Annotated in this window: 65 protein-coding genes and 1 pseudogene (1 of these 66 running past the window's edge); 47 read left to right on the forward strand and 19 right to left on the reverse strand. The window is 38.0% G+C overall.

Annotated elements, in window-relative coordinates:
* The first annotated feature begins 197 nt into the window (after positions 1-197).
* The 3 genes from PCY11_RS06980 (at position 198) to glnA (ending at position 2544) form a co-directional block, all read left to right on the forward strand.
* Positions 198-731, forward strand: a complete 534-nt coding sequence (locus PCY11_RS06980) for an aromatic acid exporter family protein (RefSeq protein ID WP_003008874.1) — start codon at positions 198-200, stop codon at positions 729-731.
* 67 nt (positions 732-798) lie between these two features.
* Positions 799-1158 carry a MerR family transcriptional regulator gene (locus PCY11_RS06985; protein WP_003008872.1) on the forward strand — a complete coding sequence of 120 codons (360 nt, stop codon included), beginning with the start codon at positions 799-801 and terminating at the stop codon, positions 1156-1158.
* 39 nt (positions 1159-1197) lie between these two features.
* The gene (glnA, locus tag PCY11_RS06990; protein WP_023919214.1) at positions 1198-2544 is read left to right on the forward strand and encodes a type I glutamate--ammonia ligase; all 1347 of its coding nucleotides are present in this window, start codon (positions 1198-1200) and stop codon (positions 2542-2544) included.
* A 251-nt stretch (positions 2545-2795) separates the two neighbouring features.
* On the opposite strand, the gene PCY11_RS06995 is transcribed toward glnA, so the two are convergent.
* Positions 2796-4478: a ribonuclease J gene (locus PCY11_RS06995; RefSeq protein WP_003015245.1), complete on the reverse strand. Its 1683-nt coding sequence runs from the start codon at positions 4476-4478 to the stop codon at positions 2796-2798.
* 3 nt (positions 4479-4481) lie between these two features.
* Positions 4482-4712 (reverse strand): DNA-directed RNA polymerase subunit epsilon, encoded by a 231-nt coding sequence (locus PCY11_RS07000; protein ID WP_031576344.1) that lies wholly within the window; start codon positions 4710-4712, stop codon positions 4482-4484.
* Positions 4713-5004: 292 nt separating this feature from the next.
* On the opposite strand from PCY11_RS07000, the gene tsaB reads away from it, so the two are divergent.
* The 13 genes from tsaB to PCY11_RS07065 all read left to right on the forward strand — a co-directional run bounded on the left by tsaB (position 5005) and on the right by PCY11_RS07065 (position 13540).
* Positions 5005-5688, forward strand: a complete 684-nt coding sequence (gene tsaB / locus PCY11_RS07005; RefSeq protein ID WP_070845724.1) for a tRNA (adenosine(37)-N6)-threonylcarbamoyltransferase complex dimerization subunit type 1 TsaB — start codon at positions 5005-5007, stop codon at positions 5686-5688.
* On the forward strand, positions 5685-6122 hold the full coding sequence (gene rimI, locus PCY11_RS07010) for a ribosomal protein S18-alanine N-acetyltransferase (protein ID WP_070845722.1): 438 nt from the start codon (positions 5685-5687) through the stop codon (positions 6120-6122). The genes tsaB and rimI overlap by 4 nt, the downstream gene beginning before the upstream one ends.
* Positions 6112-7122 carry a tRNA (adenosine(37)-N6)-threonylcarbamoyltransferase complex transferase subunit TsaD gene (gene tsaD, locus PCY11_RS07015; RefSeq protein WP_070507032.1) on the forward strand — a complete coding sequence of 337 codons (1011 nt, stop codon included), beginning with the start codon at positions 6112-6114 and terminating at the stop codon, positions 7120-7122. Before rimI ends, tsaD begins: the two co-directional genes overlap by 11 nt.
* Positions 7123-7140: 18 nt before the next feature.
* Complete coding sequence (locus PCY11_RS07020) at positions 7141-8226, forward strand: hypothetical protein (protein ID WP_301362611.1); 1086 nt, start codon at positions 7141-7143, stop codon at positions 8224-8226.
* A gap of 13 nt (positions 8227-8239) precedes the next feature.
* Positions 8240-8785, forward strand: a complete 546-nt coding sequence (locus tag PCY11_RS07025; RefSeq protein ID WP_070845720.1) for a hypothetical protein — start codon at positions 8240-8242, stop codon at positions 8783-8785.
* Positions 8786-8832: 47 nt separating this feature from the next.
* Complete coding sequence (locus PCY11_RS07030) at positions 8833-9153, forward strand: hypothetical protein (RefSeq protein ID WP_247926120.1); 321 nt, start codon at positions 8833-8835, stop codon at positions 9151-9153.
* 116 nt (positions 9154-9269) lie between these two features.
* Positions 9270-9740, forward strand: coding sequence for a hypothetical protein (locus PCY11_RS07035; protein ID WP_247926121.1), 471 nt, complete (start codon positions 9270-9272; stop codon positions 9738-9740).
* A gap of 94 nt (positions 9741-9834) precedes the next feature.
* Positions 9835-10509 (forward strand): DUF443 family protein, encoded by a 675-nt coding sequence (locus PCY11_RS07040; protein ID WP_070845717.1) that lies wholly within the window; start codon positions 9835-9837, stop codon positions 10507-10509.
* Positions 10510-10559: 50 nt separating this feature from the next.
* A complete protein-coding gene (locus PCY11_RS07045; RefSeq protein WP_247926165.1) occupies positions 10560-11093 on the forward strand; it encodes a hypothetical protein in 534 nt (177 codons plus the stop codon).
* Between the two features lie 8 nt (positions 11094-11101).
* Positions 11102-11656 (forward strand): DUF3592 domain-containing protein, encoded by a 555-nt coding sequence (locus PCY11_RS07050; protein WP_070845713.1) that lies wholly within the window; start codon positions 11102-11104, stop codon positions 11654-11656.
* Positions 11657-11766: 110 nt separating this feature from the next.
* Complete coding sequence (locus tag PCY11_RS07055) at positions 11767-12462, forward strand: AzlC family ABC transporter permease (protein ID WP_070845711.1); 696 nt, start codon at positions 11767-11769, stop codon at positions 12460-12462.
* The gene (locus PCY11_RS07060) at positions 12449-12775 is read left to right on the forward strand and encodes an AzlD domain-containing protein (protein WP_176745630.1); all 327 of its coding nucleotides are present in this window, start codon (positions 12449-12451) and stop codon (positions 12773-12775) included. Before PCY11_RS07055 ends, PCY11_RS07060 begins: the two co-directional genes overlap by 14 nt.
* A gap of 102 nt (positions 12776-12877) precedes the next feature.
* A complete protein-coding gene (locus PCY11_RS07065) occupies positions 12878-13540 on the forward strand; it encodes a hypothetical protein (RefSeq protein ID WP_070845709.1) in 663 nt (220 codons plus the stop codon).
* Positions 13541-13575: 35 nt separating this feature from the next.
* On the opposite strand, the gene PCY11_RS07070 is transcribed toward PCY11_RS07065, so the two are convergent.
* The 5 genes from PCY11_RS07070 to larA form a co-directional block, all read right to left on the reverse strand.
* Complete coding sequence (locus tag PCY11_RS07070) at positions 13576-14748, reverse strand: NAD(P)/FAD-dependent oxidoreductase (RefSeq protein ID WP_301362612.1); 1173 nt, start codon at positions 14746-14748, stop codon at positions 13576-13578.
* Positions 14749-14885: 137 nt separating this feature from the next.
* Positions 14886-15599, reverse strand: a complete 714-nt coding sequence (larD, locus tag PCY11_RS07075; RefSeq protein WP_024056458.1) for a D/L-lactic acid transporter LarD — start codon at positions 15597-15599, stop codon at positions 14886-14888.
* A gap of 20 nt (positions 15600-15619) precedes the next feature.
* A complete protein-coding gene (gene larC / locus PCY11_RS07080) occupies positions 15620-16963 on the reverse strand; it encodes a nickel pincer cofactor biosynthesis protein LarC (RefSeq protein WP_301362613.1) in 1344 nt (447 codons plus the stop codon).
* Positions 16963-17730 (reverse strand): nickel pincer cofactor biosynthesis protein LarB, encoded by a 768-nt coding sequence (gene larB / locus PCY11_RS07085; RefSeq protein WP_049497124.1) that lies wholly within the window; start codon positions 17728-17730, stop codon positions 16963-16965. The genes larC and larB overlap by 1 nt, the downstream gene beginning before the upstream one ends.
* An 8-nt stretch (positions 17731-17738) precedes the next feature.
* Entirely contained in the window at positions 17739-19013 is a 1275-nt protein-coding gene (gene larA, locus PCY11_RS07090; RefSeq protein WP_049497126.1) for a nickel-dependent lactate racemase, read from the reverse strand.
* Between the two features lie 160 nt (positions 19014-19173).
* Between larA and PCY11_RS07095 the strand changes: the two genes are divergently transcribed.
* The 3 genes from PCY11_RS07095 to PCY11_RS07105 are packed head-to-tail and all read left to right on the forward strand — an operon-like array spanning position 19174 to position 21217.
* On the forward strand, positions 19174-19839 hold the full coding sequence (locus PCY11_RS07095; protein WP_045759927.1) for a Crp/Fnr family transcriptional regulator: 666 nt from the start codon (positions 19174-19176) through the stop codon (positions 19837-19839).
* Position 19840: 1 nt separating this feature from the next.
* Complete coding sequence (gene larE / locus PCY11_RS07100; RefSeq protein ID WP_023919180.1) at positions 19841-20689, forward strand: ATP-dependent sacrificial sulfur transferase LarE; 849 nt, start codon at positions 19841-19843, stop codon at positions 20687-20689.
* Between the two features lie 3 nt (positions 20690-20692).
* Positions 20693-21217, forward strand: a complete 525-nt coding sequence (locus tag PCY11_RS07105; protein WP_070507038.1) for a DUF924 family protein — start codon at positions 20693-20695, stop codon at positions 21215-21217.
* A 534-nt stretch (positions 21218-21751) separates the two neighbouring features.
* Here PCY11_RS07105 and PCY11_RS10990 read toward each other — a convergent pair.
* Positions 21752-21916 carry a MarR family transcriptional regulator gene (locus tag PCY11_RS10990; protein ID WP_141751547.1) on the reverse strand — a complete coding sequence of 55 codons (165 nt, stop codon included), beginning with the start codon at positions 21914-21916 and terminating at the stop codon, positions 21752-21754.
* Between the two features lie 352 nt (positions 21917-22268).
* On the opposite strand from PCY11_RS10990, the gene PCY11_RS07110 reads away from it, so the two are divergent.
* From PCY11_RS07110 to PCY11_RS07145, 8 genes are all read left to right on the forward strand, one after another.
* The gene (locus PCY11_RS07110) at positions 22269-22481 is read left to right on the forward strand and encodes a helix-turn-helix transcriptional regulator (protein WP_049489289.1); all 213 of its coding nucleotides are present in this window, start codon (positions 22269-22271) and stop codon (positions 22479-22481) included.
* Positions 22478-23176, forward strand: a complete 699-nt coding sequence (locus PCY11_RS07115) for a response regulator transcription factor (protein WP_065426928.1) — start codon at positions 22478-22480, stop codon at positions 23174-23176. Before PCY11_RS07110 ends, PCY11_RS07115 begins: the two co-directional genes overlap by 4 nt.
* The gene (locus tag PCY11_RS07120) at positions 23169-24254 is read left to right on the forward strand and encodes a sensor histidine kinase KdpD (RefSeq protein WP_070586693.1); all 1086 of its coding nucleotides are present in this window, start codon (positions 23169-23171) and stop codon (positions 24252-24254) included. Before PCY11_RS07115 ends, PCY11_RS07120 begins: the two co-directional genes overlap by 8 nt.
* Positions 24255-24532: 278 nt before the next feature.
* Positions 24533-24916, forward strand: a complete 384-nt coding sequence (locus tag PCY11_RS07125; protein WP_301362614.1) for a lactococcin 972 family bacteriocin — start codon at positions 24533-24535, stop codon at positions 24914-24916.
* A 106-nt stretch (positions 24917-25022) separates the two neighbouring features.
* Positions 25023-27191: a hypothetical protein gene (locus tag PCY11_RS07130; RefSeq protein ID WP_301362615.1), complete on the forward strand. Its 2169-nt coding sequence runs from the start codon at positions 25023-25025 to the stop codon at positions 27189-27191.
* Positions 27192-27866, forward strand: a complete 675-nt coding sequence (locus PCY11_RS07135; RefSeq protein WP_006595091.1) for an ATP-binding cassette domain-containing protein — start codon at positions 27192-27194, stop codon at positions 27864-27866. It abuts the gene before it with no gap.
* Positions 27863-28459: a hypothetical protein gene (locus PCY11_RS07140; protein WP_049489286.1), complete on the forward strand. Its 597-nt coding sequence runs from the start codon at positions 27863-27865 to the stop codon at positions 28457-28459. The genes PCY11_RS07135 and PCY11_RS07140 overlap by 4 nt, the downstream gene beginning before the upstream one ends.
* 353 nt (positions 28460-28812) lie before the next feature.
* Positions 28813-29175, forward strand: a complete 363-nt coding sequence (locus PCY11_RS07145) for a hypothetical protein (protein ID WP_301362616.1) — start codon at positions 28813-28815, stop codon at positions 29173-29175.
* 233 nt (positions 29176-29408) lie between these two features.
* On the opposite strand, the pseudogene PCY11_RS07150 reads toward PCY11_RS07145, so the two are convergent.
* Positions 29409-29477: pseudogene (locus PCY11_RS07150) on the reverse strand (peptidylprolyl isomerase); the annotation flags it as partial.
* Between the two features lie 1161 nt (positions 29478-30638).
* On the opposite strand from PCY11_RS07150, the gene PCY11_RS07155 reads away from it, so the two are divergent.
* Positions 30639-31502, forward strand: coding sequence for a helix-turn-helix domain-containing protein (locus tag PCY11_RS07155; protein ID WP_223346213.1), 864 nt, complete (start codon positions 30639-30641; stop codon positions 31500-31502).
* Between the two features lie 9 nt (positions 31503-31511).
* On the opposite strand, the gene PCY11_RS07160 is transcribed toward PCY11_RS07155, so the two are convergent.
* The 7 genes from PCY11_RS07160 to PCY11_RS07190 form a co-directional block, all read right to left on the reverse strand.
* Positions 31512-33095: an ABC transporter ATP-binding protein gene (locus PCY11_RS07160; protein WP_301362617.1), complete on the reverse strand. Its 1584-nt coding sequence runs from the start codon at positions 33093-33095 to the stop codon at positions 31512-31514.
* Between the two features lie 512 nt (positions 33096-33607).
* Positions 33608-34294: an XRE family transcriptional regulator gene (locus tag PCY11_RS07165; protein WP_155198723.1), complete on the reverse strand. Its 687-nt coding sequence runs from the start codon at positions 34292-34294 to the stop codon at positions 33608-33610.
* A gap of 8 nt (positions 34295-34302) precedes the next feature.
* Positions 34303-35163 carry an ImmA/IrrE family metallo-endopeptidase gene (locus tag PCY11_RS07170; RefSeq protein ID WP_301362618.1) on the reverse strand — a complete coding sequence of 287 codons (861 nt, stop codon included), beginning with the start codon at positions 35161-35163 and terminating at the stop codon, positions 34303-34305.
* A gap of 120 nt (positions 35164-35283) precedes the next feature.
* Entirely contained in the window at positions 35284-35469 is a 186-nt protein-coding gene (locus PCY11_RS07175; RefSeq protein WP_006595229.1) for a hypothetical protein, read from the reverse strand.
* On the reverse strand, positions 35450-36463 hold the full coding sequence (locus tag PCY11_RS07180) for a hypothetical protein (protein ID WP_195968995.1): 1014 nt from the start codon (positions 36461-36463) through the stop codon (positions 35450-35452). The genes PCY11_RS07175 and PCY11_RS07180 overlap by 20 nt, the downstream gene beginning before the upstream one ends.
* 29 nt (positions 36464-36492) lie before the next feature.
* Complete coding sequence (locus PCY11_RS07185; protein WP_049502658.1) at positions 36493-36909, reverse strand: pyridoxamine 5'-phosphate oxidase family protein; 417 nt, start codon at positions 36907-36909, stop codon at positions 36493-36495.
* 57 nt (positions 36910-36966) lie between these two features.
* Complete coding sequence (locus tag PCY11_RS07190; protein ID WP_049502657.1) at positions 36967-37314, reverse strand: helix-turn-helix domain-containing protein; 348 nt, start codon at positions 37312-37314, stop codon at positions 36967-36969.
* A gap of 660 nt (positions 37315-37974) precedes the next feature.
* Here PCY11_RS07190 and PCY11_RS07195 point away from each other — a divergent pair.
* The 17 genes from PCY11_RS07195 to PCY11_RS07275 all read left to right on the forward strand — a co-directional run bounded on the left by PCY11_RS07195 (position 37975) and on the right by PCY11_RS07275 (position 52138).
* On the forward strand, positions 37975-38157 hold the full coding sequence (locus PCY11_RS07195) for a hypothetical protein (RefSeq protein ID WP_195968996.1): 183 nt from the start codon (positions 37975-37977) through the stop codon (positions 38155-38157).
* Positions 38158-38191: 34 nt separating this feature from the next.
* Positions 38192-38488: a cytoplasmic protein gene (locus tag PCY11_RS07200; RefSeq protein WP_138261591.1), complete on the forward strand. Its 297-nt coding sequence runs from the start codon at positions 38192-38194 to the stop codon at positions 38486-38488.
* A gap of 21 nt (positions 38489-38509) precedes the next feature.
* On the forward strand, positions 38510-38971 hold the full coding sequence (locus tag PCY11_RS07205) for a hypothetical protein (protein WP_014713934.1): 462 nt from the start codon (positions 38510-38512) through the stop codon (positions 38969-38971).
* Between the two features lie 13 nt (positions 38972-38984).
* Positions 38985-40673, forward strand: a complete 1689-nt coding sequence (locus PCY11_RS07210) for an FtsK/SpoIIIE domain-containing protein (RefSeq protein WP_298821341.1) — start codon at positions 38985-38987, stop codon at positions 40671-40673.
* Positions 40674-40880: 207 nt separating this feature from the next.
* Positions 40881-42113 (forward strand): replication initiation factor domain-containing protein, encoded by a 1233-nt coding sequence (locus PCY11_RS07215; RefSeq protein ID WP_298821564.1) that lies wholly within the window; start codon positions 40881-40883, stop codon positions 42111-42113.
* Positions 42114-42127: 14 nt separating this feature from the next.
* On the forward strand, positions 42128-42361 hold the full coding sequence (locus PCY11_RS07220; RefSeq protein WP_045759896.1) for a hypothetical protein: 234 nt from the start codon (positions 42128-42130) through the stop codon (positions 42359-42361).
* Between the two features lies 1 nt (position 42362).
* Complete coding sequence (locus PCY11_RS07225) at positions 42363-42920, forward strand: conjugal transfer protein (RefSeq protein ID WP_301362619.1); 558 nt, start codon at positions 42363-42365, stop codon at positions 42918-42920.
* 11 nt (positions 42921-42931) lie between these two features.
* A complete protein-coding gene (locus tag PCY11_RS07230; protein WP_301362620.1) occupies positions 42932-43927 on the forward strand; it encodes a conjugal transfer protein in 996 nt (331 codons plus the stop codon).
* A gap of 9 nt (positions 43928-43936) precedes the next feature.
* Positions 43937-44161, forward strand: a complete 225-nt coding sequence (locus PCY11_RS07235) for a TcpD family membrane protein (RefSeq protein ID WP_003005585.1) — start codon at positions 43937-43939, stop codon at positions 44159-44161.
* A gap of 2 nt (positions 44162-44163) precedes the next feature.
* Positions 44164-44574, forward strand: a complete 411-nt coding sequence (locus tag PCY11_RS07240) for a conjugal transfer protein (protein WP_049472376.1) — start codon at positions 44164-44166, stop codon at positions 44572-44574.
* 13 nt (positions 44575-44587) lie between these two features.
* Positions 44588-47092: an ATP-binding protein gene (locus tag PCY11_RS07245; protein ID WP_301362621.1), complete on the forward strand. Its 2505-nt coding sequence runs from the start codon at positions 44588-44590 to the stop codon at positions 47090-47092.
* An 11-nt stretch (positions 47093-47103) separates the two neighbouring features.
* Entirely contained in the window at positions 47104-48987 is a 1884-nt protein-coding gene (locus PCY11_RS07250; protein WP_301362622.1) for a conjugal transfer protein, read from the forward strand.
* 1 nt (position 48988) lies between these two features.
* A complete protein-coding gene (locus PCY11_RS07255; protein ID WP_125402214.1) occupies positions 48989-49213 on the forward strand; it encodes a hypothetical protein in 225 nt (74 codons plus the stop codon).
* A 16-nt stretch (positions 49214-49229) separates the two neighbouring features.
* Positions 49230-50342: a CHAP domain-containing protein gene (locus tag PCY11_RS07260; protein WP_155200334.1), complete on the forward strand. Its 1113-nt coding sequence runs from the start codon at positions 49230-49232 to the stop codon at positions 50340-50342.
* A gap of 16 nt (positions 50343-50358) precedes the next feature.
* A complete protein-coding gene (locus tag PCY11_RS07265) occupies positions 50359-50607 on the forward strand; it encodes a DUF3173 family protein (RefSeq protein ID WP_021153905.1) in 249 nt (82 codons plus the stop codon).
* A 1-nt stretch (position 50608) separates the two neighbouring features.
* A complete protein-coding gene (locus PCY11_RS07270; RefSeq protein ID WP_301362623.1) occupies positions 50609-51760 on the forward strand; it encodes a site-specific integrase in 1152 nt (383 codons plus the stop codon).
* Between the two features lie 78 nt (positions 51761-51838).
* Entirely contained in the window at positions 51839-52138 is a 300-nt protein-coding gene (locus PCY11_RS07275; RefSeq protein WP_021153902.1) for a YbaB/EbfC family nucleoid-associated protein, read from the forward strand.
* Between the two features lie 153 nt (positions 52139-52291).
* Here PCY11_RS07275 and PCY11_RS07280 read toward each other — a convergent pair whose 3' ends face one another.
* From PCY11_RS07280 to PCY11_RS07290, 3 genes are all read right to left on the reverse strand, one after another.
* Positions 52292-52885: a 3'-5' exonuclease gene (locus tag PCY11_RS07280; protein ID WP_201089078.1), complete on the reverse strand. Its 594-nt coding sequence runs from the start codon at positions 52883-52885 to the stop codon at positions 52292-52294.
* A gap of 53 nt (positions 52886-52938) precedes the next feature.
* The gene (locus tag PCY11_RS07285) at positions 52939-53448 is read right to left on the reverse strand and encodes a DUF536 domain-containing protein (protein WP_255309074.1); all 510 of its coding nucleotides are present in this window, start codon (positions 53446-53448) and stop codon (positions 52939-52941) included.
* A gap of 89 nt (positions 53449-53537) precedes the next feature.
* Positions 53538-55826 (reverse strand): Xaa-Pro dipeptidyl-peptidase, encoded by a 2289-nt coding sequence (locus PCY11_RS07290; RefSeq protein WP_301362624.1) that lies wholly within the window; start codon positions 55824-55826, stop codon positions 53538-53540.
* Between the two features lie 98 nt (positions 55827-55924).
* Between PCY11_RS07290 and PCY11_RS07295 the strand changes: the two genes are divergently transcribed.
* Together PCY11_RS07295 and PCY11_RS07300 are read left to right on the forward strand one after the other, a co-directional pair.
* Entirely contained in the window at positions 55925-57205 is a 1281-nt protein-coding gene (locus PCY11_RS07295) for a DUF308 domain-containing protein (protein WP_301362631.1), read from the forward strand.
* Between the two features lie 106 nt (positions 57206-57311).
* Positions 57312-57671: the 5' end (the start) of a CppA N-terminal domain-containing protein gene (locus tag PCY11_RS07300; protein WP_301362625.1), read on the forward strand. Its footprint extends 408 nt past the window's final position; 360 of the gene's 768 nt are visible here — the first part of the coding sequence; it begins with the start codon at positions 57312-57314; its stop codon lies beyond the right edge, outside the window.

Below are 57671 nucleotides of genomic sequence, written 5' to 3' on the forward strand. Positions count from 1 at the left end.
CAGTGGTTGAGTGGGCTCTACTACGCTGATTTCATCAGCTTTTACAGCCCTACTCAACTGTGCGGAGGTGGGACGACGAAATCGAATTCTAACGAATTACCGATTTCTGTCCCACTCTCTTTTTTTCTTTCTATTGATATCTGTTCTCTCCTTTCTGAAAATATGGTAGAATAATAGAAATAGAAAGATAGGTGACCATGGATTACTTTAAACGACACAAATTTGATTGGTCCAAATTCCGTTTGGGGATGAGAACCTTTAAAACAGGGATTGCCGTTTTTATTGTACTACTTATTTTTGGAATATTTGGCTGGCGAGGCCTTCAGATCGGGACGTTGACAGCTGTTTTTAGTTTGAGGGAAGACTTTGATAAGAGTGTCCACTTCGGGGCTTCGCGTGTCATGGGCAACAGTATCGGAGGTTTTTATGCCGTATTGTTCTTCCTTTTAAAAACGCTCTTTCATGGGGCGTATTGGGTGACTCTGATTTTTGTACCTATTGCGACCATGTTAACCATTATGACAAATGTCGCTATGAATAATAAAGCAGGAATTATCGGAGGAGTTTCGGCAATGCTGATCATTACCCTTTCGATTCCTAACGGAGAAACCTTCTTGTATGTTTTTGCCCGAATATTTGAGACCTTTATTGGCGTTTTCGTTGCGATTTTGGTCAATTCGGATGTGGATCGCATTCGCGATTTTCTCAAGAAACACAAAAAACCTATGTAAGATTATATAACATTTAATCTTGACATAGATTTTTTTTTCGATATAATAGAATAGAAAGAGGAATGGTATGAAGGAAAAGGAATTACGACGCTCGCTGGCAGTCTTTCCGATTGGAAGTGTTATGAAGCTGACTGACTTGACAGCTCGCCAGATTCGTTATTATGAAGATCAGGGATTGATTTCTCCTGATCGGACAGAAGGCAATCGCCGCATGTATTCGTTGGACGATATGGACCGCCTGCTTGAGATCAAAGATTATATCTCAGATGGCTTCAATATTGCGGATATTAAGAAGAAATATGCGGAAAAAGAGCAAGAGCAAACCAAGGTTGTCAGTCAAGAAGAGATCCGTAAGGCTCTTCATCGTGACATTCTTCAGCAAAGTCGCTTCACATCTTCCCCATCGCCATATGGTCAATTTCGTTGATCATTTCATAAGCTTGTAATCTATTTTAAGGAGACAAAAATGTCAATTACTGCTGCAGATATTCGCCGTGAAGTAAAAGAAAAAAATGTTACTTTTATTCGCTTGATGTTCTCTGATATTTTGGGAACCATGAAGAACGTCGAAATTCCAGCTACCGATGAGCAACTGGACAAGGTTCTTTCAAACAAAGCCATGTTTGATGGTTCTTCTATCGAAGGATTTGTCCGTATCAACGAGTCAGACATGTATCTTTACCCAGATTTAGATACATGGACAGTTTTCCCTTGGGGAGATGAAAATGGTAGCGTAGCTGGCTTGATCTGTGATGTCTATACGACAGAAGGGGAACCATTTGCAGGAGACCCACGTGGCAACTTGAAACGTGCCCTTCGTCATATGGAAAAACTTGGATTCAAATCCTTTAACCTTGGACCAGAACCAGAATTCTTCCTCTTTAAGTTGGACGAAAATGGAGATCCAACTCTTGAAGTAAATGACAAAGGTGGCTATTTTGACTTGGCTCCAACAGACCTCGCAGATAACACTCGTCGTGAAATCGTAAATGTCTTGACCAAGATGGGTTTTGAAGTAGAAGCTAGCCACCACGAAGTAGCCGTTGGTCAGCATGAAATTGACTTTAAGTATGACGAAGTTCTCCGCGCTTGTGATAAGATTCAAATCTTCAAGCTTGTCGTGAAAACCATTGCCCGTAAACACGGTTTGTATGCAACCTTTATGGCCAAACCAAAATTTGGAATTGCCGGATCAGGTATGCACTGTAATATGTCTCTCTTTGACCAGGATGGCAACAATGCCTTCTTTGATCCAGAAGATCCACGTGGAATGCAATTGTCAGAAACTGCTTATCACTTCTTGGGTGGTTTGATCAAGCATGCCTACAATTTTACAGCTGTGACCAATCCAACCGTCAACTCTTATAAACGTTTGGTTCCTGGATATGAAGCACCTGTTTATATCGCTTGGGCAGGTCGCAACCGTTCTCCATTGGTACGTGTGCCAGCATCACGTGGTATGGGAACTCGTTTAGAATTACGTTCCGTAGACCCAATGGCCAATCCTTATGTAGCTTTGGCAGTCTTGCTTGAAGTCGGCCTTCACGGTATTGAAAATAAAATCGAAGCACCTGCTCCGATCGAAGAAAATATCTATGTGATGACACCGGAAGAACGTAGAGCAGCTGGAATTACAGATCTCCCTTCTACTCTTCACAATGCCTTGAAAGCCTTGACAGAAGACGAAGTGGTGAAAGCTGCCTTGGGTGAACACATCTACACCAGCTTCCTCGAAGCCAAACGAATCGAATGGGCAAGCTATGCGACCTTCGTATCCCAATGGGAAGTAGACAACTATTTAGATCTTTATTAAGAAACAAGAGTAAAGAGGCTAGGACAAAAGTCCTAGCCTCTCAATTATTTTTGGATTGTCGAGCAAGACGCAGTGGTTGAGTGGGCTCTACTACGTTGATTTCATCAGCTTTTACAGCCCTACTCAACTGTGCGGAGGTGGGACGACGAAATCGAATTCTAACGAATTACCGATTTCTGTCCCACTCTCTTTTTGATCCTCAAAAAGTCATCATAAAACCAGTTGAAACAGTGGTTTCAACTGGTTGTTTTTTAATTTTCGTCATCTGGTGTGAGAATCATTGGGATAATGATAGGTTCACGTTCCGTGCTCTCGTATAAGAATGGGCGAAGGGCATTGACAATCGCACCATTGACGGTTTGGATATTGGCATCTTTGTTCTTCAAGGCGATACGAATAGCATTGAAGAGAATGCGTTGGCTTTCACGGATCAGGTCTCCTGATTCACGCATGTAGATGAAACCACGGCTCAAGATATCTGGTCCTGCCAGAATCATCTTCGATTTGAAGTCAACAGTCGCAACAGCAAGCACGACACCGTCTTCGGAAAGGTCTCTCCGGTCACGAAGAACAGCAGCTCCGATTTCGCCGATGCGATTTCCATCGACATAGATGTCTTGGGCATTAAAGCTTCCTGCAATACGAGCAGAGTTGGCTGTAAGGGCGAGAACATCACCGTTACTCATGATGAAGATATTGTCTTTTTCTACTCCGCAATCACGCGCAAGTCCTGCGTGGATCTTCTGCATCCGGTATTCACCATGGACAGGCATGAAGTATTTTGGTTTGATCAAGCGGAGCATGAGTTTTTGTTCTTGTTGCCCCCCGTGTCCAGATGTATGGATGTTGTTGATCTTCCCGTGAATGACATCGACACCCGCTTCAGAAATCGTATTGATCAATTTGTTCACACTGGTTGTATTCCCAGGAATCGGACTAGATGAGAAGATAACGGTATCTCCTGGTTGGAGTTGCACTTGGCGGTGCGTTCCGTTGGCGATCCGAGAGAGGGCTGCCATCGGCTCTCCTTGGCTTCCTGTACACATGATCAGGATTTCATTAGCCGCATAGTCTTTGATCTCATTTGGCTCGATAATGGTTCCAGCAGGGACCTTGATGTAGCCAAGCTCGATTCCATTGACGATGGCTTTTTCCATGGAGCGTCCAAAGACGACGATCTTGCGACCTGTCTTGACAGCGGCCTCAGCGGCCTGTTGGAGACGGAAGATATTCGAGGCAAAGGAAGCAAAGATAATGCGCCCATGGATGCCTTCGATGATCTTCATGATTGATTGGCCAACCACTTTTTCAGAGTTGGTAAAGGTTGGAATTTCCGCGTTGGTTGAGTCTGAGAGCAGACAGAGAACGCCTTCTTCTCCAAGAGCTGCCATACGATGGAGGTCAGCCGGTTCCCCAACGGGCGTGAAGTCAAATTTGAAGTCTCCGGTACAGACAATCTTTCCTTGAGGGGTGTGAATCACAATCCCTAAAGGTTCTGGAATCGAGTGAGTGGTACGGAAGAAGGTTGCTTTAAGATTTTTAAATTGAAGCTCAGTGTTTTGGTTGATTTCGTAGAGTTTGGCATCGCGAAGAAGGCCGTGCTCTTCTAATTTTCCACGGATCAAGGCAAGCGCTAAAGGTCCAGCATAGATAGGGACATTGGCTTGCTTCAAAAGGAAAGGAATCCCACCGATGTGGTCTTCGTGTCCGTGGGTAATGAGGACCGCTTTGACACGATCAATATTGTCAACGATATAAGAGTAATCAGGGATCACATAGTCGATCCCAAGGAGGTCGTCTTCTGGAAATTTGATCCCGGCATCGACAATGATGATTTCATCTTGGTACTCGATCCCGTAGGTATTTTTCCCGATTTCTCCAAGTCCACCAATGGCAAATACACCAACTTCTTCAGGTTTTAAGGTATAGGCCATGGATTAGTACTCCGTTAGTTCAAAGGCACCTGACTCTTTCTCGTAAGCAAGGTGTTGCTCAGAAAGTGGTGTGATAAATTCAATGTTGAAATCTGTGTTTGCTTCAACCAATTGACGAGCTTGGATGCGTCCTTCGCGTTCATTTGGTGCATCAATATCGAGATAAAGTGCATGCGTCGTTTCACGACGAGGGTTCCGTTCTTTTGTTTTCTGATAAAAAACTTTGTAAATCATGAAGTAATTTTCCTTTCATTATTTCGGTCCATTTGTTAGCTGCGAAGGAGTGTAATCACTAGAGTTTTCTACTCGCAACTAGTGGACCTGATTCGATACAATTAATTATCATTATATCATAAATTCGCCTGTAAGTAAAAGATAGACTGGAAAAGTCAGAGGGGCAAAGACCTATAATAGAGAAGCTTTTGAGCAGTTTTGGATAGGAAAATCCTGCGTTCTAGAGGAGAGTTTCGCTGGGATTTGAAGGGAATTTGTAGTATAATATAATCCAGTTCAAGAGGAGTAGGAAATGAAATTATTAGCATTTGATACCTCGAGTAAGGCTCTTTCTGTAGCGATTTTAGAAGATGAGGCTCTACTTGCAGAAACAACATTAACTATTAAAAAAAATCATAGTATCACCTTGATGCCGGTCATCGATTTTTTGATGCAACAAATCGACTTGACACCCAAGGACTTGGACCGGATCGTGGTGGCAGAAGGTCCTGGGAGTTACACTGGACTGCGCATTGCGGTCGCAACCGCAAAGACCTTGGCTCATACCTTAGGAATTGAATTGGTCGGGGTTTCGAGCCTCTTAGCCCTAGTGCCAGATGATCTAGAAGGTTTGGTAGTGCCTGTCATGGATGCCCGTCGGAACAACGTTTATGCAGGTTTTTACCAAGATGATCAGCTGGTCGCACCAGAAGGGTATTTTCCATTTGAGGAAGTCCTAGAGCATGCAGCGACGAGTGAGCAGGTCACCTTTGTCGGAGAAGTCACGGCCTTTAAGGAGCAGATCGCCTCTAGCCTGCCAAGGGCTACTTACTATGAAACCTTGCCAGATGCAGTGAAAATCGGACGTCTCGGTCTCAAACAAGCGCCTGCTAGCCTCCATGATTTTGTCCCTCATTATCTCAAACGGGTCGAAGCAGAGGAAAATTGGCTCAAAGACCACACGGAAACAACGACCTCTTACATCAAGCGCCTATGATGAAAGGAACAATCAGGAAAGGGAGTAGCCAAGATGCGGCCTCCATTCTCGCTGTGCTGGAAGATGTCTATGAAGCAAGTCCCTGGAAGTTGGAGCAGATTGAAGCTGATTTAGAGCAGGAATCGACCTCCTATTTCCTAGCTGTGGATGAGGGGCAAGTCCTTGGATTTGTCGCCATTCAAGAGACTCTCTATGAAGCAGAGGTCTTACAGATTGCGGTCAAGCGCGTCTTTCAAGGCCAAGGCCTAGCTCAGCAGTTACTCGCGCAGTTGCCGGACCAAAAAGAGATTTTCTTAGAAGTGCGCGTGTCCAATCAACCGGCCCAAGGCCTATACAAAAAAATGCATTTTGAAGAAATTGCACGGAGGAAAAACTACTATCACGATCCCATAGAGGATGCTGTGATCATGAAGAGGAACCCAAATGAAAGATAGATATATTTTGGCTTTTGAGACATCTTGTGATGAGACCAGTGTGGCTGTCTTGAAAAATGACGACCAACTCTTGTCCAATGTCATTGCCAGTCAAATCGAAAGTCACAAGCGTTTTGGTGGGGTGGTGCCTGAGGTAGCCTCTCGTCACCATGTGGAAGTCATCACCGCTTGTATTGAAGAAGCCCTGGAAGAAGCCGGTATCACAGAAGCAGATGTCACAGCTGTGGCTGTCACCTACGGTCCAGGCCTAGTTGGAGCTCTTTTAGTCGGCCTAGCTGCAGCCAAGGCCTTTGCCTGGGCGCATGGACTTCCTTTGATTCCTGTCAATCATATGGCAGGGCATTTGATGGCCGCTCAAAGCGTCGAGCCCTTAGAGTTTCCGCTTTTGGCCTTGCTGGTGAGTGGAGGACATACAGAACTAGTCTACGTCAGTGAAGCGGGTGATTATAAGATCGTCGGAGAGACCCGTGATGATGCTGTCGGAGAGGCTTATGACAAGGTTGGGCGCGTGATGGGCTTGACCTATCCAGCAGGACGTGAGATTGATCAGCTGGCCCACCAAGGGGCTGATATCTATGATTTCCCTCGGGCCATGATCAAGGAAGACAATCTGGAATTCTCCTTTTCAGGACTCAAATCTGCCTTTATCAATCTGCACCATAATGCCGAGCAAAAAGGAGAAAGTCTCTCCAATGCAGACTTGTCTGCAAGTTTTCAGGCAGCCGTATTAGACATTCTCATGGCCAAGACCAAGAAGGCCTTGGAAAAATATCCGGTCAAAACCCTAGTCGTCGCTGGTGGGGTCGCAGCCAACCAAGGTCTCCGTGAACGCCTGGCTTCTGACATCACAGATGTCAAGGTCATCATTCCGCCTCTGCGCCTCTGCGGGGATAATGCAGGGATGATCGCCTATGCCAGTGTCAGTGAGTGGAACAAAGAAAACTTCGCAGGCTGGGATCTTAATGCCAAACCAAGTCTCGCCTTTGAAGGAATTGAATAAGAAAAAGGAGCCAATTGGATGTGCGATTCCAATGGCTTTTTTGCTGGGATCTCACCAACTAGTAGCGGATTTGCGAGTCGAAAGAAAATTCGGTATGATAGAAGGAATAAAAGAATGGTGAGGGAAGGGAGCGAGAAAATGGTAAAGGTACCGAATAGAGTCAAAAAACTAATCTTTGTAATGATTGGTGTTGGCTTTTTATTGATTTTGTCTTATAGGACTTATATCGCTATTTATATAAAACCATATACGTTTATTGATTTGAAAGAAAAAATTGTCGATTATGATTTTATTGAAAATGGGAAGGTTATCGTTACAAAATGGGATTATTCAAATAAACTCGATTATTATATGACAAAGAATAATGGGGATGTGTTACGATCTTATCCAATTGTCGGGAAAACAAAAATTGTTAAAGAATACCACAAACTAAAGGATATTAATGATATGAAACATAATATTCCGGATGGGAAAGAGTATTGGGGTATTACTATATACAATATAAAAAATAAGAAATTAACTCCTAAGGATTATGATCTTTTTAAAATGACTCGTGAATACAACAAATCATATGTACCAGATAGAATTGACAATGTTATCTATATTAGTAATGGCAAAGAATTGTTGGATATATACTTAAAAAGTCCTAAGGATCATTATAAGAAGGACATTATTAAATCTATTGATTTACAATCAGGAAAGGTAATTGATCAAGGTGATACAACGGAAAAAGAAGTTGTGAATGATTCAACCAACTATATTTCATTTTTACCTATTCATGAGCAGCTAACAATGGCTGATCGTAGAATCTCATTAGATAAAACCAAAAATTTTCCTGAATCCGATGCTACAATTTTTGATAAATACCCAAATACTAAAGATTTATTTTCCGAAAGTCATTCTATGATAGGGATTTTGGCAGATAGACCTAGTGTGGACACGAACATTCCTATACTTCAACTTTTAGTGAATCCAAAAACGAATTTATTTAAAAATGTTACAATACCAGCAGAATATTCTATAGATAGCCAAGAACATGAGATTCATTCCTATGATGAGTTTAAACAATTCTACAATAAAATAGAAAACATACAAGGAGAGTGAAAAAGAGGTTGTTATGCAAACAATGATTAATTTAGGGATATGGGAGAACAAGAATTACCATTTTGATTTGGAGGGAAAAGTCATACTAGAAGAGACATCTTCTCCTAACTACTGGTCTTATGTACTGCTCCCTATTACATTATTTATTATCAACAAAATTTCGGATGGATTAGCGGAGTATGGAATATTTGACAATCAGTTGGTACGACTTGGAACGATTCCAATTTTAGGTGTTATCTCCTACTTCTTAGCTGCGTGGATTATTCGATATTACCATGCAAGCCTGAAATTACAGACATCTAAGTTGGATGAGGATCAGTGCAAGAAGTTCATCAAGGCATTAAAGAGACGGAAGGTGTACTTTACATTTCTTGTCAATCTTTTTAGGTTCCTAACTGTAGCCGCTATTCTTTTGTTTGTTATCGGAAATGAAACCATTGCAGCACTCTTTTTGCTCATTAGTTTTTCAGTGATTTTTATGTTTAAATTTGATTACCAATTATCTAAATGGCCTGATATGATAGAGATCATATCTCAAGAAGTGGAAAATGGTAATTAAGGAAATCTCTGATGGGCATGAGGCCTTTGAAAAAGTAGGTGGATGTATTGAAAAAATTTTTAAGTTTGAAACTGGTTTGTCTAGCAATTATTGTAGTCGGTTTAGTATTCTATTTTAAACCTTCAGAGACTAAGAAAAATCCTATCGAAAAGAGACCTAGCTCAACAAAAGTCATTCATGAAGGGAATCTCAAGAATGTTCAATTATTTGGTGAGAAAAATCAATTTGTTTTGAGTAAGGATCTGACATTGGTTGATGGGAAGTATCTGGTTGGTTTTGACTATGTAAAAACCGATGACAGAATAAATGGGAGTATGTCGGATTCCGATATTACGAGATTGACAATCATTTTAAAGAAACAACCGTAAATGCTTTAGATGAGATTCGTAAGACAGCACCAAAAGCCTTTATTTATGATTATCAAATAAATGTTAATAGTGGAGTAAGTGTTGTAGATCTAATCTATTTTGATTCTCGTAGTGCAATGGAACGTAGCATTGGAAATGGGAAAAATATTTATTACAAGTTAGATGAACAGAAATACTACAGCAAGTATGCCGTCCCAGAGGGCAGTGCAGTTAAGGAAAAAATTATAGACTATACAAATTTAATGGAATTAATCGATAAGAATACCGGTTTTGATCTTCAGGCAGGATTTAAATTTCAGAAACAGGCTAAGAATGTAAAGACAGATATCAATTTATTTGTAATTTATCCGGAATTCAAAGAGAAAATGTTGAGTGGTAAGTACTGGATTGAACCTAGATTACAGTTATTAAGTAGTAAGGAATGGTTTGATACTCTTCTTCATTGGTTTGCACCTAAAGGACAGGACACTTTACCTGGTGTAAAAATTGAAGCTCGGTACTCAATAGATGGTCAAGAACATGAAATTCGTTCTTATGATGAGTTTAAACAATACTACAATGGAAAAGGTGGTGAATTGAGTGAGTAAAGCCTTATCTGGAGGATTGGGAGAAGAAAGCTGGATTTGATCAGGTTAGTACCGTCTAGGATGCTATGTTGAAAGCATGTAGGAAGTAAATAGGATGTTAGAATATAAAGAAACAAGTATTTTCTGTCACCAACTGGTAGAGTACAATGGCAAAAAATTCCTGTTAGATGCTAGTACAATGAAGCCTAAGCTCTATTATTGGGGGTTGCCAACGGAAACTATTACTGTTGAGATGATGGAAGTAGATAAAAAAGTTGAAATTCCAGGCACACCCATCAATAAATTAAATGGGGGAACAGCAGCTATTCTAGTTCAGCCATTTGTGGGAGTGGTTTATAGTCTCTTCAAAAAGCTATTCGGTGAGTATGCTATTAGTCAGCAAATTTTTCTAAAGATAGTCTTATTCATGGTTGCCATGCTTATATCATTTGCGCTCTTTCGATTTTCTCTAGAAAAGGCTCGTAAAAAGGTTAAGACTCTATTTCCTACAGCGACTAAGAGATACAGGGTGACTTTCAAGCCGATACCAGAAAGAAAGCACATTTTTGATGCCCATCTATTGAATCTTGTCTTACTGGCCTGTTTAGCCATGTATTTATTCATCAATAATGGAACAGAAGGGATCTTTTTGGTGATAGGCGGTATTCTTACGGCTTTTCTATTGACCTTTGAATTTGGTAAAGTCCCAGTTCTTTTAGGAGCTAAAACAGGGAATTTACGGTTTGATAGTGTAGAAGAGATTGTCGTTGAAAAAAGTAATTCAAATTGAATGGACAAAAAAAGGAGTAGAAATGCTGAAAAAAAACAATTGTTTTGTTAGTGGCGCTTCTATTATTAACAGCATGCGCCCAGTCTCGACAGGAATCAAAAGATTCTTTGCCGAGCAAAACGGAACAGACCTCAAAAGAGTCTTCGTCTATTAAACATGAAGCGGATTTGCAATTTTTAGTGCCCCCTCAGTATGAAGGAAAAACATCTGATTTGATCGAACTGGGTAAGAAGTTGGTTAAGGAACATCCAGAACTTGGAAATCAAGGAAGCCTATCGATTAACTATACTGGCGCAACTTTCTCATCAAATCAACAAGAATATGCTGTTTTTCTATTGATTAACAAAGCTGGGTTTCAAATTGATAAGGATTTTGAATTTTCATTGAGTTGGAAATATGATGGGCAATTGATTTATCAGAATCAACGGATTGGCTATAAAATTAGTGACAGTGGAGCATTGCCTGATCAATCTGCCACGATTTTGACCTTGCCAATATCCAGTGAGCAAAAACAAATTGTCGAGAGCATGACACAAGAAGAAAAGATGTCATTAGAAATGTCGGATTTAAAAGTAACTAAGTAGGTAGAAAAATGCCAGTATATATTATACTTCTTTTTGTAATAGGGGGCGCGTCTATCTTTTTCCTAACTGCTTTTTTCATCTACTTCTGCATTTCTAAGCGTTTTGCAAGAAGGAAAAATCTATCAACAGAGCGGGTCGAAGGTATTGTTATTGGCTATGCGTATGCAAAACAGGTAATTCCACCAATTGTCGAATATATTGTTGATAGAATAGCATATAAGAGACAACTGGAATATCGTTGGACCGTGGTGAAATCGGCCCCTTGGATGAGTCGGAAGGCGGTAGCTGATACACCGGATCTTTTAAGTGAAAATTTAGTGATTTCTAGAAACTCAATGGTCTCCTATACAAACGTTTTAGAAGAAGCCTTTCCTAAAGGATCTACCATGACCGTCTGGTATAATCCTCAAAATCCAGAAGAATCTTATGTTGAACGTTTTTGTAATAAAGATAAACTGTATAAAAAGTTAGCTCTTCTCTTTCTCGTTCTCTACATCATTTATATGATCGTTTTTGTAACACTTACGATTTTATCTATAGTTTACAATTGGAAGGCTAATTAAGATTTTAAAATATAAGGGCAGTAGAAATGGTTTGAGTCTCTCATTGGTCCTTTTTCAACCTTTTTTCTTGTGTTATAATAGAGGTCAATGATTTAGAAAGGAGTGAGAGAGTGGAAAAAGATTTTTGGCAGGGGGTGAGGGACGCGCTACCGACGGCTTTGGGCTATATCAGTATTGGCCTGGCTTGTGGTGTGGTGGCGTCTCCCTATCTTTCTCCTTTGGAGATGGCCTTGATGAGTATCTTGGTCTATGCTGGGGCAGCCCAGTTTGCGATGATCTCTCTGATTGCGGCCCATTCTTCGATCTTGAATATGGCCTTGACGGTGTGTTTGATCAATCTCCGTAATATGTTGATGAGTCTGCATACGTCATCTGACTTTAAGGATGCTAGTCTCGCTCATACCATCGGGATTGGAAGCCTCCTGACCGATGAGAGTTATGGGGTCTACTTGAGCGAGAAGTTAAAGACGGATACCATTACAGTCCCTTGGATGCATGGGAACAATCTAGTAGGCTATGCGGCCTGGATCGGTGCGACGGTTATCGGAACAGCTCTAGGATCTCTCCTACCTGATCCAAAGGCTTTTGGGCTTGATTTTGCTTTGGTGGCTATGTTTATTGGGATTTTTGCAGCCCAGTTTCAAGGAATGCAACTGACAGAAAAGACCAAGACTATGCTCATGGTGCTGTTAGCAGTAGCAGTGAGTTTCTTTCTCTTACTCTTTTTTGTTTCGCAACCGCTAGCTGTGCTAGCTGCGACCTTGATCGGCTGTTTTGTGGGGGTGGTCTGTGATGCGCGTGAATAATTATATCTTCATGGCCATTCTGGCCTCAGCCCTCGTTACCTGGACTCCTCGGATCTTGCCCTTCCTCTTAGTCAAATACAAGGGACTGCCGGCTCCTGTGACCCGCTTTCTCAAATACCTGCCCATTTCCATTATCTTTGCCTTGGTTTTATCAAGCTTAGTAGAGGGGAAAATTGGAAGCCTCCCGCAGTTTCACTGGTTGGACCTCATGGTGACCATTCCTAGCTTCTTTGTCGCCTTTCGTTACAAAAACCTTATGGGAACCGTTTTGTTTGGAATTGTCTTGATCGCCCTATTGCGATTGGTGTTTTAAATGGAAAAATATGTTACAAAAAAATTACAATTGTTACAAAAAAACTTGATTTTTGTAACAATTGGAGTATAATGGGAGTCAGAAAGATAAAGAGGTGATCGTATGAAAAAATCAATCTTCCGTTGGAGTGCCGCTGTTCTGGTGGCTGCTTCACTTGGTCTAGCTCTCGGTGGTTGTGGTGCTAAGGATAAAAAAACAGCTTCCTCATCCGAAAAAGCATCTACCAGTAAGGTAGAGAAAAAAGCCAAAAGTAATAGCAAAAAGAGTGCGGCATCTTCCTCTCAGGCAAACGATACAGCTAGCTCTTCGACTCAAGCCAGTAGCGCGACAGCTTCAAAAGACTCTGGTAAGACCGAGAATGCGTCTACTACGACGCAAGCTACTGTCCCTGCAGAATTGGTGGGAACTTGGGTAGGATCTAGTCCACAAGCGGATGCGATTAAAATGACAGTGGATGCCAATGGAAATGTGACAACAGTGGTTAGCTTCAAAAATGATAGCGAACCAACTCGGACAGCTACCTATACTGCAAGAGCAGTCCAAGCAACAGGCAATATCTACTATTGGGAGTCAGAAGGATTGGATGGAGCTGATGCCTTGCTTCCTGGGATCACAGGGCTAGGTGTAGCCAACTTCCGACTGGAGCCAGGTTTTGTCTTAGAAGAAGGCCATTATACCCCGATTGTTTTCACAGCGCCTGTCAATACAGAATTTGACTACACCAAATACAATGATTTTCGTTTTTCATTAACCAAAGAACAATAAAAAGACGAACTCGATGGAAAATCGAGTTCGTTTTTTTAGTAATGAGGGCTCCCTGCTACCCAACCGGTGCAGAGGGCGGATGTAATATTAAAACCGCCTGTATGGGCATTGATATCGAGGACTTCTCCTGCAAAGTGGAGTCCAGGGACGAGCTTACTTTCTAGGGTTTTCGGATTGATTTCTTTGAGGCTGACACCGCCCTTGGTCACAAAGGACTTGGCTAGAGACATCTTCCCGGTGACGGGGATAGGCAACTCTTTGATCTTTTGAATGAGCTCTTCTGTCTGAGGAGGAGTGAGTTGCTTGGCTTTTTCAGGGAATCCTTGCGCCAAGAAATCAGCTAACCGTTCAGGAAGTAGGGCTTTGAGGCTATTTTTAATGGCCTTTTCTCGATGCTCTTCTAGAAAGTCTTTTAACTCTTGGGAAGAAGTGATCGGAAGGAGGTCCAGAGATAAGATTTCCCCGCCTTTAACAAAGCTGGACATCCGAAGGGCTGCAGGGCCAGAAAGTCCAAAATGGGTAAAGAGAAGGTCGTGTGTGATGATGTGTTTGCCGTAGCTGAGGGTCACATCTGTCAGAGAGATCCCTTGGAGGACCTTGTGTGGAAAATCTGTCAAAAGAGGGCTTTCTGCCGCTTCTAGATCCGTAATGCTATGTTTGAAGTGGCGAGCAATTTCGTGTCCGTAGCCAGTAGAGCCGGTAGAAGGGTAGGATTTGCCTCCAGTTGTGACGATCAGCTTATCAGCTGTCCAAGTGTTTTCAGATGATTTGACGATGAAGGCGTCTTCTGGCTTGGTGACAGAGACCACTTCACAGTTGGTGGCAATGCTAGCACCAAGCTCAAGGATCTTATTTTCTAAGGCTTGAATAATGGTGCGAGATTGATCACTAGCAGGAAAGACCCGGCCATGATCTTCGACTTTTAGCTCGACGCCATTATCGGTGAAAAATTGGATGATATCATGATTATCAAATTGGGAAAACACACTGTAAAGGAAACGGCCATTTCCAGGGATACCGGCCATCAAATCGTCTAAGGTACCGTTGTTCGTGACATTACAGCGGCCTCCTCCGGTACCTGCAAGTTTCTTACCTAGCTTTTTATTTTTTTCGATCAGTAGCGTAGGTTGGCCATAAGAGGCGCTGGCAATGGTCGCCATCATACCTGCTGGGCCACCACCGATGACAATGGTGTGAAAATGAGTCATGTCGTTCTTCCTTCTCTTGTTTCTTTCATGATTTGCTTTGTCCATTATATCATTTTATGGACGGCTTCGGAAAATGAAGGAATCAAAAAACAAGCACCTTTCGATGCTTGCTTTTGAATGATTCTTTGATCAACTCATTACATGATTCCAAGGAAGTAACGGATGAAGAAGAAGGCAAGGACAGCACCAACAAATGGAGCAGTACCTGGTACAAGAAGACCATATTGCCAGTCGTTGTTTACTTTATCTTTGATTGGCAAGATTTGGTAAGCGAAACGAGGTCCAAGGTCACGCGCTTGGTTCATCGCGAAACCTGTAGTACCACCAAGACCCATACCGATAGCCCAAACGATCAAACCAACAGTGAATGGAAGCATTGCTTCGTTGGCGTGTTCAGCAGCCATGATAGATGTCAAGAAGATAAATGTTGCGAACGCTTCGACGAAGTAGTTACGTGGAAGGTTACGGCAGTTAGGGTTAGTTGAGAAGATGTTACGGATAGCAACACCATCAATTTGACCTTCAGAAATCTTGAAGTGGTCAGCATACATAAAGTAGGCAATCAAAGCTCCAAGGAAAGCACCGATCATTTCAGCGATTGCGATTGGGAAGAATTGAGCGATTGTCAATTTACCAAGAAGGACTTTAAGCAAAGCCATAGCAGGGTTCATTGAAACACCGCCAAAGACGAACAAGCAGACAGTGATACCGAATGCCCATGTAGTGATCGCGAATAAGTGTCCAGTTCCAGCATATTTTGTTTTCTTCAAAACGTCGTCACAGTGTACGCCAACCCCGAAGATAATCATCAAAGCTGTACTCATAACTTCTGCAAGTAATTGATGTGTCATGTTAATTAATGTCTCCTAAATTAATAAATGTATTTTTGTAATTGGTGATAAACTTCTTGAATCGGCAACTGCATCTCCGTAGCAATACGCTGACAGTCTTCGTATTCAAGTGTTTTTTTAGTGGTAGATCCGTACTGGTTAATTTTTACCGTAACGGGTCCAAATTCCGTATCGATTTGTTCAAATCGACGTTGCATGACCTTTCGGTCGACTTGTTGGTATCGAAAACCAATGGTACTGGTTTCTTTGAACAAGAGGGCTGAAAAATCTTCCAATTGACTTCCTTGAATCAAGAGAATCAATTCAAAGCCAGGGCGATTCTTTTTCATAACGACGCTACGATAGTAGACATCTAAAGCTCCAGCGTCCAGGAAACGGTGGATAATATAACCGAGTTGCTCTGGTGTTTGATCATCGATCGTAGTGGTGATCTCAATAATTTGATCTTCCGTGCGATGAACAACAGTGGTGCTGTGAGAGGTGTCTTCTTTCAATAGCGAACCGCGTAAAGCATTGAATTTTCCAGTCTCTCTTTTACCAAATCCATAGCCCACACTTTCGATGGAAAGGTGAGAGGGGATTGGTTCAAAGATTGGGGACAATGCTTTAAGGAGGGCTAACCCTGTCGGAGTAATCAACTCCGTTTTAACTGTGAAGTCTTGAGTAATCGGAATAGTAGTTCCTTTTCTCAACTGCATCACAGCGGGAACCGGAACAGGCATTTCTCCATGGGCAACTGAAATGGTCCCACTTCCCTCAGTGAGAGGAGTAGAGTAAACTGTATCGATACCGAGCGATTCCACTAGGATGAAAAAGCTAACGATGTCGACAATGGAGTCAATTGCACCAATTTCATGGAAATGAATCTGTTCGACAGGCATGTTATGCACAGCTGCTTCGGCCTTTGCGATATCAAGAAAGACTTCAAGACTTTTTTCTTTCACAAAAGGACTCAACTGTGAAGCGGCAATCAAATCGTGGATATCCGCATAACTGCGAGCATCCGCGTGGGAATGGTGATGATGGTGTTCATGATCGTGATGATGTTCGTGATCATGATGATGTTCGTGATCATGATGATGTTCATGATCGTGATGGTGTTCGTGATCGTGATGATGTTCATGATCGTGATCAAAATCACCTTCAATCCCCGTATCTTTCTCCCCGTGGTGAAGGTGAACATCGAAATCAGTTCCCCAAATTGCGCTTTTTGCGACGCGATGAACGTGGAGGTGGAAACCATCCACTCCCAGTTTCTCGAGTTCTGTGTGAAGAAGCTCGACATCTGCCCCAAGGTCCACAAGAAGACCATTGAGCATATCGCCACTTATTCCAGAAAAAGGTTCTAAAAATAGACTGGTCATCAGTTTTCCTTTCGATTGTGGTTGAGTCGATTGATCATACATGCTGAATAAGCTGCACCAAATCCGTTATCAATGTTGACGACCGTTACACCAGAAGCGCAAGAGGTCAACATACTCATCAAGGTTGTTAGCCCTTGAAGGTTGCTTCCGTATCCAATGCTGGTCGGAACGGCAATAACGGGGACATCCACAAGGCCTCCTACGACACTGACAAGAGCTCCTTCCATACCGGCAATCACGATGATCACACTGGCTTTTTGGATCTCTTCTAAGCGATTGAAGAGGCGATGGATGCCGGCGACTCCCACATCATAGATTCGGCGAACCGAATGGCCAAAGGTTTCTGCAGTGACTGCAGCTTCTTCTGCAACAGGAACATCACTTGTCCCTGCTGTGACGACCGCAATGTAGTGTTCAGGATCGGCTTCTTCCTTTTTAGAGTTGAGAACGAAGCAGCGGGCTTCTGGATAATAGTGGCCAGTCGGAAAGCGCTGAGAAAGAGCCTCTCCCTTTTGGAGAGAGACTCTTGTTGTGAGGATCGGCAATTCTTTTTGTGAAAGAAATTGCAGGATTCCTTCCATTTGCTCAACTGTCTTTCCTTCGCCGTATACGACTTCAGGGAAGCCGTTGCGACGTTGCCGGTCAGTATCAATTGCTGCATACCCTAGTTCTTTAACCCCGTTGATTTGCTCCAGCGCATCCTCAACTGAGAGATGGCCTGCTTGCAAAGAACGGAGTGTCTGTTCTAGATTGGGTTGAAAATCCATGTTTGATTCTATTCAACAACGACAGAAAGTCCGTCGCGGATAACTGCTACTTTAGCATCTTTTCCTTCACGAGCAAAGGCTTTTTCAAGCGCTTCGTCAAATGAAGTTGCAAGTTCCATATGCATACCTGTGATCAATTCAGGATCTACAAGGTCAGATACAAAGATAACATGGTGGTGTACCAAAATACGTGCCAAGATTTGAGAAGTCCATTGGTCTGGGACAGTCTCTAAACGAGGTGTATTGATGGCTTGTTCCAAGAATTCTTTTGGATCTTCTACGTCAGCAAGGTTGCGATAGAAACCTTCTCCACCGTGACCATCTGCACATCCAGCCACCATGATGATTGTTCCGCCTTCTTTGTTAGAAGCTTCGGCTGCAGTCATCCCTTTAACAGCTTGGTAGATATTTTGGTCAAGTGGGAAACCACCGTTTGTTGAAATTGTGATGTCGCTTTCGATCTTAGACACATGTGCCAAGTCTGCAACGAAGTCACAACCAACTTTGTGGGCTTCAACCATGTCCCCAGCGAAAGATCCGATGATGTGTTTTTCGCCGTCCAATACAACGTTGACGATGAAGGCCAAGTTTGCAGTACGAGCAGCGTAAAGCATATCTTCGTGGATTGGGTTGTGGTCAAGGTTACCAGTACGTGCCTTATCAGAATTGATGAAGTCACCTGAGTGGTTCGCCATGATAGTTTTGTATGATGCGATACCTGGAAGGACTGATTTACGTCCACCTGAGAATCCAGCGAAGAAGTGAGATTCGATGAATCCTTCTGCTATCAACAAGTCAGCTTCAGCAGCGATTTTGTTGATGATACAATCCCCACCTGAAGGAAGTTGACCGATTTTAACCATGTCGTCGTCGTTTGTTGAAATGTGCATAACGATTTCTTCATTGTCAACGATTTCTTGGCCGTATTTGTTGATCAATTCTTCACGAGTTGAAGGACGGTGGAAACCAGTAGCAACCAAGATACGCACGCGTGCATCAGGGTTAACTGAGCGAATACGACGCAAAATGATTGGAGTGATGATGTGAGAAGGAACGGGACGAGTGTGGTCAGAACTGATCAACACGATGTCTTTTTTGCCTTTAGCAAGTTCTTCCAAAGTAGGGCTGCCGATAGGGTTATCCATTGAACGTTCAACAGTTTCTTCTTCAGACAGTGGGTTATGGAAGTTTTCCGCTTTTGACTCTAACAAACCAGCAAAGTTTTCATCTGGAATCTTTGCAACAATCGTCTTTTTGTCGTACGGTAATTTAATTTCTACCATTATTTGCGATCTCCTTTATTAATACTGATACTTATAGTATAATTCTTTTTTAAAAGAGGTGTGTGCCATTTGTTGTCAACGAATGATGACATAAAAAAACAAGAACAGGTGTATCATTAGTGTGATTTCAAGAAAGAGCAGATGGGGAGGAAAAACCGTCGTGAATTCAGAATTTTTAGTGAAATTTTTGGAAGAGAGGCGAACGCCGATCGTCAAGAAAAAATACCATAGTTACCTCTCCTATCGTGGGATCAAAGAGGATTACATCTACATCTTGAAAGAAGGTGTGGTCAAGACAAGTGTCATCATGCGTGATGGGCGTGAGTTTAACTTTTCCTATCTAAAAGCCATTGACATTGTCTCTTTGATTCGTGATGAGGTGTCCAACTATACAGACTCACCTTTCAATGTGCGAGTGGAGACAGAAGAAGCAAGTTTTTATCGTATTCCTCGGGTCAAGTTTTGGAATTTTGTCAAAGAGCATAAAGAGCTGCAGGACTATGTGAGGGACTATTATCGTAATAAACTGTCTGAAAGTATGGAGTCTCAGCAGTATATGATGATGAATGGTAAAAAAGGGGCGGTTTGTTTTCATTTGCAAAAACTAAGCAGTTTGTTTGGTGTGGAGCAAGAAGACGGCGTCTTGATTGATTTCAATATTACCAACGAAGATATTGCTGGTTTTTGTGGGATCTCAACCCGAAACAGTGTCAATCGCATTCTGAACGAATTAAAACGGGAGGGCGTTTTAGACATTCGACAGCAAAAGATCGTGATTTTGGATAATGAACGGATTGAAGAATTTATCGGAAGGGAGCTATTCTAAGATGGCAACAGAAGCACAAATCAGAAAAGAAAAAGAAGAAAAATTACAAGATATTTTACGAAAAATCGGAAAGGTAGCCGTTACCTATTCAGGTGGGATTGACAGCTCTTATCTCTTGAAGGTGGCCTTGGATACCTTGGGACCTGACAATGTTATTGCGGCCGTCGTGAACTCTGAGATGTTTTCAAATGAAGAATTCGATCTAGCGCTCGACTTGGCCGATCAGCTAGGAGCACCTGTGCTTGGACTGGAAATGAGAGAATTGAGTGATCCACGGATTGCTGCCAATACGCCCAATATTTGGTATTACACCAAACAATTGATGTACCAAACTATTAAGGATTCAGTTACAGAACTGGGCTTTAAGCAATTGGTAGACGGCAATATTATGGATGATATCGACGATTTTCGCCCTGGTATCAAGGCTAGGGACGAAGCGGGTGTCCGCAGTGTCTTGCAAGAAGCCGGCCTCTATAAGACAGAAATTCGTCAATTGGCCAAGGAAAGAGGGGTCTCCAATTGGAATAAGGTGCCATCTTGTAGCGTTGCCTCACGCTTCCCATACGGAGTGAAAATCACTTCAGAAAATGTACAACGGGTTTTTGAAGGGGAAGAGTTCCTTGTAGGACTTGGCTTTGAGCAAGTCCGTGTGCGTGTGCATGGAGACTTGGCGCGCATCGAAGTGGAAGAAGACCATCTGCTTAAAGCCATCCAACTGCATGACAAGATCAATGACTACATGAAAAAAATCGGATTTACCTATGTAGCCTTGGATTTGGCTGGATATAAGTACGGCCGGATGAATGATGCATTGGATGAAAAAACAAAAGAAAAAATTATGGCAGGTTAAGCAATGAAGGAAGTGATAAGGTTCTGGTTCGAAGAGTTGAAGCCAGAGGATTGGTTCAAAAAATCAGAAGCACTGGATCAAGAAATGCGGGAGCGCTTTGAGGAACTTTATTGGAAGGCCAGTCGTGGGGAATTGTTTCACTGGCGGGCTACGGCAGAAGGGCGTTTAGCAGAGATTTTGCTCTTGGACCAAATTCCTCGCAATATTTTTCGAGGGACTGCCCAAGCTTTTGCGACAGATTCCCTGGCCTTGGTCTTGGCCCAAGAAGGCTTAGAGCAAGCCTTGGATCTACCAGTTGTACAAAGAGGATTTTTCTACATGCCTTTTATGCATTCTGAGTCCTTAGTCATTCATGAAGAAGCCCTGCGCCTATTTGATCAACCGGGCTTAGAAAAGCGTTTGAAGTATGAGAAGATGCACATGGATATTCTTCAACAATTTGGGCGTTATCCACATCGGAATGCCATCTTAGGACGGCCTTCGACCAAGGAAGAAGAGGAGTATTTGAAAGGACATTCTGGCTTTTAAAGGAAGATGAGGCCCACAGATTTCAAAACTCTTTTCTCTCTTCATGAAATTGCCTGAAACAGCAGGCATGATGTCAGAGTTCCCTCACCAAAGCTTTTCCAAGCGTCTAAAAAATGGTATAATGAACTGTAAATTTCAGAAGTTGGAAGGAATGTAATTGCTATGATGAATATGCAAGACTTAATTTAAGATTCTTTAGGTCTTGATATCATTAGAAATCTTGATTTTAAAGGCTTTAGAGTTCAAAAAAAATAACGATATTCAATAATATTACATTATATTGGACAGTAAATGGACAGTGACAGAGTGTTTGAAGGAGAACAAAAGAGGCTTAAATGCCTCTTTTTTATATGTTTGTGGACTAGAAGTAGATAGAATATATAGATAATATGTAACAGTTATACAAGCTATGTATTTTTTAAATGATATCACTTTGATAAATAAATAATCTAGTAGCCTCTAAAAAGACACTAATATATAGGGTGTTATTTGGTATTTTAAATTGACTAGGCTTTTATTCGAACTTGCTTGGAATTACTTATTTTCGGTTGATAGTAGCATAAATGATTTTTCTGTTAATCCAATCAATTTTTTTCTCAAATCAGATTGGTCGAATTTCCGAAGTATCCATCTTTCTTTTTCCATCGATTTTAATAGTTTCGTGACTGTTGGATTGGATAGATCTAAAAAATGCTCGATATTGGAATTCTGTCAATATTTTGGACACATTTTGTGAGGAAAATTTGAAGGCTAGCGCCCTTTGGTTGTTGGTGCACTTCTACGAGATCATAAAATGAATTTTATAATCACGTAGATTGATGTATTGAATATATTTATCAAATACAGTAGATATGTTAATTTTATCAGAAGAGATGGTTCAGACTAAATGGATACTAATCATATAATGTTTACTATTTAATTATCAAAATGAATATATGACGGTATAATTAAAATTTCAGAACAAAATTAATCCTCAAATAAAAATTGAGTGTATCCAATGGTTATGGTATAATACACATAAAAATTATATCTAAAGAAAAGAGGAAACGGCATAGCATTAAATTATAAACCCTTGTGGATACAACTCGCCAAAAAGGGATTAAAGAAAACAGAAGTTATTGTTATTACACAGATTACAACTAATGTCATGGCACAGATGGGAAAAAATAAGCCAATCACATTTAAAAATTTGGCAAAAATATGTAATGCATTGGAATGTACTCCAAATGATGTATGTAGTTTTAAGGAGGGTGGAAATGAATGACTGAAATGAAAATAATGCTTGTAGAAGATGATACTAACTTAGCAGAGCTTATAAGGATGTATTTAATATCAGAGAATTGGGAAATCAGCATTTTTCATACTGGAAAAGAGGCGTTAGAGGAATTTGAAAAAAATAAATATGACTTGATATTATTGGATATTTTACTTCCTGATATAAATGGATTTGAAATATGCAAAAAGATAAGAGAAACGTCCACTATGCCAATCATTATGCTTACTGCCTTAGAAGATCCTATTCATAGAGTGCAAGGATTGAATATAGGTGCAGATGACTATATCGTAAAACCGTTTGAACCATCTGAATTGATTGCGAGAATTAATTCTCATTTTAGAAGAAATTATGTATTTACAAAAAATATTGTAAATACAATTAATTGTGATAGAGAAGTTAATAATTTAAAGATTAGCATTAAAACACATAAAGTTTACTATGGTAATATAGAGATTGAACTAACACCAAAAGAATTTGATATTTTGTGGTTGCTTATGGAAGAACCTGGTAAAGTGTATAATATGGATGATATACACTATAAAATATGGGGTGATAAGGTGCTAGAAAATGAAGTTAATCCAGTTATGGTTCATGTAAGAAGAATTAGAAGTAAGTTTGAAAAGATTGGGTTAAAATCAGTCATATTAACTGTTTGGGGAGTGGGGTATAAAATCAATGGGTAAGAAAAACCGTTTTTTTGTGGAAGGTATTATTTATCAAATACTATGGATATTTTTAAGTACAATCCTATTTTTCATTATTTACAAAATAATGGATAATTCTTTTGTTGACAGTGTAGATCCAGAATTGCCATTAGATAAATTTGCTTCCTTTTATTTTGAAATAGGTAAATATATAATACTTTTACTAGGGGCTGTTGCTATATTGATAGGGACATTTATAATACAGGAAAAAAGGTTTTATGTATATAATCAATATTTTGAGTCTGGACTGAATTATCTTAAAAGTGAAGATAAAGATTTAATACCATTTCATGAGTCATTATCAAAGGAACGAGATTTGTTTATAGAACTTCATAATTACAATAAAGAACTTGAAAAGGAGTATGAACTGGTATATAAAGAAAAAACAGATCTGCTAACGTATTTAGCTCATGATATAAAAACTCCTCTTGCGAATATGATAGGTTATATAACACTATTAAAAGACGAAAAAAATCTTTCTGAAGAACAAAAAAATAAGTTTGTTGATGTTATATATGAGAACATAAAATATTTAAATCGTTTAAGTGAAGATTTTTTTTCATATTTAAAATTCAATTTAAATGAAATTCCACTAAATTTAACGGACGTAGATATAAAAATTTTTTTTAGCCAGTGGGAAGAAGAAAAAAGTTTATCTATAAAAGATCATCTTTTAATTTTGGAGTTTTTAAATTTGGAAAACAGTAAGATTAAAACGGAACCACAACTTTTACTTAGAATAATGGAGAATCTGATTACAAATGCAGTTAATTATTCTGTGAAAGGAACAAGCATAAATATAAAGGTTGAGGAAATTAATGGAATGTTAAAAATAAGTGTTATAAACGATGTTTCTCCAAATTTAAATGTGAATTGGAATATGGTTACTTCAAAGTTTTATAGGGGAAATTTATCAAGACGAATAAGCAATAATGGATCGGGACTTGGACTTACAATTGTAAGTGACATTGTAAAACACTTGGGTGGAAATTTTGAAATTGGAGAGGAGAATAAAAGAGTTTGTGCTAAAGTAATACTTCCATATATATTAAATTAAATCGCAAAGAAAACGCAAGAATTATTTAAAGATACCGTTAAGTATAAAGCAAAGAGCTATTCTATAATATAAATAAGGATAGCTCTTTTATATTTGAATGGAATTATTAATTTGAATCATCATCTGTGATTATAAATATATAAAAAGGAGGTAGAGTTTTATGAATTATAATAATCCTCATAGGTATAGGAACGGAGATTGAGTAGAGTTTTTGAAAACTTTATTCGGAAGAAAAATTTTACAAAAAGTTTAAGTATTTGAGAGAGGAGAATTTTATCATGAAAAAATCATTGTCATTAGTATTATTAACAGGTTTTATGTTAGTATCATTCGTACCAGCATTGGCAGCAGAAAAAACAAACTTACCATATGTTGAAGGTCTTGGTTATGAGGTGGAAGTATTTGAAGAAGATTATACTCTGCCAAGGTTGTTCAGTTATGATAGCGGATGGAAAAGTTTTTTAGGTGGAAAATGGAGACATGGTGTAGGTAGTGTATATGTTTGGTCTAAATACGATCACAATAATAAAACACATAAAACTACAGTACAAGGCGCTGGTGGTCAATTCTCTTATTCGGGTTGGACAAGAGCTGGAAGTAGAGCAGAAGCTTCTTGGGAAAAAGCTTCAAGTGGTAATAGAGCTTGGGCTGATGTTAAATAACAATAAATAAAAATAGTTGAACGAGTTTGAGCGGTACCACGTTGTTATTTTAGTATTGTGGCATTACTCATACTCGTTATTTTTATAAAGTTGGAGATGATGCAGAATGAAAAAAACAGTGGGTATACTGGCAATTTTACTAATTATAGTGATTGGTATAGGAAAGTTTTTCTATTCAGACGGTATGTTTTTAAATATATTCATAAAAGAGTTTAATACTACTGTAAACATTGTAACAAAGCCAGAAATAGCTGATAAAACAATAATTGAATTGCAGAAAATCGCCAATAAAAATGATTTAAGCTTCATAAAGGAAGAATATATTCCTAAGAATAGTAGATTTGATAAACAGAAAATAAAGATTTACATTCATCTAAATGATTCTGAATGGTTCAAGAAATCTTTTAGAAATATATCTATTACTGATAGCAAAGACAAATTGAATGATTTTGAGAATGTAAAATCAATGAGTTTACTCACGTCAAAAGATATAAGCTTAATTCCTTTTGAAAACGTCAGCAAGGAAAAAGTTAATGGGGATTATCATGTAAGAGGTACGGAAGTAAATATTAATAAGTTTATTGAAGAAATAAATCAAAATGAAAAATTAAAAACAGAGGTCGTGGTTAATCCGGATTATACTGTTTCTAGTGAATTCACACAGAAACAAGCATATCTATATATGCTTACGGTTTTTATTATATTTGTAGCTACTGTCTTTTGTCTAATTATTTATAATGGGATGCTTTCAAAGGAATTATCGATATCAATTTTACTAGGATACGACAAATTAACTTTAGCTATTTCTAAGGTTTTAAATATTCTTGCAATACCAGCAATAGTGGGACTTGTACTGACGATTGGAATTATAGAATATTTAGTTGCTCCTAGTGATATTTTAGGATTTATGATATCAATGAAAACAATACTTATTTTAGTTGCTTTTATAATAGGGGGGCTAATATCAATAGAGTTTATATTGATTTATCTCAAGTTAAAAGGAATTAATGTTATTACCTTATTGAAAGGTTATAGAAGAAGTTATCATAGAAGTTCTTTTCTTATAAAAACAGGGTCGATTGTTATGGTTCTTTATTTAGCAATTGTAAGTATTTTAGGACTCGCTGATTACTCGAGTATGAAACAATACATTCCAACTTGGGAAAGCTCAAAATATTATGCAAATATGGCTTGTGCATGGTCTTGGAGTTATGAAAAAGATGATGATAAGTTCCATGAGATTGTTATTCCAAAGATGAATAATTTATGGAATAGTTTGGACGATAGTGGAGCAATATTATTTAATGCCCCAAACGTTAGAAAAGAGGGAATGAATGATGATGAGGAGTATCTAAATCAACAACCGTTTCAAGGCAATTATGCCTATGTAAATAAAAATTATTTACATATTGCTAATCTCTTAGATAAAGATACGAATAAAATAGAACAATATAAAATACATGAAAATGAGTGGATTGTTTTTGTTCCAGAAGATGTTAAAATTACTGAATTTGACAAAGAAAAAATTCATGAAGATCATATTTTTCAAAATATAAAAAAACAAGGTACAATTACAGAAACATATGTAAGGCTGAAAGATAATCAAAGTGTATTTTCTTTTGATAGTGGCAAAAGAATTGATGAAGCAAACTTGAAAAATTATGTTTTGGTAGCAGTAAATGGGAAAGAATTACTCCCAGATTATGGAATCAAACTATCATCTTTAGTAAATGGGCAGCTACATCCATATGTTAAAGAGCCTAGTAGAGGATACGAGAGTTTGAAGGACATAATTGAAGAAACAGAATCTGAGCCGTTTATACTCTATATCAGCTCAGTCTACGATGATATAGTTTCAAGAATAGACGAATATAAGATGGAGGCAAGTATATATGTTATTGGTCTTGTCTTATCTATTGTTATTTTAGCAACGTTATTAAAAATAGATAAAGAAACATATTTTTATAATCATGGACAACGAATAGATGTTTCTAGGTTGTTGGGATATGGATTTTTTGATATACATCATAAGAAAATTATTGAAAATATCGTTGGTTATATCATAAGTATTATTATTTTATTTATGGTTATTATGGTAACAGGAGTAATAAGTGATGTTGGACTGTTTATACCAAGAGATGGTTGGAGTATGTCTAAACTTTTGATTAGTTTAATAATAGGTATTTGTGGAAGCCTTATATGTTTTGGCATAGAAATTTTACAACTAAAGAAAAGTGAAAGAAGCATTGTACTTAGGTTAAAGGAGGGGTGTTAAATGCAAAAAGAAAAGGAATTGCAAATAACCTTAAGAAATGTCTCTAAGAAATATGGGGAACACAGTATTTTGGAAAATATTAGTTTGGATATTTATAAAGGAGATTTTGTTTGTATCTTTGGGAAAAGTGGAGGAGGAAAAACAACACTTTTGAATATAATTGGGACATTAGAAAATTATGATAGTGGTAGTGTAACCTGTTTTTCAAATCGAGATCCTATAAAAGATCCTAAAGTAGGAGAGCTATTACGCAGAGAAAAAATTGCTTATTTATTTCAAAATTTTGCTTTGGTGGAAAAAATGACGGTTGAGGAAAATATGATGCTTGCTGCCAAATACAATCAAGAAAAAAATAAGAAAAATCTTATAGAAGCTGCCTTGAATAAAATGGGCATTTCAGACAAATTAAAATCGAAGGTTTATGAACTTTCAGGTGGAGAACAGCAAAGGGTAGCCCTTGCAAGAAATATGATAAAACCGTTTGAAATTATGTTGGCGGATGAACCGACAGGTTCTCTTGATTATGAGAATAAAAAAATTGTAATCGATACACTTATTAGATTAAATAATGAAGGTAAGACGATCGTAGTTGTAAGTCATGATAAGGACTTTGAAAAAGTAGCACATAAGAATTATATTATTGAAAAGTCAGCTATAAGGGAGGTGTTAAGATGAAAAGGAAGATTGCTTTATTAGTACCGGTTATAGCACTGTGCATTTGTGGTTTATTCTTTTACATGAACAGAAATAGTGATGATATTGATGTTGCATTTACAGTAAAAAATGAAACAAAAGAAAAAATAGATACAGTGGGTATTGCGATGGGGAAAAAATGTATTTTGAATAGAACAAATGGAGAAAAATTTTATTTTCCAAAAGATCTAGTCAAAGAAAAACAAGACAAAGCTATTGTTTTTGTAGTATCTAAAGATGGAATCATAGCAAAGTCAGGGGAAATAGATTTAAAAGAAAATAAAGAAGTAAGCATAAGGGAAATTAAAGAAGGAGAAATATCATTGGATATAGCTGCTCAAAAAACAGATATAAAAATTAGTATTCCTAGATTAGATGCTTGGAAAGTTAGTACAGATGAAAAATTTATCAAGGGTTCTTATGAAGCAAATACTGATTCGCAATATACATTATATTTATTAGGAAAAGGAGGAAAATTAGGTATTTCCAGTACAGAAATGAAAGGAATACGTGTTATTGCAAGTTGGGAAAAACCGAAAGATAAAATAGATAGTTGGCTTATATTTAATGATTAAAAACACAATATTTGTAATAAAAGTTGTAAAATAATAATTTATTGTTAGGGGAGGATTTTATACTGACCCCAAAAAGATAGACAAATAGGCTATCCAAAGGATTTAGTTCTGTATTTCACATGACTAAATCCTTTTAGTTTTACCTGGACAACAAGTGAACTATAAACGGGTATTTAGATTTATTAAAAATAACCAAATTTGTATCAATTTCATTTTTGAATTCATCAGATTTCCCGAAAGTTATTATTTGCTATTATAATAGACATTTCTTCATTTTTCCGTTATAACAGACACTGACATACTCTTGTAATATTATTTTGGTATAATTAAAATTATAGAAGGAGGCACAGATTATGAGAAAATTAATAGGTATATTACTACTTTCATTATCAATAATTACGTTAATTGCTTGCTCTAAAAACAACTACCAATCTTTAGATGGTGAGTATTATTGGATCTCAAGTGAAAGAAACGAGTTAGCGTTTACTATTAAAGGAAATAATGCTTCCATTGAGCATGGAGAAGCCGACGGCTTTACCATTAACAAAAAAAAGAATACGATCGAATTAACTGGACAAAATATTGCAAGTCGAACAGAAGAATATTCATTTAAAGATGGGGTCTTTTCTGTTGATATTAGTGGAGTTAAGCACGACTACTATCTTAAAGATAGCGAAGAATATAATAACGCACTAAAACAATATGGATATAAATAACATCATTCACACCTATTTTCCCGAATAGGTGTTTTTTTGTGCTAAATAGATTCCTTCAAAAAACTTTTAAGCTTATTATTAACCGAAAGTCAAATCTATTTTTTGTTCAAATTTTGGTCAAAGAAACAAAATATACCATCCTATTTTAAAAAACCGAATTGTGATGATTGCCGATAAACAAACACTTTGATTTTTCTTTTTATTTCTTTATTCTTCTTATCATGCAAGATTCAGAGAATAAAGCTAGTTGCAGCCACTGCTCCAACACTAATTAAGGCTTTAGTTTTGACTTTATTTAACATCTTAGACCTTCTTTCTAAAAAACTAGGTCAAGAATAACAAAAAAGATTTGTAAGTTTTATCACATCACAACGAAAGGTAATTCCTACATTTCTGGCGCAAAATCGTACAGTTCAGAGAAAAAATTAAAACCAGCTGTCCTTGGGGTATAATAGACTTATTGGAAAAAATAAAGTGCCATACTGTACTATGCTATACTATAGTTAAGAAAACTATTTACGAAAAACCATGCAACTAACTCATGAGAACTTTAAATTATTTATTAGTGTCAAAAAGGATACCTTCCCAACAAAGATATCCTGTCTAGATACAACTTATAAATCCAAACACTGTAAAGGAGGAGGCACAAAAACTTTAAGTCTAGAAAAACAGTTAATTTTGAACTTGCATTATTTATGCTATTAATCAACTCAACATCTTCTAGTTTTTTGATTTTGGTCTTGGACTAGTGATAGTCACTGAACATTAACATTCGTAGAATATACTCTTCATTCCTCAAGTCTATTTGACTTAGAAAACTTAAAATCAACAAGTGTCACTATAGCTATTGATGTCACAGAAAGTCCTATTTCAATGTCCTAAAAGAAACCAAAGTAAGAATTATCCTGGAAAAAGATATACACCATAAAGACACAATCATAATCGATTTAACGACACTTCGTGCCTGTCAATTAGTTTTTTGAGATGGTCATACACATTATTTTACTCTTTTTAAAGAAAGTATAGGTCAAGTTTGTCAGAGCAATTACTTGTTTTTGTTATTTAGATACTATGAATATTCATGAGATATCTTTTTTCCTTTAAAAAGTTCTAAAAAGCATGTATCGACTGTAGAGGATAAGAAGTTTAATAGAGATAGTTGTAATACGTATTAAAATTGAGCGTTTAAATGCTAAGTTTAAAACTTTTCAATTTGTGGAATCATCAACTATGAGTTAAAATAATTTACGAACAGAGGCTTTCCAAAAAACTTGATATCATACGTTTTATTGTGGAAATATTTATTTCATTTTCTCCTAGTATTGAATTTTCACACACTCATTAATTTTATTGATATAATCCAATAATAATGATAATATCAAATAATAATAAAAAGATTTGATAGTATTTTTTCATAATCTGTCACGCTTTCTAATGATTTTTTATGGTAAATGGAGATAAATATGATTATAGGTGAAACTTATAGAAAAATACGAGAAGGAAAAGGTATTTCTATTTCTTCATTAGCAGGTGCAGAAATTTCAAAGTCTCAAATATCTAGATTTGAATTAGGAGAGACAGAAATCTCATTTTTTAAATTATTATATCTACTTGAAAAAATAGGTGTAACTCTAGAAGAGTTTTTGCTTTCATGTAATCATTATCAACCTTCGGATTTTAATACCTTAATAGCTTCTGTTAAACAGGCCGCATATAATGAAGATACTCAAGCATTACTAGATATGGTAGAGAAAGAAATAGAACTTTTTCATGAGACAAATTCTCATTACCATAAATTAAATGCTATTTTCATTGAAAGTATTATCTATGGAATTGATAATACTCATCAATTGAGTAATCAAGACACCTCTTATCTTACTAATTATTTATTTTCTGTTGAAAACTGGGGATATTACGAAATTCTTATTCTTGGAAATTGTTGTCGAGCAATATTACCAAATTTATTATTTAGATATGCCAAAGAGGCGCTTAAAAAAGGAAAGTTGTATAGTTCTATACCTAGAAATAAACAAGCTCTCGTTCAATTACTTCTTAATTCACTTCTTATTATGATTGAAAACAGCTTATATGAGGAAGCTTTATTTTTAAAACAAGCTACTAAGAATATATTATCTAATTCCACAGATTTTTTTGAACAAACTATTCTTTTGTATTTAGAAGGATTTTTTGAACTTAAATTTCATCGTAATCAAAAATCAATTTTAAAAATAGAAGATGCTTTAAAAATTTTTGAATTATTCAATAAAACAATCTACAAAAATTACAAACAATACTTTGAGAAACACATCATTCATTTAGTAGACTAGGCCATTTATCTATAAGGTAATAACGTGATCAAACTCTTCCAATATTTCTGGATTTTGATCATGAGTAATGACAATAACAATTGCATCTTTAATGGATAGAATGTAATCCATTATTTCTTTTGCTTTTATTGGATCAAGGTTACTTGTAGGTTCGTCAAATATATAAACTGAATATGTTTTGACTAAAAACCTAGCTAAATCAATTCGTTGCTTTTCTCCTTCTGAAATGATTTTGTTTGATTGAGCTAGGTTTTTACGAAGGAAGTCTTCATTAAAACCTAAGGATTTTCTTAATTTTTCAGTTAAATGAAGGTTTCTAGCCAATTTGATATTCTCTAGAATATTACCTTCAATTAGAAAGTCATTTTTTTGCACAAATGCAATATCTTTATATAACTCCTCTGAGGGAATATCAATATTCTGTTTTCCGTTGATTTTTATTTCTCCATCATAAAGATTTTTTGGATAATAATTTAGTATTAATTTTACTAAAGTTGTTTTCCCAGTTCCTGAAGCACCGATAATCGCATAGCGCTTACCTTTTTTAAATTCATAGGAAAAATGATCAAATAATATTCTATTTTCAATTTCATAATATAATTGGCTAATAGAAATAGTCGAAATGTTATCACAATCAATTGTACTTGTTTTATGGAAAGTTCCATGATTTGTCTCATATAGATTTTCTTGGATATTATCAATAATGGACTTGCTACTGCTGATTAAATTTTTATTGTAAAGAATAGATTGTAATGGAGCAAAAACACCGTTTAATAATTGAATACTTGCTACTAGTAGTCCAATAGTCAGTAAGTTATTTCTTACAAAAAAGATACCAGCGACCATACAGGATAGTTGAGAGCCAAAACTTAGTAAAATTCCAGTAGTTGAAGCTAAGTCTTTTAAGAATTGATATGTTTTTCTGGACTCTTCAAATTCTAAACTGATTCCCTGAATTTTTTCTTGGGTCCAGCTTTGAATATTTAATAACTTAATTTGTTCAAAACCATTAATAAAGTTTGTCATTTTTGACAAATAGTGATTATTTTGTAGAGAATAATTATTAGTTGATTTAGTCATTAACTTTCCAGGAATTTGTGATAGAAAAATCGTTATACTCGACAATAAAAGAAAGACTAATGCTAATCGCCATTCTATATAGATAATAGCAACCACACTCATGATAAGGCTCCCTAAATTTGCAATTAGAGAGATTTTAGGGATTAATAAATTTTCTTGAATAAGATCACTGTTTTTGGTGATATTATTTAAGAAATCTGAATGGTTACGGTTGTCAATTTGGTTAAATTCACGCGATAAATAATGTAATAAGAGACGCCTTTTTAGATCTAAAATAACTTTTTTTACATATTGGTTTTTAAGATAGGAATAGGAACAAGAAATCAAGAACCACAGTAAAATCGAACTTACACAAATAGTGATATGAAAGAGTAATCCACTATTTGAATTAGATATACTATCAAGTATTCTTCCTAATTGGAGAGAGAAGAATGTCATTAAAAGAGCACTTGTCAGACTTAATAAAATAATCAAGAAATATAGTAATTTATATTGTTTCATAATCTGGTTCATATCTTACTCCTTAAGTAACTCTGATGAGAATATTATAATCCAAATATGAAAATCAGAAACAAACCTCCCGTATTTGGGACGCACTGAATAGTTTACACTAAATATAAAAAAATTATAAAATAATTATTTTTTAAAATAAGAGGAGAACTCATATTTTTATTTATACTCAATGAAAATCAAAGAGCAAACTAGTAAACTAGCCGCAGGTTGCTCAAAACACTGTTTTAAGGTTGAAATGGAACTGACGTAGTCAGTATCCTAAATTAGAACGACTGGAATTGGGCTAAAAATTTCAAAACAAATTGTTGATTTGCATCAGGGCTCTATTTCGTTTGCTAGTGTCCAAAATGAATTCTTTGAAAGTATCATTTCACTTCCGATTTTCAACATTACCAATTAGATAAAAAAATGGAGAAGAACCATTAGAGTCTTCTCCATTTTATTCATCTTTTCTTCCACTTATACCCTGTCTAGAAAAAATAATACACTATTATTATTTTACATTAACAATATCACTGTTCAACAGGTAAGAAATTCCCTACAATAATCCCTACAATTCTAGGATCTTCATCATACGAAAGAAAAATATCTCGATATTTTGGATTGATAGAAACTAACCGTAAGCCCTGTTCTTCCTGATAAACTCTTTTAATGTATGTCTGATTGTTGCAGACTACGGCATAAACTGCACCATCATAATCAAATCCTGTCTCACGAATGAGAGCCACAGAACCATTTTGATATTTGGGTTCCATTGAGTCACCAGAAATCCATGAGGCGAAATCGTGGGCTAGTTCTTCATCAAAATAGACAGTATCATAGTTTTGATCGTTATACACCGATGAACCGATACCAGCAGACATTTGTTCGTAAACATGGTATTCGTATAGTTTTTCTGACATTGAAACAATGTTCTTACATTTTTCTTTTTGAACTAGGCCTCTGACATAACTAAGTGCATTATTCTTACCTTCATCCGATAAAGTATTATATAGTCGGACGATTTCGATCTCTGTAAAAAAACCTTTCGGTACGTTTAGAATCTGCTCTAGTTGTTGCACTTTTTCTCTAGATGGTTGTTTTACTCCACGTTCCCATGCGGAATAGGCTTGATAGCTGACTCCCAACTGATCAGCAATATCTTTTTGAGTCATTTTTAGCTCTTTTCTTCGAGCCTTTAGTTTTTCTGGTTGATACATCACTTACCTCACATTAACAGTAGTTTCAATTCAGCTTTTTGTTTTGCTTCTTTGTCTGTTAGCTTATTTTTATCCCAAACATAAGCTATAGATTTTCCTTTATCATAGATGAGCCATACTTTTAGATTGTCATGACAATTCTTAATTGTCTTCCAATTATCCTGATTTAAAAGTTCAGGTAACTCTTGGCTAGTAACGAAACCTCTTTTGCTCACTGCTGGCTCTATCTTATTAATTATAGAAGTCTGGTAGTTGTTAAATTCCTTTATAATCTGTTCTTTAATGCTGTGTAACAAAAGGAGTAGTGTAGCATTTTGTCCAGCAATATAATCATCGATAGCCTGCTTAATGGTATTTTCTTTTCCAGGATAATATTCTCTAAGAAGATCTAAAAGGCGAAAGAACAATGCCTGTTTTGAAACATCCAGACTATTTTGAATATGTTGAAAGGTGTCGCAACTATAATAAATCTTTGACAACAAAACAATGTCAGGCATTAATACTACAGCAGAGAAAATATTTGCTTCTCGCTCTAGTAGGCTCTCTTGATTATCAATAGATTCAGCAAAATAATTTCCTTCATGCTCTAGGATAAAATGTCCCAGTTCATGACATAGAGTGAAATTTTGCTTTACAATTGGATTATCCTTTTCATAGGAAAAACTAATTCCTAATTCATCGATAACAGTTAATCCTTCAATCTTACGATTAGAGAAGTGGTGACTAATCACTTGAATCTGATATTCTTGAATACAGTGTTGAAAGAAGTAGTTGAAATTATAATTTAGTAATGAAATGTCATGATCTTTCATATACTGGTATAACACATGTTTTGTAGACTTACTTATTCTTGTATACAATTCATCCAAAGAATGATACCTCCTTTAAGTATAAAATACAAAACTAAACCAATTCGGTTGAGTTTATTATATAAAAAAAGTGGATGTGTGTCCACTTTTTTTATATTACGTTAAATATATAAACATAGTCTAATTATTTCTTTTTTTTACCAAAGCTGAAAGTGCTATTCCTCCAAAAGTCAGCAACGCCCCTCCAATTTTATTCCTGTGTTCTCTATAAAATCTTTCGTGCTCTCCACAGAATTTTGCTTTTGGAGAGTATACTTCTTTATTACATCTAAAGTATTTACATGTTTTAATTTTCTCTTCTTTCATTCGTATCTTCCTCTACTAATAATGTTTCTGAATGGTTAACCAATGCATTGATATTTTCTGAAATACTCTGTGTCAAATTTATAAAAGAGCTGCTATTTCCTTTTGTAAAATTATCAATTTTCCAAGCTAAACTTTTTCCATCATATTTAGGCTCAAGTAAAGTTTGCTCAGTAAAAGCTTTGTAATTGCTTAATACAGCTATAACAGACTCATGTTCCTCTAATACCGTATAAGCAACAACATTTAACTGCATTGCAGATGATAGGTAACTAATTGATTGTTGAAGCAGAGTATTTATTCTTTTTGCATCTTTTGAATTGGTTTTAATGTTGATAAAGTCTAAACCATCTGTGTAAATTGACATCATTAGTTTTGCAATAGTATTATTATTTTCTTTAATCGCTGAAAGTAGTAATTCTTTTTTTAATTGCTCATTTCTGGTTGCTAAGGCCTCTACAATTAGTTGGCGAGCACTGAAAAAGCCTGAAAATCTATCATTGTATTGCCCTTGTTCCACGCGGATAACTAGTTCATTTAAGCTTTCAATTTGTTCTGAAATAGATGCTAGTTGCCCTTGTATTGCAGAAAGCTCAGGTAGATTCCCTAACTCTTTGACAGTCCTTTTCTCTAAGGTTACACTACTTTTAATTTTTCCAGATTCAGTATCTTTTAATACTGCATAGGTCTCGCCTGTCTTTTTTCGTATACCATAACTCCATTCTCCCGATTTTAACTTTTCTTTTGCAACTTCAGATAATTTTGCAACGTATTCTACATTGTCATTATCATTCTTTTCAACAAGCTTTTTTAATAATTTAGCTTCGGGAATATGAGCAAATAAATTATTTCTAATCTTATTAGCAACTACTAAAGAGGCTTCTTTTTGCAGTGGAGTTAATGAATATGATTGGAAATCATAGTTGTATAATTCCTTTTTTCTGACATCAACTTCAAAATGCTCTATTTTTGGTATTTCAATTTCAAAACTCTCCATACTTTAATCCCCATTTTTGGAACTTTAATTTAAAGTTCTATAGTTTGTATTGTTTCTAGATCTTTGGTAACGATCGCAGTATCAAATCGTATTTCAAATAAAACTAAAGATTCCCCTGCAAATTCAATAGTATTTTTGTAACCTGGTACTTTAGCAATAAACTGGTCCGCTACTTCAAAAATAGTTTTGGTACTTTTTTGAACTAAGCCCTTAGCTTTTACGTGTTCATTTCCAGAGTGTGGAATTGTAGTAAATGCAATATGAGAGTTTGATTCCATTTCCTTAATCTTATCATTACCTTTGAAAGATGAGAAGTAGAGTATATTATTGGTTGAATCAAAAACAAAATTTACTATTCTTACATTTGGAATATTGTTTACAGATGTCGCTAAGGCAATTTCTTTTTGTTCTGACATTATTTTCAAAAATTCTTTTTTTACATCCATTTATAAAACACTCCTTTTAATCAATGAAGTTATCGAACAAAAAAGCTAATTTTTTGTTTACTTATTTTTTTCAAATGCTTTTTTTCTCTTTTCCATAAACTCGATCAACTCTTTCTTGAAAATAGCCTTTTCTTCTTCGGTTAGACCATTTGAATTCATACGGAAAAGAAGTTCTACATTATCTAACTCGTCTTCTTTTAGATGTTCATCCGAATTACCAACTAAATAATCAATTGATACATTTAAAACTTGTGCAATCTTGACTAAATTATCTTGTGTTGGTTTTTTAGCTCCACGTTCCCATGAAGCATAAGCTGGTTGCGAAATTCCTAGTTTTTCAGCTACATCGACTTGTGTAAGATGTGCTTGTTTTCTAAGGTTTTTTAATCGTTCCGAAAATTCCATTTTAAACCTCTAAAATTTTTTTGTATTAATTTCAAATAATCTCTTGACAAATATAACCAATGGTTATATAATATAAAATATAGCCGGAAGTTATATTGGCTTTAAAAATAATAACGCCTAACTATCGGCATTATGATCATTGACAATTAAATAAAAAGTGCGTCTGACAACCAGAGGACTGATCATCAGAACAACACATAAACTTCGTACCTTTATTGTAAATGTTTTGATAAGAAAAGTCAAGTCCGTTTTATGGTTGAAGTGAAGATAGAAAACAAGATTCCATTCTTGTGGGCTTCCACGCATTTCGGACTTTCGCACTTTTCCGAATAGTAAAGTGAACTAGCTTCGCCAAAGGGCGTAAGAGAATCTTAAGGGTATGATAATGACTCCCCAATGAGATTGGCTGGGAAAGCGATGGTAATTGATGCAAAGCACCTTGCTAAACGTTGCCACCGTGAAGGAGGGATCCTTCAACCAAATAACTTTTCTTTACTGCTGTCTATCTAATTAGATAGACCTACTCTCAAGCTACTAAGTTCTTTCCTTTTTTCACTTAGTAGCTTTTTTTACTTATTACAATAAAGGAGAATGATATGACAAACTTTTTTCGCACTACAATGTAAACGACTCTATGATAACTATGAATTTACCTATGGCATGTTTAGCGAATCTGATAAACTACAGGCTAAACTCTATGCTCAAGCTCAAATTGATTTAGACAATCTCGCAGATGATGCTCGTAGAAATGGCTATGCTCATGGGGATATTCAATTCTATAGTCGAATGTTTAAACGAAAACTATTTACCCACTATTACTCAAGAGTAAAGCAACTAGCTTAACTCTTTTTATTTTACACTCAGAAAGGAAAATCTTATGATCTCAGAAACACTTAAAATGAAACCAGAATTTATTGGCCCTGCTTACTATGAACGTTTAGGAAATGCTCCTAAATTTATTTTTGGAAAAGAAGGCAAATACCAACGTCACATTCTAAACAGCGCAGAGCACGGTGCCTTTCATGTCATTACACCAGCCTCTACAACGGTCTTCCCAGAAGATGCTCTAGTAGAAGCGGTTAACCCAATCTTTTTCCCGGACACTGCTCTTAATGGCAATACTGTTGCACCTTATCTCAATGTCTTTGCTGAAAAATTGGTAATCAAAAAATAAGAAATAAAAGGAGAAAATTACATGGCTAAAATTGGATTAAACTACGGAGAAAAACTACAAATTGCTGACAAGACTTATCGTGTTATTACAGACGGGTTAGATGTCCCAGCTGTCCTTGGGAAACTGACTTTCCGAGGCATTGAGGGCCCTGATATCATCTTTGAAGTGGATCGCTCACAACGAAATCCTGATGGATCATTTGTACAAGTCAATACAGGGGAGATCCGTGGAATAGTTGTAGGGATTCATTCTTCTGTCCAGCACGAAACCCTCTTTTTCACTATCGCAGATATGTCAGAGTCTGAGATCGAGGACCTGGGTATTAAATACCGAGAAGAGGTTGAATTAGAAGATATTGTTATTACTCATACCCATGTCAATCGTAATGATATCTATAAGCTCTTTGCTTCTAAAATCAAGAAAAAAACTGGAGGCGCACCGACTAAAGAAAACAAACCAGTAGAAAATAAGAAGGAAAACTAGGAGGTGATGCACTATGAAACTCTTTACCTATCGAGGAAAAAGAGTTCGAGTTTTTCATCGTAAACTAAAGGGAATCACATGGTTTGTCTGGTGGTTTCCTTTTTTGTTGGCTATTAGTTACTACAGCTACTTACATTTAGAAGAATTAAAAGTCCATCCCTTACCTCAAGGATATTTTCTAGGAGCTGGGCTTCTCTTTTCTTTAATCTTCTCTTGGTTTATCAATCGGGTTTGCTACAGGAAGATGCTCTTTTTTCAAAAGCTAAACAGCCTTCGAATTCTTTCTCGTTTTTTGCTAGAGAATAACCTCTATCTCGTTAAAAAGGTTAGACGTGAAAACAAGATCATTGAAAAAATCACCTTGCCTCAAGTGTATATCAAACAGTCTCGCTACAAGATTGAAGTGAGTTTCATCTTAGAAGGTAATAAATTTCAAGATCGCTTTTTAAACCTTGGAGCTACGCTTGAAGTCATGTTTAATGGGGACTTTCGTAATAAAACCTTTGATAATCGCTTTATCAAGTATGAAATTGCTATTAACCGAATTGATAGCAGGATCACCATCGATGAAGTAAAAGTTAAGGGATCCAAACTCCAGCTCATGAAAGATGTATCTTGGGATTATATTGAAGAACCTCATCTTCTCATTGGCGGTGGAACAGGTGGAGGAAAAACAGTTGTTCTCATGACCATAATCTATGCACTAGCTAAAATTGGCTTTGTTGATATCTGTGATCCAAAGAATTCGGACCTTGCTGGATTAAAGAAAATTACAGTCTTTCATGGTCGGGTTTACACTAGTAAGGAAGATATCATCAACTGTTTTAAAGAGAATGTAGAGTTTATGGAAAAACGCTATGAACGGATGTCTACTTCGCCAAAATTTCAAGCTGGAAAGAACTTTACTCACTATGACATAAAACCAAAATTCATTCTAGTGGACGAGTGGGCAGCTCTCATGGCAAAAATTGACCGTGACTATAGCCAACAGTCAGAACTCATGGAATATCTCTCACAGTTAGTTCTAGAAGGTCGTCAAGCTGGTATCTTTATCATCTTTGCTATGCAACGGCCCGATGGGGAATTTATCAAAACTGCTCTTCGGGACAACTTTATGAAGCGTCTCTCCGTCGGTCATTTAGAATCAACAGGATATGACATGATGTTTGGAGATGCTAATAAAACCAAAGAGTTCAAAAAGCTAGATGAAATTAATGGAGTCAAGGTCAAAGGACGGGGCTATATCGCAAACAACGGTGAGCTGGCTGGTGAGTTTTTCTCTCCTTATGTACCACTTGATCAAGGCTTTTCCTTCTATGATGCCTACTCTAAAATTCCCATTATGGAATTTGAAGGAGAAGAGTTCTCAGTATTTGAAGAATACAAACCAGCAGTTGAAACAATTAATCCTATAGAGGAAAATGAGGTTATAGAAAACGAACCAAACAAACGACCACTCAAGGAATTTGCGGACGAACAAGATCTTAAAATGCCAACCTTACGCAAGATTATCTATCTCTTAACAGAACAAGGGATCATCTTTGAACGGACTGTATCCGCTATTCTAGTGGATCCTTTTCAAGAAAAACTTCTTCTTGAAATCCTCGCTCAATTTGAAGAGGGAGGACGCAGGTCTTATCCAAAAGCAGTTGAAGCGACGATTGTTCATCATGGGCTAGGACAAGGGCAAGGGCAAGCCTGACCGCAGGTCAGGCGCAGACCGTAGCCCGAAGTTTCTAGGCCATGATGAAACTTCAACCCCCGTTTTCTAATAGGGGGGTTACATTTGGCAAAAACGCCAAGTCCACCCCTCCTCATTCCTTATGGGAGTTGGGTTTTCAATTTTTATGAAGTGTGTCACTTTCGTCAAAAAAGTGTGTCACTTTGTTAGAAAGAGGTGTTGCGATGAATGGATAAAATTAGTCCTTTTCATATTAAGAATTTCAGAAAACAAACAGGTCTTAGTCAAAAAGCATTTGCACAAGCTGTTGATCTTCCGACTAGAACCTACCGCTCTTATGAAACAGGCGAAAGAGGACTGACGATTGATAAGTTCAGAGAACTAAAAGAAAGACTTGGTTACTATCAAGATTGTGATAAAAACAGTCTTCGAGCTCAGATCGACTATCTACGATTGACCTTTCCGAGATTAAAGGATTTAGATGCTTTCTGCGAAAACTTCCTTCACTGTCACTTAAGCGAATTTACAGACCAAGAAACTCGTCTCATGAACTATACCCACTTGTGGCAACGAGGAAACATCTGGATTTTTGATTTCTTTGATAAGTCAGTGACCAATGACTACCAAACTTGTCTTCAACTATCTGGTCAAGGATGCCGTGAGTTGGAATTGCTTCTAGAAGACAAGGGAATCACTTGGCAGATTTTTCTTCAAAAGATTCTTTATTCCTATGAAGACGTTCGGGTGAAGCGACTCGATATCGCTCTAGATGAACTATATAAGGGTTATGGTCACGAGGACGAACAAATTCAAATTCCCAAATTGATTGATAAACTCTATTCCAAAGAGATTGTTCTAGACACGATCAAGAAATGGAATATCACGGGTGGTGGATCTTTCACAGATAATGAAGACATGGAAGCCAATCACGGCTTATCCATTTACTTTGGAAGTCGTCAAAGTCAACTCTACTTCAACTTTTATGAAAAGCGCTATGAAATAGCTCGAATGGAAAACATCTCCTTGGACGAATCCTTGGAGATTTTTGGTATCTGGAATCGCTATGAATTGCGGTTTTCAGATCAGAAAGCTCAAGGTATTGTGGAGGAATACATCAATGGTGTAGATCTCGGAGAAATCGCTAGAGGCATCATCAATAAAGAAATCCAAGTCTATGATGGTCTCACTCGATTTGGAGCCTATAAACCCGATGAAAAATGGCAACGGCTCTTTGGAGGTGTCGAACCCTTAAAACTCTCAACCAACCCACAACCATACAGTATTGAGCGAACGATTCGCTGGCTAACCTATCAAGTTGCTAACTCTCTTGCACTAGTCACTGAAGCAGACAAGATCCTCCAAACAGAATACATGAAGATGATTCAGAATAGCGGAGAGATCACTGATCGAGGAAAAGCCATGTTACGACTTCTCAAAGCTAATAAACACTATGAACACTAGAAAGGAAAAGCTATATGGAATACAAAGTTCAAATCAATTCACTAGACAACTTTAAAGCTTGGTCTGGTGGACTAACCACCTTGAACACTGTCCGTGAACGTGGTGGAGTAGATACCCTAACTGTCATTTGTGAAGATATCTTCTCTGGTGATACACCAACTGAAGGGCAAATCAATGACTGGCTCTGGTTTGATTCAGATTTTATCTACCAAGCTCTAGGCTACGATGATCTGCTTGAGGCTTCTTGAGATGCTGAAGAAGATTTATCAAGCAGACTTTCTGCTTCTTCCAGAACAAGAATTCTGGTATATGTATATTCTCTTACGAAAGGGCAAAGACTTCTACTATGAATGTGCAGGTAGATGTACAGAAGATCTTCCAGATAGTAGAGGGTTCTATAACTATGAACATGCCTGTTTCACGCTAGATGGTCAAGTGTTGAGCGTAAATAAGAAAATGCGCCCCTCACTCATTACTTATATTCAAAAGACCATCAAAGACAATCAAGAAAAATTTAGAAAGGAAATTGAAATGGCCACTAAAACTATTTTTGAAAAGAAAGTCTCTCAAGTCACGAATGAACTGGGAGAATTACTGAAAAAGAAAGATCATAGAGAGGCTTGGACCAAGGCTGGAGAATTAAATAGTCTCCTTAAAAAAGAAGAAGCCAAAGACCTAAAACCTGACTTGATCGAACAACTCCAAACTGAGCTACGAGGCTACTATTACATTAATGGCGAAATCGAAAAAGCCAATAAGCGCCTCTATGCAAAAGGATCAAAGCTCATTGAACTTTCTGGTCTCTAAAAGGAGGATCTATGGATAAAGCCAAACGCTACTTGCTTCAAGCAAAAGAATATCTCTCTCACTTTAAAAAGGTGGAGAAAAAAGGAGGTCCACCAAAACTAAAAGTCACCAATAAAAAGACCGTCAATATTGCAGTCATAGGAGGGATTTCTTTCCTCCTTTTTGTTGGTCTCATGGGATCTATCCGTGCTATCACACTATCAAATAAGGTAGGAGCACTACAAGCTCAAGTCGAGGCAACAAAAAATCAAAAAGCACAGCCTATAGAGTCTAGTAGAAAATACGACTATAAACTCCAGTATTACTTGAATGACTATGTCTATGCTTACTTCACCCTCCCGCAAGAAGGGGATAAACAACAAGCTCAAGTGGACTACTTAAATAGCTTTTACAACTTCATTCCTGATGTGAAAGCTCAAGGTCAAGTTCGAAATCCTAGTGAACTTCTCTATTCTCAGTTAGTGACTGTAGAAGGGAAAGTTGCGACCTATAAGATCAAATACAAGGAAACTATCCGTCGGGATAATAACACGGAGGAAAAAGAAATCGTGATAGGTTTCAATATTCCATTTGATGAAAAGGATGGGAAATATTATATTTCTGGTCTTCCTTGGTTTTCTGCTATTGAATCCTCACAAGCTGGACACTTTAGCGAAGACGATCAGCTTCAATTAACCGCTAACGATCACTTTTCAGATGGTCAGCGTAAAAAAGTTGAAAAATTCCTCAAAGTCTTCTTTACCAACTATACTACTAACCAAGATAATCTTAATCTGATTGCTAAGGATGTGGATATTATAGCCAATACCACCTTCAAAACAATTGATTATACTTATCTAAAAAAAGACGGTCAGAATCTAATCGCTTATGTTCAAGCAACCTTTGAGGTCGGAGGAACCACTCACTCAGAAAACTTCACTTTTACCCTATCAGAAAAAGAAAAGACCTACTATGTCACAAAACTAGAACACACCATTCCACTAAACTATGCAAATGATAAAGAATAGGAGAACTCTATGAATACAGACAATCTACGAACCTTCCTCCAGGGCGATGGAATTTGGATCCTGACAGCTATTGCCGTGCTCTTAGCGATCAAGGCTTGGCGGAACAGCTCTTGGCTTCAACTCTTCTCTGTCGTTGGTTTCTATGCCGTTATTGTTTCGATTGCCAAAGGACAAGATATCCTAAAAGCAGTCGGCTGGTTCCTGCGACTCTTCGGTATTGAATCAGGACTTTAAGTATGAATGAAGAAAGACTTTATGATTACAGTAAGGGCCTAAATGCTCCTTATTGGATCCAAGAAATTAAGACAAAAAAGGGCACTCGACTATGGTACTTTGCAACACCTATGCAGTTGTCCTTTTTCATTGTTTTTATCATCGTCTTTGTGGTCATGTTACTCTTTGGAGGATTTATCTTTGTGCCACTCGCAAAAATCACTCACTCAATTTCTCTCTTGCTCTATTGGTATCTCCCTTACAAATTGGCTAAGTTCTATACCGAATACGAGCCTCACGGTAAGAAGATGCACGTCTTTATTGGAGATTACCTGATTTACTTTTGGGACTTTAAGATCAATAAAAAAGCTATCTACCATGAAGATAGGATAGAGCCTGTAGAAGAAATTGTCTTTGAAAAAACAAATCTATAGAAAAGGAGGACCTATGAGTATTACTTTAACTTATCCAATTAGGGAAACACATGAAAACCTAGCTCTCAAAAAAGATCAAACCGTCGTTGCTTATTATCGTATTCCCAACACTCCCATCACGATTACGGATGATGAGAAAAAGGGTAAACACAAAATCACTGTTGCTCAAATGATGAAGAAGCTCCAGAAAAACAAGTTCTTTGAAATATCTCTGATCCCTAAAGACTATCTTTTAGAAGAGAAAATGCGGGACTTTTCAGATGCTTTAGCAGATGATAGTCGTGAACTAGGAGAAGAACTGCTTCTTTACACGGTGGATCGTCTAACGGATGAAATGGAAATCCCCTATCAATTTGATTGGGTCGTGGGCGTGACCTTACGCAAACAAAATCATGGAGCTACCGTCAAAGATCTGGCCTATGAGAGCTTTAATGAGTTCACTGAAAAAATAGCCAAGGGCCTGGGCTATGAATATGAATTAAGTCCCACCTGGTATGAAGACTATAAAAGTGATGAATTTACTATTTTTCAAGCCTTCTCCGTCCTTCGGGCAAAACGGTTATCCAATGAAGAACTCTTTTATTACCAGCGGATGCAATACCTCCGCTATATCCCTCACTACAAGAAAGAGGTACTGGCCAATCGTGCTCAATTCAATATCACGGATACCTTGATCAAAGTTCAAAAAGGTGGCTTCCTCAAGCTAGAAAGCCCTTATGGATCTTCCTTTGTGACGATTCTTCCTGTAGGTAAATTTCCTGTTCAATTCAACGGTTTTCACCTGGGCGAATTTATCCAACGTTTGAACTTTCCTGTTGAGCTACGAATCAAAGCAGAATTCATTGATACTGGTAAAATCAAGGGTCGAATGGGACGTTCGAATACACGTTACAGAAACATTATGGAAGAGGCAGAAAATACCGATACTGTCCAACAAGACGAGATCATCATGGGCTCTATCTCTCTAAAGGACTTAATGAAGAAAGTCGGAAATAAAGAAGATATCATCGAATATGGAGCCTATCTGATCGTCTCTGCTTCTAGTGTGAACCAACTCCGTCAAAGACGACAAGTGGTCTTAAACTATTTTGATGATATGGGCGTTGAAATCAGTGAGGCCTCTCAAGACGGTCCGTATCTCTTTCAAGCTCTGCTTTATGGAGAAAATCTCCAAAAGAAAACTCGCACCTGGACACATATGGTCACAGCTCGTGGATTTTCAGAACTCATGCCCTTCACCAATACCTCTTCTGGAAACCGTATCGGTTGGTATATAGGTCGAGTAGATAACTGGACAGGCCGTTGGGACAATATTGCAAAAGCCATTGATTCCTCAAAGAACATTGTACTTTACAATGCGACAGTCGGAAATAAAGAAGATATCGCTGGAAAGATCACCAAGAACCCACACATCATTATTACGGGGGCAACAGGTCAAGGAAAATCCTTCCTTGCTCAGATCATCTTTTTAAGTGTAGCTTTACAGAATGTCAAAACCCTTTACATTGATCCTAAACGAGAACTCAGAAATCACTACCAAGAAGTGATTAACTCACCTGAATTCGCACGTCTCTATCCTGAACGAAAGAGACAGATTGAGAACTTTAATTTTGTGACACTGGATAGCTCGCTTCCATCAAACCACGGAGTCTTAGATCCTATTGTTGTTCTAGATAAAGAACAAGCTGTAGAGGTCGCAAAAAACATGCTTGAGTTTTTACTACAAGCTGTAGATGATGTCACGATGGATCAAAAAACAGCTATCACAGAAGCTATTAATGCGATTGTGGAGAAACGAGTCGCTGGTGAGAAGGTCGGATTTAAACACGTCCTAAAAGTTCTGAGAGACTCTGCTTCCTCTGAAATTGCTTCGGTTGGTCGTTATCTGACTTCAATTGTCACAAACTCTATCTTAGAACTAGCCTTTTCAGATGGAACCACTCAAGGACTTAACTACGAGTCACGAGTGACCATCCTAGAGGTCAATAACCTCAAACTACCAAAAGACGATTCCACAAAAATTTCAGATCATGAACGCAATTCTATTGCCCTCATGTTTGCGCTTGGTGCCTTCTGTACCCACTTTGGAGAACGAAATGAAAATGAAGATACCATTGAGTTCTTTGATGAAGCATGGATTCTTATGAAGTCCGCAGAAGGAAAAGCCGTTATCAAAAATATGCGTCGGATTGGACGCTCCAAAAACAATACCTTGGCATTGATTACTCAATCTGTACATGATGCAGAAAATGACGATGATACAACGGGATTTGGGACTATCTTTGCTTTCTATGAAAAGTCTGAACGAGAAGATATCCTAAAACACGTTAATCTTGAAGTCACTGAAAGCAATCTCGAATGGATTGATAATATGATCTCTGGTCAATGCCTATACTATGACGTCTATGGCAATCTCAATATGATTTCCGTACACAACATCTTTGAAGATATTGATATGCTTCTAAAACCTATGAAAGCTACGGTATCATCAAGCCTTGAAAATAAATACGCTAGTTAGGAGGTGAACCCATGCAAGAAGCTTTTGACAAACTAAGAGGAGTCGATATCTTCTCTCTCAAGTCCTATATGGAGCCTACTGGGTTCGCTTCCTTTAACGGGGCTTGGGTTCTGATTAATGAGCTTTTCGTCAACTTCTTCTTTTTCATTCTAAATGCAGTGGTAGGCTTCTTTTCTTTGCTGATTCGAATTCTTGAAAAGATTGATCTCTACTCCAACTACAAGAACTATGTCTTTAATGGAGCGATGAATATCTGGAAAGGATTTATCGGCTCAAGTTCCGGTGGAGTCGCAAAACAATCACTCGTTTCAATGTTGCTTCTAATCCTAGCTTTCTATCTCTTTTACCAGTTTTTCTTTTCGAAAGGAGCTTTTTCAAGAACACTCCTTCATGTCTTTCTAGTTCTCATCCTTGGTTTTGGTTATTTTGGAACAATTGCTGGAACATCAGGTGGTCTGTATCTACTAGATACCATTAACCATGTCTCTCAAGATGTCACTAAAAACATCACGAATATCAAGGTAGAATATGGCAATAATAAATCCATTAAAATTGGCGATTCCATGGCAGATAGCTATATTGCAGAAACCTCTTATAAAGCCTATGTTTTTGTCAATACAGGTCAAGAAAACGGGAAATATAAGAACAGCCAAGATGGGAAACAAGAAATTTTTGATGATAGTAAGGTACTAGGAACAGGCGATAAGAATGGAAACTTTAAAGCAGTTAAATCGAAAGATCGCAATAAATATCTGGATGAACTAGGAAACGGAGCCAATGATGATGGTGAAAAGAACCGTTGGGTTTCAGCTATGCCTGACTTCATCTTTACTCGCATGTTTTATGTCATCTTCAAAATCTGTGAAGCCTTCGTATTAGCGATACCGGTTATTTTGATTCAGATGTTAAACGTCATCGCGCAAACACTCGTCCTGATGATGATCCTGCTCTTTCCGATTGTGCTATTGATGTCTTTCGTACCAAGAATGCAGGATCTGATTTTTGGAGTCTTGAAAGTCATGTTTGGCGGGCTACTTTTCCCAGCTATCACGAGTCTATTGACTTTATTAGTCTTCTACATTGAAAAAATGATTGAAAATATTGTCATTACAGGTTTTGATAGTATTCTTAAAACTCTTCCATCCTTGATCATCTTCGGCCTTGTCTTTAAACTACTCATCTCAGTTGTCTCAAAAGGACTCGTATATTTCCTTCTATGGAAATACAAAGCTGAGCTGATTCAATTCATTCTTGGATCTAAAGCACGAATGGTGGCAAGTGACATTGGAAATAAAGTTGAAAAAGGAGTCACAAAGACCAGAGAGGTGGCTTCACAAGTACCATCTAGAAGCCTTTCATCTGCTCAACACCTTGGAAACTTTGCCTTAGCAGGTGCTGGTTTGGGAGCTGGGATGATGATGAATGCCAAGAGTCACTTTCAAAATGTTGGTTCTTTCTTTACTAATAAGGAATCAGAGCACCAACCCGATGAAGTGCTCCCAGCTGAAACACTTGAGACGCCAACAAGTCCAGATACTCCAGAACCAAACATTCCAAAAACAAAGGCAATGCTAGAAGGGGTTAAACCAGTTGAAGAAAAAACACCAACTCCTTCAATGGAATCTCCAATCACGGTGGAGCCAACACCAAGTTCAGACGAGGAATTCCAAACGCTTAAAGAAGAATGGATTTCTCCATTTAAACAACTCCGCATTAATAGTATTGAGCGCAAATTAGAGGGATATAAAGATCCTCAAGCTATGTACAAAGCTCAAGGATCCAATGCTTTCACTCGTGCTTATAGAAAAACCATGACACGAGATGATAAATTGAGAGCCAATATTGAACGAAGAGACCGATTAACAGAACGCTTAAAACAACTCAGAGGAGAATGATATGAATACCAAAATACGCTCAAGAACTTCTTTTCCAAGAGTTCTTGAAGAAACTCTTTATCAAGCCTACCAAGAAGGAAAACGCTCAGTCGATTTCCTTCTTTTATTTCCAGTCACAGAACAAGAGCGAGACCAAATCATCCTACAGGTTAAGTCCTATTCAGTCGTTTTAGATGCAAAATGGCGTTTTGGGACTGTCCTGTTCACTGCTTATATAAGACATTAACTAGAAAGGAGATTCGATGAAAAAACTAAAATGGTTTCTATTAGCCGGTCTCATTCCTCTCTTTCTACCGGTCCTCATTATCATTATCCTTATGGGGGCTGTCGGAGGTGGTGGAACGAATGGCTCACCCCAATCCCAAAATGGAGTGACTTATGCGGATCACTGGTCAGATGGAGATCCCTATACTCACAACCTACTGGTTCATCGCTTCGGTATTACAGCAGAGCAATTAGATGGCTTTTTAGATACGTTAGGAATCTCCTATGATAAGAACCGAATTAATGGAAAAAAGCTCCTCGAATGGGAAGCTAAATCTAATCTTGATGTCCGTGGAATCGTTGCGATCGCACTAAATGAAAGTTCCCTTGGAACTGCTGGGGTAGCCACTAATCCTGGTGCCAATATGTTTGGTTTTGGGGCCTATGATTCCAATCCAGAATATGCCAATAACTTTAATGACGAGGTTGCTGTTGTCGGACTAACCCAACAAACTATCATTGGAAATAAAAACCAAACCTTTAAAATACAAGATGATAAAGCTAAAAAGTTTGCGAATGGAACACTCAATCCAGCAACTGATGGTGGAGTCTATTTCACAGATACTACTGGATCAGGAAAAAGACGTGCTGAAACCATGCAAAAACTGGATGCATTCATTGATGAACATGGAGGAACACCAAAAGCTCCTGAACAAACTACAGGAAAAACTAGAGATGGTGGAGGAGTAACTTCAAATGATATACCTGTAGGTTATAGTTTGACAACAGCTATTGATACCACAGGATATATCACTAGTACCTATCCTTGGGGACAATGTACCTGGTATGTCTTCAACCGTGGAAAACAAGTCGGAGTCAACTTTGATCCATTTATGGGAAATGGTGGACAATGGATGAATAAGCCAGGTTTCACAACAACCCATACACCAACAGAACACTCTGCACTATCATTTAGCCCTGGCCAAGCTGGAGCTGATCCAATATACGGACATGTTTCATTTGTGGAACAGGTCAAATCAGATGGTTCAATTCTCGTCTCAGAGTGTAATGTGAAAGGATTAGGGATCATTAGTTACCGTACTTTTGACGCAGAAACTGCCAAACAATTTACCTATGTAATAGGACATTAGAAAGGAATAGATATAGATGATTCAAGTTGTAGATAAAAATGATTTAATGGAATTGATTGGATATTCTGAAACACAAGCTAGTAAATTAATACGAAAGGCTAAAAGCCAGCTTGTACAAGAAGGATTTGAATGGTATAAGAATAAACGTATTGGACGTGTACCGATTATTACAGTTGAATCCATTCTTGGTTTTCAAATACAATTAAAAAATGATATAATTGAGGAGAACCTTCAAAGCGCTGTCATGACTGAAGGAGAAAAATAGCATGGCGGTAATAAAACAGGACGATGGACTGTGGCTAGTTGATATTAGTGATGGTAAAAGTTCCTTAACTGGCAAACGTATACGACACCGCAAATCTAATTTTTTAACAAAAAAAGAAGCAGAGGAATATGAGGCTTATTACCGTATCCATAAGTTAAATCAGATACAGAATACAAAAAAACTCACCATTTCCTCTCTTTATGTAATGTTAAAAGAAGAAGATGAGCTTCGTGGAAATAAAAGAGGTACAATAGATACTCAGAACTCATACTATACCCAATATGTATCGCGATTCTTTGAAAATGCTGATATGTCTTCAGTTACCATTCAAGATGTAAAAAAATATCGAGATTGGTTAATTGAACAGCCTAGTGTAAAAGGTGGCACACTTACACCAACGCATATTAACCAACAAATGATTTTTGTTCATAAGTTGTTTGATATTGCTATTTCGAAAGGATTTAGACAAGATAATCCATGTGATGCTATTCGGAAACTTCCAGAAAAGCATAAAGAAATGTCTTATTATACTCCTGAACAATTCAAGGAGTTTGAATCTTATTTTGAAGAAAGTGAGTATCCTTTTAAACTTCTGTATCGTGTACTCATGTTTACGGGAATTCGTATGGGGGAGGCACTTGCCTTAACCTGGAGAGATGTTTTTCTTGACGAGGGATATATTAAAATCCGTAAGTCAGCCTATTATCGCAATGGAAAAACACATATTGGATCTGTAAAGACAACTCAATCAAATAGAGCAATCTACATCCATAAAGCTTTTGTGGATGAGTTGAAAAACTGGAAGTCAGTACAAAGTAAGAGGCTGTCTAAGCTAACTGATTCAACAGATGATTTGCAGATTTTCCAATTTTCAGGGGAACCTATGACTGCTCCAAATGTCTCTAACTTTAGAGCAGCATTCAAGAAAAGATTGCCAGAAGATTTCAAATTGATCCGAAACCATGATTTTAGGCATTCGCATGTAGCCTTTTTGATAAATCAGGGATTGAGGAGAGGAGAAGGAAAGGATTATATCTTTTTCACACTGATGAAACGACTAGGACATAGTTCTATCAATACAACAATAAATATCTACTCACATTTGTTCCCATCACAACAAAAAGAGGTCGCTAACGCATTTGACGATTTTTAGAAAAATGGGCAGAAGTGGGCAGTGAAAATTAAGCAATAGGGTCTAAACCCTTGATACGAAAGGAATCTAGAAAACATTATGATGAATATGCAAAATATGATGAAGCAAGCTCAAAAATTGCAAAAGCAAATGGAGCAAAGCCAAGCGGAGCTAGCTGCAACTCAATTTGTCGGAAAATCTGCTCAAGATTTGGTTGTCGCGACTCTTACAGGTGATAAGAAGGTCGTCTCCATTGATTTCAATGTTGCAGTGGTCGATCCTGAAGATACAGAAACTCTTTCTGATATGACGGTTCAAGCCATCAATGCTGCCATTGAAGAAATTGATGCTGCAACCAAGAAAAAACTCGGTGCTTTCGCAGGGAAATTACCATTTTAAGCAAAGAAAGTTTCATCAACTCAAAAGAGGCTGGGACAAAAGTCCTAGCCTCTTAATTGTTTTTGGATTGTCGAGCAAGACGCAGTGGTTGAGTAGGTGGGACGACGAAATCGAATTCTAACGAATGACCGATTTCTGTCCCACTCTCTCTTTTTATTCATCAAAAAATCCGGATAAGTCCAAGCCTCCAAAGGGGTTGATGGAGAAGTTCTCTTGCTCTTCAAGGAGGGTACGGCCTTGATCAAATTCGAGGAATTGTTGGTAGACAAGAGCTGTCATGCGGGCGTCTTCTAAGCTATCGTGTAATTTTCCTGCAACTCCTAGAAATGCTGCAACGGTGTGGAGTTGGAGATTTTTAATGCCATGAAGGTCAGATGGACGACGTTCGAAGGCTTCGTCAAAGACATCGACAGCGTATTGCTCTTCTAAATCCAAGCCATTTTCAAGTAGGATGGGAAGGTCGCTCTTTTTGGCATTGTATCCAATCAAGGGGCGGTCTCCAACGAAGGCCTTGAATTCGCCGAGGACCTGCTCTAGTTGAGGGGCGTTTTGGATCTTATCCTGAGTAATGCCGGTCAGGCCGTTAATAAAGCTTTTTAGAGGCTTATCGGTGTAAACGTAGGAGTCGTAGTGGTCGACTTCTTTACCGTCCGTGAAACGCACGGCAGATACCTGGATGATCTGATAGGCACCTTCGTATTGGTTAAATTCGAGATCGAAGGCGATATAATCTTCTAATGCTTTCATGGAAAATCTCCTGTGGTAGAAAAGAAAAGGGACTGGTAGGATCCAGCCCCAGATTATCGACGGAAAACGCGTGCCCAGAAACCTTTGCTTTCTTGCTCTTGCACTTTTTCATTGGCTTGTTCGAGTTCAAGTTTCAAGGTATCGCGGTCGTTCATTGCTTGTAAAGTCAATTGTTGTTGTTGGTCCAATTGCTTGTCTTTTTCAGCAATTTGAACGTCTTTCACGCGCAACTGTTCATCTTTCTTAGCGAGTTGCTCGTCTTTGGCCTTGAGTTGCTCGTAGAGACGGACGATTTCAGCATTTTTTTCATCCACCAAAATTTCCATCAATTCTCGTTGCTTCACATCATCGCTGACTGGCTCATCTTCAAAAATAGTTTTTTTGTAGATTTCTTCGAGCTTGATCAAGCCACTACGGGTTACAACGGTAACCCCTTTTTCGTTTTTTTGGGTATCTTCTGGAGCCAGCGCCTTGACACGGTTATTGACCGCCTGGCGGCTGACTCCTAAAATTTCAGCAATTTCGCTGACAGTTTTTTCAATCGCCATAACTTCCTCTAATATCTTTTTCTATGAAATACTCTATTAGATAGTAACATAAGTAGGCTAAGCTGTCAAATGAAGCAAAGAAAGGCTAAGCCTTGATACCACGATTAGTGGGCCTCTGTCATTTCAGGAAGATGGAGGCTTGATTGTGCTAAGTCAATGGTGAGTTGGTAATCGGTTTGATCACGCACAGTGATTTCAAAGTCCGTCGTGTAGAGGACCAAGCGAAGGGTTGCGCCTTTTTCGAGCTTGTAGATGGTTGGTTGGAGTTCAAAGTCAAATTCCATCCACTCGCCTGGCGTTACGGCCTCAACTTCTAAGAGGTCATGCCGGTTTTGGAGGTTGAGATAACCTTTAGAAATGACTCGTTGGCCAGCTTCTTTGAAAGGCAACTCAGTCAAATTGTCTAGCATATGGTAGCGACCGTTATCCAGCGTACGGACCGACAAGACAGCAGGATAGGGTTGGAGGTATTTCTTGCTTCCAAGCTCTAAGAGTTGGGCTGAAAGCAGGCCTTTATTGGTGCTGGAGTAAAGTCGCAGGTGAAGGCGAGCTTTCCCGTTGAGGTGTAGGTCTTCTTCGATTGGAAGATCAATGGTCACCTGTTGCGCCTTATCCTGGTAGAGGTCCGTTAAGAAGGTCGGATAAGCCTTGCCATAGCGCTCGTAATCTTTTGTCTCGTAGCGGTTTTGGATGACTTTTTCGTCGTCTCCCAGGGAGAAGGTCCGCTGACTTGTTTGATTGCCAAAATCATCCAAGGAAGTCCAACTTTGTTCTCCTGTATTGTCCTGCCAGATGACAGTAGGCAATTCATAGCTTGAATCGTAGCCTAGCAATTTTTTAGAGAGGAGGGCGTTCATGCTTTCGCGGAAGTCAATGGATTGCCAGTTGTTGAGATAGACATGGGCACCATTGTGATAGAAGAGGTGTTTCTTGATGCTTGTTGGAAGAGCCTGGAACATATTAAAGACGTGAAGAGGTTTCACGTTCCAGTCTTGCGAACCATGAGTGAAGACCACCTCAGCCTTCACCTGATCAGCATGTAAGAGATAATTGCGGTCGTGCCAGAATTGATTGTAGTCTCCAGAAGCGCGGTCCAGCTCTTTTTTCACGATGTCTAGATCGGCTTGGTGGGCTGCATTATGGTGCAAATAGTCTCCACCTAGAAGGTTGCGCGAGTAGGTCAATTCGGCAAGGGAATCGAAATCTTCACCTGGATAGCCACCAGGACTTGTCACGAGGCCGTTTTCGCGGTAGTAGTTGTACCAAGAAGAGATCCCAGCCTCTGCAATGATGACTTCAAGACCGTCCACACCTGTGGTCGCAAGGCCGTTAGACATGGTTCCAAGGTAAGAGATCCCGGTGGTTGCGACCTTTCCATTAGACCAATCAGCTTTGACTTGGCGTTTGCGTGTGTGATCTGTAAAGGCCCGGCAACGGCCATTGAGCCAGTCGATAACGTTCTTGTAGGCTTCGATTTGTTGGTAATTTCCATTGGTCATCAAGCCTTGCGAATCTTTTGTCCCCACTCCAGATACGTAGAGATTAGCGTAGCCGCGTGGAAGGAGGTAGTCGTTGAGGGTATAGCTGGAATTGATATGGGTGAGAGTTTCTTCAGCTTCATCGACTAGCTCAGCTGAACCGACAGGATCCACCAATTCTAATTGAGGTACTTCTACTTGAATGGTATGAGGTTCTTTGACCTCGAGGTCGACATTCATATTGTAGAGGGCCTTGTCGCTGGCCTTATCGTTGGTCCCTTGGTGATAAGGACTTGCGGTCATAACAGCTGGAATCTTGCCTTCATAGCGAGGACGGATAATGCTGACCTTGACCAAGTCTGGCAGGCCATCTTGGTCGGTATCGACCCGACTTTCCACATAGACGACCTCGCGGATGGCATCATGGCTCGTAAAGGTTGCGAGGCTCTTGCCATTAAAATAGTGATACTGGTTGGTCTCAGGAATCAAACCATCGCTGACCAACTGATCGATGAGTAAATTCCCTTTGACTGTTCGAGTATTGAGGAGGTGATAGAGGTTTTCAACCAAGTTTCCATACTCAATCGGAAATTGGACTTCTTTCAAGAAGCTATCCGTATCTTCAAAATCAATAAAATAGTGGAAACCGAGCAACTGGAGAGCTACTGTGTAAAAAATCTCCGGCGACCATTCGCGGTCTGATTGGAAATAGCTCAGGAGATCTGTTTCAGCATCCGCCACTAGGTTAGAGAGGGGATAATCTGTATTTTTGTAGGTGAAATAAACCTTGCGAACAAACCATTCAAACAGTTCTTTCTCTGTAAGATGAAGGGGAAGGTCAAACCCAATTTCTTTTAGTTCCTTAAGAATGTCTTTTTGGTCAACAGATAGATAGCTATATTGATTGTATTTCATAGGCTGCTCCTTTTATCAGTTTCTTTGTTCTTTACTTCTTATATTATACTTGATAAAATGGTTTTTGTCTAAAGACCTTTCGTCTATAAGGAGAAGGAATATTGAAAAAAATATCTTTTGAAGAAGTTGCAAGAAGACGGACCTTATTGTTTGGGGTTCTTGCTGTCATTTTTGGGATCCTCATTTTTCGAAATGGTGTTGGCTTCACCAAATTTTCCTTGGATCTATTAGCCATTTACTTTTTAGTTGATGGACTAGGAAGCTTTCTTCTTCGCTTGATGTTGCGTCGCAAGTCTATTTCCTATAGCCACTCTATTTGGTTTATTTTTCTTTCACTTGCTTTAAGCTGGTTGAATCGACTGAGTAGTCTGCCCGTAAACTTAGTTGTGATTTGTTTAGGGGCATATCAGTTGGGGACTGCCATTGTCTATGGGATCACATTTTGGCTTTATAAGGCCAATCGGGTAAAAGGAGGCTGGCTCTATTTATGGGATGCGCTTTTAAACGGGGGGATTGGTCTAGCAAGCGTCTTGGAACCTGGTTCAGATGGGCACTTCCAATTTATCCTCTTGGGGGCTTATCTGGTCTTGTTGGGGATTTCTAATATTCGAGATGGTATTTTATTTGACAAAGACCAACAAGGCCAAGAGTTAAAACGTCGCTTTCGTATTAGCCTACCGGTTATCTTTGCAGCCTTTATCCCTGCTAAGGAATTAAAACGGTTTAACCAGTTTCTTCAAAAAGGGAGCTCGACGGGTCAAGGTGGCCCTTATCGATTGGTGAAAAAAGAAGAAGAGGCAAGGGAATTAGAAATTTTGGTTCATACTTCTGACAGCAACTTATTTGGAGCGATTGGGCATGTAGATATTTGTTATCAGGGGAAGGTCATTTCTTACGGAAGTTACGATCCCTTTTCAGAGCGTCTATTTGGGACGATTGGGGATGGCGTACTGTTTAAAGTGGATAAGGAAGCATACATCGAACTATGTAAAAAAGAGAGTCAAAAGACGCTGTTTGGCTACAGCCTATCCCTTACCGAAGAAGAGAATCAGGCAGTAGAGAAGCGTCTAGCTGAAATTGATCAGTTGTTAGAACCTTGGGATCCACCTAGGAGGTTACTGGAAGACGGTCAGCCGACCTACGCTTACAAATTGAAATATGATTTAGGGGCTGAATTATATAAATTTACTTCTTCGCGTTTTAAATCTTACTTTATTCTGTCTACGAATTGCTGCCTGTTAGCAGATTCCATTGTGGGACAGGCGGGAACGGCTGTATTAGATGTGCGTGGAGTGATTGCACCAGGGACCTATCAGGATTACTTAGAATACGAATTTGAAGCTCCAAACGGGCGGGTCTATACACGAACAGTATACTAAAAAAAGAAAGACGGATTTTTATTTTTGAAAAATCTGTCTTTTTTGCACAAGATTTCTTGTAAAAAGCCAGAAAATCTTTTACAATAAAAAGTGCTTGGAGGAAAGTATGACAGCAAATCAGATCGTAAGAGTGATCCCAGTCTTGAAAGTGAATAACCGAAATGTCAATCAACGCTTTTATGAAGAGACATTGGGAATGAAAGTATTAGTGGAAGAAGGAGCTCTCCTATCTTTAGGGGATGCCTCAAAAGTAGAGAAAATTGTCTTAGAAGAGTCACCGAGTATGCGTTCGCGTAAGGTCGAAGGTCCAAAGAAATTGGGTCGCATTGTGGTGAAAGTGGCACAAGCTCAAGAAATTGATTATTTGTTGGCCCGCCAGCCAGAAACAAGCGCCCTTTACCAAGGTGCTAATGGTCGCGCCTTTGAAGTTGTGTCTCCCCAAGGAGATACCATTTTCGTGCATGCG

It is taken from the genome of Streptococcus sp. SP8, from assembly GCF_030440045.1.
GTDB lineage: Bacteria > Bacillota > Bacilli > Lactobacillales > Streptococcaceae > Streptococcus > Streptococcus parasanguinis_I.

Coding starts and splice junctions, on each gene's coding strand:
- PCY11_RS06980 (WP_003008874.1), top strand. CDS start 198: ATGGATTACTTTAAACGACACAAATTTGATTGGTCCAAATTCCGTTTG.
- PCY11_RS06985 (WP_003008872.1), top strand. CDS start 799: ATGAAGGAAAAGGAATTACGACGCTCGCTGGCAGTCTTTCCGATTGGA.
- glnA (WP_023919214.1), top strand. CDS start 1,198: ATGTCAATTACTGCTGCAGATATTCGCCGTGAAGTAAAAGAAAAAAAT.
- PCY11_RS06995 (WP_003015245.1), bottom strand. CDS start 4,478: ATGGCCTATACCTTAAAACCTGAAGAAGTTGGTGTATTTGCCATTGGT.
- PCY11_RS07000 (WP_031576344.1), bottom strand. CDS start 4,712: ATGATTTACAAAGTTTTTTATCAGAAAACAAAAGAACGGAACCCTCGT.
- tsaB (WP_070845724.1), top strand. CDS start 5,005: ATGAAATTATTAGCATTTGATACCTCGAGTAAGGCTCTTTCTGTAGCG.
- rimI (WP_070845722.1), top strand. CDS start 5,685: ATGATGAAAGGAACAATCAGGAAAGGGAGTAGCCAAGATGCGGCCTCC.
- tsaD (WP_070507032.1), top strand. CDS start 6,112: ATGAAAGATAGATATATTTTGGCTTTTGAGACATCTTGTGATGAGACC.
- PCY11_RS07020 (WP_301362611.1), top strand. CDS start 7,141: ATGTGCGATTCCAATGGCTTTTTTGCTGGGATCTCACCAACTAGTAGC.
- PCY11_RS07025 (WP_070845720.1), top strand. CDS start 8,240: ATGCAAACAATGATTAATTTAGGGATATGGGAGAACAAGAATTACCAT.
- PCY11_RS07035 (WP_247926121.1), top strand. CDS start 9,270: ATGGAACGTAGCATTGGAAATGGGAAAAATATTTATTACAAGTTAGAT.
- PCY11_RS07040 (WP_070845717.1), top strand. CDS start 9,835: ATGTTAGAATATAAAGAAACAAGTATTTTCTGTCACCAACTGGTAGAG.
- PCY11_RS07050 (WP_070845713.1), top strand. CDS start 11,102: ATGCCAGTATATATTATACTTCTTTTTGTAATAGGGGGCGCGTCTATC.
- PCY11_RS07060 (WP_176745630.1), top strand. CDS start 12,449: ATGCGCGTGAATAATTATATCTTCATGGCCATTCTGGCCTCAGCCCTC.
- PCY11_RS07065 (WP_070845709.1), top strand. CDS start 12,878: ATGAAAAAATCAATCTTCCGTTGGAGTGCCGCTGTTCTGGTGGCTGCT.
- PCY11_RS07070 (WP_301362612.1), bottom strand. CDS start 14,748: ATGACTCATTTTCACACCATTGTCATCGGTGGTGGCCCAGCAGGTATG.
- larD (WP_024056458.1), bottom strand. CDS start 15,599: ATGACACATCAATTACTTGCAGAAGTTATGAGTACAGCTTTGATGATT.
- larC (WP_301362613.1), bottom strand. CDS start 16,963: ATGACCAGTCTATTTTTAGAACCTTTTTCTGGAATAAGTGGCGATATG.
- larB (WP_049497124.1), bottom strand. CDS start 17,730: ATGGATTTTCAACCCAATCTAGAACAGACACTCCGTTCTTTGCAAGCA.
- larA (WP_049497126.1), bottom strand. CDS start 19,013: ATGGTAGAAATTAAATTACCGTACGACAAAAAGACGATTGTTGCAAAG.
- larE (WP_023919180.1), top strand. CDS start 19,841: ATGGCAACAGAAGCACAAATCAGAAAAGAAAAAGAAGAAAAATTACAA.
- PCY11_RS07105 (WP_070507038.1), top strand. CDS start 20,693: ATGAAGGAAGTGATAAGGTTCTGGTTCGAAGAGTTGAAGCCAGAGGAT.
- PCY11_RS07115 (WP_065426928.1), top strand. CDS start 22,478: ATGACTGAAATGAAAATAATGCTTGTAGAAGATGATACTAACTTAGCA.
- PCY11_RS07120 (WP_070586693.1), top strand. CDS start 23,169: ATGGGTAAGAAAAACCGTTTTTTTGTGGAAGGTATTATTTATCAAATA.
- PCY11_RS07125 (WP_301362614.1), top strand. CDS start 24,533: ATGAAAAAATCATTGTCATTAGTATTATTAACAGGTTTTATGTTAGTA.
- PCY11_RS07130 (WP_301362615.1), top strand. CDS start 25,023: ATGAAAAAAACAGTGGGTATACTGGCAATTTTACTAATTATAGTGATT.
- PCY11_RS07135 (WP_006595091.1), top strand. CDS start 27,192: ATGCAAAAAGAAAAGGAATTGCAAATAACCTTAAGAAATGTCTCTAAG.
- PCY11_RS07140 (WP_049489286.1), top strand. CDS start 27,863: ATGAAAAGGAAGATTGCTTTATTAGTACCGGTTATAGCACTGTGCATT.
- PCY11_RS07145 (WP_301362616.1), top strand. CDS start 28,813: ATGAGAAAATTAATAGGTATATTACTACTTTCATTATCAATAATTACG.
- PCY11_RS07155 (WP_223346213.1), top strand. CDS start 30,639: ATGATTATAGGTGAAACTTATAGAAAAATACGAGAAGGAAAAGGTATT.
- PCY11_RS07160 (WP_301362617.1), bottom strand. CDS start 33,095: ATGAACCAGATTATGAAACAATATAAATTACTATATTTCTTGATTATT.
- PCY11_RS07165 (WP_155198723.1), bottom strand. CDS start 34,294: ATGTATCAACCAGAAAAACTAAAGGCTCGAAGAAAAGAGCTAAAAATG.
- PCY11_RS07175 (WP_006595229.1), bottom strand. CDS start 35,469: ATGAAAGAAGAGAAAATTAAAACATGTAAATACTTTAGATGTAATAAA.
- PCY11_RS07180 (WP_195968995.1), bottom strand. CDS start 36,463: ATGGAGAGTTTTGAAATTGAAATACCAAAAATAGAGCATTTTGAAGTT.
- PCY11_RS07185 (WP_049502658.1), bottom strand. CDS start 36,909: ATGGATGTAAAAAAAGAATTTTTGAAAATAATGTCAGAACAAAAAGAA.
- PCY11_RS07190 (WP_049502657.1), bottom strand. CDS start 37,314: ATGGAATTTTCGGAACGATTAAAAAACCTTAGAAAACAAGCACATCTT.
- PCY11_RS07195 (WP_195968996.1), top strand. CDS start 37,975: ATGTTTAGCGAATCTGATAAACTACAGGCTAAACTCTATGCTCAAGCT.
- PCY11_RS07200 (WP_138261591.1), top strand. CDS start 38,192: ATGATCTCAGAAACACTTAAAATGAAACCAGAATTTATTGGCCCTGCT.
- PCY11_RS07205 (WP_014713934.1), top strand. CDS start 38,510: ATGGCTAAAATTGGATTAAACTACGGAGAAAAACTACAAATTGCTGAC.
- PCY11_RS07210 (WP_298821341.1), top strand. CDS start 38,985: ATGAAACTCTTTACCTATCGAGGAAAAAGAGTTCGAGTTTTTCATCGT.
- PCY11_RS07215 (WP_298821564.1), top strand. CDS start 40,881: ATGGATAAAATTAGTCCTTTTCATATTAAGAATTTCAGAAAACAAACA.
- PCY11_RS07220 (WP_045759896.1), top strand. CDS start 42,128: ATGGAATACAAAGTTCAAATCAATTCACTAGACAACTTTAAAGCTTGG.
- PCY11_RS07225 (WP_301362619.1), top strand. CDS start 42,363: ATGCTGAAGAAGATTTATCAAGCAGACTTTCTGCTTCTTCCAGAACAA.
- PCY11_RS07230 (WP_301362620.1), top strand. CDS start 42,932: ATGGATAAAGCCAAACGCTACTTGCTTCAAGCAAAAGAATATCTCTCT.
- PCY11_RS07235 (WP_003005585.1), top strand. CDS start 43,937: ATGAATACAGACAATCTACGAACCTTCCTCCAGGGCGATGGAATTTGG.
- PCY11_RS07240 (WP_049472376.1), top strand. CDS start 44,164: ATGAATGAAGAAAGACTTTATGATTACAGTAAGGGCCTAAATGCTCCT.
- PCY11_RS07245 (WP_301362621.1), top strand. CDS start 44,588: ATGAGTATTACTTTAACTTATCCAATTAGGGAAACACATGAAAACCTA.
- PCY11_RS07250 (WP_301362622.1), top strand. CDS start 47,104: ATGCAAGAAGCTTTTGACAAACTAAGAGGAGTCGATATCTTCTCTCTC.
- PCY11_RS07255 (WP_125402214.1), top strand. CDS start 48,989: ATGAATACCAAAATACGCTCAAGAACTTCTTTTCCAAGAGTTCTTGAA.
- PCY11_RS07260 (WP_155200334.1), top strand. CDS start 49,230: ATGAAAAAACTAAAATGGTTTCTATTAGCCGGTCTCATTCCTCTCTTT.
- PCY11_RS07265 (WP_021153905.1), top strand. CDS start 50,359: ATGATTCAAGTTGTAGATAAAAATGATTTAATGGAATTGATTGGATAT.
- PCY11_RS07270 (WP_301362623.1), top strand. CDS start 50,609: ATGGCGGTAATAAAACAGGACGATGGACTGTGGCTAGTTGATATTAGT.
- PCY11_RS07275 (WP_021153902.1), top strand. CDS start 51,839: ATGATGAATATGCAAAATATGATGAAGCAAGCTCAAAAATTGCAAAAG.
- PCY11_RS07280 (WP_201089078.1), bottom strand. CDS start 52,885: ATGAAAGCATTAGAAGATTATATCGCCTTCGATCTCGAATTTAACCAA.
- PCY11_RS07290 (WP_301362624.1), bottom strand. CDS start 55,826: ATGAAATACAATCAATATAGCTATCTATCTGTTGACCAAAAAGACATT.